At 38.8% G+C, this 54,431-nt stretch carries 45 protein-coding genes, 5 tRNA genes and 1 pseudogene; 9 read left to right on the top strand and 42 right to left on the bottom strand.

What is annotated here, in order from left to right; genetic code table 11:
• The 15 genes from GQR55_RS12290 to GQR55_RS12220 all read right to left on the bottom strand — a co-directional run bounded on the left by GQR55_RS12290 (position 1) and on the right by GQR55_RS12220 (position 12,263).
• Positions 1-76, bottom strand: a tRNA-Lys gene (locus GQR55_RS12290).
• Positions 77-160: 84 nt separating this feature from the next.
• Positions 161-236 (bottom strand) — tRNA-Lys (locus GQR55_RS12285).
• 84 nt (positions 237-320) lie between these two features.
• Positions 321-396, bottom strand: a tRNA-Lys gene (locus GQR55_RS12280).
• A gap of 70 nt (positions 397-466) precedes the next feature.
• Positions 467-542 (bottom strand) — tRNA-Lys (locus GQR55_RS12275).
• 226 nt (positions 543-768) lie between these two features.
• Entirely contained in the window at positions 769-1,515 is a 747-nt protein-coding gene (gene ybgF / locus GQR55_RS12270) for a tol-pal system protein YbgF (RefSeq protein WP_166420820.1), read from the bottom strand.
• Positions 1,516-1,528: 13 nt separating this feature from the next.
• A complete protein-coding gene (gene pal / locus GQR55_RS12265) occupies positions 1,529-2,071 on the bottom strand; it encodes a peptidoglycan-associated lipoprotein Pal (protein ID WP_149592635.1) in 543 nt (180 codons plus the stop codon).
• 34 nt (positions 2,072-2,105) lie between these two features.
• The gene (gene tolB / locus GQR55_RS12260; RefSeq protein WP_165740652.1) at positions 2,106-3,464 is read right to left on the bottom strand and encodes a Tol-Pal system beta propeller repeat protein TolB; all 1,359 of its coding nucleotides are present in this window, start codon (positions 3,462-3,464) and stop codon (positions 2,106-2,108) included.
• Between the two features lie 9 nt (positions 3,465-3,473).
• Entirely contained in the window at positions 3,474-4,400 is a 927-nt protein-coding gene (tolA, locus tag GQR55_RS12255) for a cell envelope integrity protein TolA (RefSeq protein ID WP_166420819.1), read from the bottom strand.
• Positions 4,401-4,404: 4 nt separating this feature from the next.
• A complete protein-coding gene (gene tolR / locus GQR55_RS12250) occupies positions 4,405-4,833 on the bottom strand; it encodes a protein TolR (RefSeq protein WP_166420818.1) in 429 nt (142 codons plus the stop codon).
• Positions 4,820-5,524 (bottom strand): protein TolQ, encoded by a 705-nt coding sequence (tolQ, locus tag GQR55_RS12245; RefSeq protein WP_007580384.1) that lies wholly within the window; start codon positions 5,522-5,524, stop codon positions 4,820-4,822. Before tolQ ends, tolR begins: the two co-directional genes overlap by 14 nt.
• A 1,243-nt stretch (positions 5,525-6,767) precedes the next feature.
• Positions 6,768-7,775 (bottom strand): Holliday junction branch migration DNA helicase RuvB, encoded by a 1,008-nt coding sequence (gene ruvB, locus GQR55_RS12240; protein WP_007580382.1) that lies wholly within the window; start codon positions 7,773-7,775, stop codon positions 6,768-6,770.
• Between the two features lie 7 nt (positions 7,776-7,782).
• Positions 7,783-8,400, bottom strand: coding sequence for a Holliday junction branch migration protein RuvA (ruvA, locus tag GQR55_RS12235; RefSeq protein WP_002960647.1), 618 nt, complete (start codon positions 8,398-8,400; stop codon positions 7,783-7,785).
• Positions 8,401-8,402: 2 nt separating this feature from the next.
• Complete coding sequence (gene ruvC / locus GQR55_RS12230) at positions 8,403-8,927, bottom strand: crossover junction endodeoxyribonuclease RuvC (protein WP_024612128.1); 525 nt, start codon at positions 8,925-8,927, stop codon at positions 8,403-8,405.
• A 131-nt stretch (positions 8,928-9,058) separates the two neighbouring features.
• Positions 9,059-11,560: an FtsX-like permease family protein gene (locus tag GQR55_RS12225; RefSeq protein ID WP_166420817.1), complete on the bottom strand. Its 2,502-nt coding sequence runs from the start codon at positions 11,558-11,560 to the stop codon at positions 9,059-9,061.
• A complete protein-coding gene (locus tag GQR55_RS12220) occupies positions 11,550-12,263 on the bottom strand; it encodes an ABC transporter ATP-binding protein (protein ID WP_165728877.1) in 714 nt (237 codons plus the stop codon). Before GQR55_RS12220 ends, GQR55_RS12225 begins: the two co-directional genes overlap by 11 nt.
• Here GQR55_RS12220 and GQR55_RS12215 point away from each other — a divergent pair, their 5' ends adjacent.
• The 3 genes from GQR55_RS12215 to GQR55_RS12205 all read left to right on the top strand — a co-directional run bounded on the left by GQR55_RS12215 (position 12,264) and on the right by GQR55_RS12205 (position 14,079).
• Positions 12,264-12,887, top strand: a complete 624-nt coding sequence (locus GQR55_RS12215) for an arylesterase (RefSeq protein ID WP_166420816.1) — start codon at positions 12,264-12,266, stop codon at positions 12,885-12,887.
• A gap of 111 nt (positions 12,888-12,998) precedes the next feature.
• Positions 12,999-13,075 (top strand) — tRNA-Pro (locus GQR55_RS12210).
• 272 nt (positions 13,076-13,347) lie between these two features.
• A complete protein-coding gene (locus GQR55_RS12205) occupies positions 13,348-14,079 on the top strand; it encodes a hypothetical protein (RefSeq protein ID WP_024612922.1) in 732 nt (243 codons plus the stop codon).
• 73 nt (positions 14,080-14,152) lie between these two features.
• Here GQR55_RS12205 and GQR55_RS12200 read toward each other — a convergent pair whose 3' ends face one another.
• From GQR55_RS12200 to GQR55_RS12155, 10 genes are all read right to left on the bottom strand, one after another.
• The gene (locus GQR55_RS12200) at positions 14,153-14,422 is read right to left on the bottom strand and encodes a hypothetical protein (RefSeq protein ID WP_024612923.1); all 270 of its coding nucleotides are present in this window, start codon (positions 14,420-14,422) and stop codon (positions 14,153-14,155) included.
• A 90-nt stretch (positions 14,423-14,512) separates the two neighbouring features.
• Positions 14,513-14,935, bottom strand: a complete 423-nt coding sequence (locus tag GQR55_RS12195; RefSeq protein ID WP_024612924.1) for a terminase small subunit — start codon at positions 14,933-14,935, stop codon at positions 14,513-14,515.
• 417 nt (positions 14,936-15,352) lie between these two features.
• Complete coding sequence (locus tag GQR55_RS12190; RefSeq protein ID WP_197240000.1) at positions 15,353-16,720, bottom strand: VapE domain-containing protein; 1,368 nt, start codon at positions 16,718-16,720, stop codon at positions 15,353-15,355.
• Positions 16,717-17,742, bottom strand: coding sequence for a hypothetical protein (locus GQR55_RS12185; protein WP_166420815.1), 1,026 nt, complete (start codon positions 17,740-17,742; stop codon positions 16,717-16,719). The genes GQR55_RS12190 and GQR55_RS12185 overlap by 4 nt, the downstream gene beginning before the upstream one ends.
• 94 nt (positions 17,743-17,836) lie before the next feature.
• Positions 17,837-18,319: a hypothetical protein gene (locus GQR55_RS12180; RefSeq protein ID WP_166420814.1), complete on the bottom strand. Its 483-nt coding sequence runs from the start codon at positions 18,317-18,319 to the stop codon at positions 17,837-17,839.
• Between the two features lie 2 nt (positions 18,320-18,321).
• Entirely contained in the window at positions 18,322-18,513 is a 192-nt protein-coding gene (locus GQR55_RS12175; RefSeq protein ID WP_166420813.1) for an AlpA family phage regulatory protein, read from the bottom strand.
• A gap of 79 nt (positions 18,514-18,592) precedes the next feature.
• Positions 18,593-19,453: a hypothetical protein gene (locus tag GQR55_RS12170; protein ID WP_166420812.1), complete on the bottom strand. Its 861-nt coding sequence runs from the start codon at positions 19,451-19,453 to the stop codon at positions 18,593-18,595.
• Entirely contained in the window at positions 19,454-20,854 is a 1,401-nt protein-coding gene (locus tag GQR55_RS12165) for a tyrosine-type recombinase/integrase (RefSeq protein ID WP_206012085.1), read from the bottom strand.
• A gap of 468 nt (positions 20,855-21,322) precedes the next feature.
• Positions 21,323-21,571 carry a hypothetical protein gene (locus tag GQR55_RS12160; RefSeq protein WP_166420811.1) on the bottom strand — a complete coding sequence of 83 codons (249 nt, stop codon included), beginning with the start codon at positions 21,569-21,571 and terminating at the stop codon, positions 21,323-21,325.
• Between the two features lie 110 nt (positions 21,572-21,681).
• Positions 21,682-23,319, bottom strand: coding sequence for a cyanophycinase (locus GQR55_RS12155; protein ID WP_166420810.1), 1,638 nt, complete (start codon positions 23,317-23,319; stop codon positions 21,682-21,684).
• A 261-nt stretch (positions 23,320-23,580) separates the two neighbouring features.
• Between GQR55_RS12155 and GQR55_RS12150 the strand changes: the two are divergent.
• The 3 genes and pseudogenes from GQR55_RS12150 (at position 23,581) to GQR55_RS12140 (ending at position 25,580) form a co-directional block, all read left to right on the top strand.
• Positions 23,581-24,168, top strand: a pseudogene (locus GQR55_RS12150) (hypothetical protein).
• 97 nt (positions 24,169-24,265) lie between these two features.
• The gene (locus GQR55_RS12145; RefSeq protein WP_166420809.1) at positions 24,266-25,180 is read left to right on the top strand and encodes a zinc dependent phospholipase C family protein; all 915 of its coding nucleotides are present in this window, start codon (positions 24,266-24,268) and stop codon (positions 25,178-25,180) included.
• Between the two features lies 1 nt (position 25,181).
• Positions 25,182-25,580, top strand: a complete 399-nt coding sequence (locus tag GQR55_RS12140) for a hypothetical protein (RefSeq protein WP_024593055.1) — start codon at positions 25,182-25,184, stop codon at positions 25,578-25,580.
• A 79-nt stretch (positions 25,581-25,659) separates the two neighbouring features.
• Here GQR55_RS12140 and GQR55_RS20095 read toward each other — a convergent pair whose 3' ends face one another.
• Together GQR55_RS20095 and GQR55_RS12130 are read right to left on the bottom strand one after the other, a co-directional pair.
• Positions 25,660-27,930, bottom strand: coding sequence for an EAL domain-containing protein (locus GQR55_RS20095; RefSeq protein ID WP_206012084.1), 2,271 nt, complete (start codon positions 27,928-27,930; stop codon positions 25,660-25,662).
• Between the two features lie 126 nt (positions 27,931-28,056).
• On the bottom strand, positions 28,057-30,906 hold the full coding sequence (locus GQR55_RS12130; protein ID WP_166420808.1) for a UvrD-helicase domain-containing protein: 2,850 nt from the start codon (positions 30,904-30,906) through the stop codon (positions 28,057-28,059).
• A 282-nt stretch (positions 30,907-31,188) separates the two neighbouring features.
• On the opposite strand from GQR55_RS12130, the gene GQR55_RS12125 reads away from it, so the two are divergent.
• On the top strand, positions 31,189-31,926 hold the full coding sequence (locus GQR55_RS12125) for a hypothetical protein (protein WP_166420807.1): 738 nt from the start codon (positions 31,189-31,191) through the stop codon (positions 31,924-31,926).
• Between the two features lie 114 nt (positions 31,927-32,040).
• A complete protein-coding gene (locus GQR55_RS12120) occupies positions 32,041-32,961 on the top strand; it encodes a M14 family metallocarboxypeptidase (protein WP_166420806.1) in 921 nt (306 codons plus the stop codon).
• Between the two features lie 88 nt (positions 32,962-33,049).
• Here the strand turns inward: GQR55_RS12120 and ccoG are convergent, their stop codons facing one another.
• The 10 genes from ccoG to GQR55_RS12070 all read right to left on the bottom strand — a co-directional run bounded on the left by ccoG (position 33,050) and on the right by GQR55_RS12070 (position 46,462).
• Positions 33,050-34,432, bottom strand: coding sequence for a cytochrome c oxidase accessory protein CcoG (gene ccoG, locus GQR55_RS12115; RefSeq protein WP_166420805.1), 1,383 nt, complete (start codon positions 34,430-34,432; stop codon positions 33,050-33,052).
• Between the two features lie 158 nt (positions 34,433-34,590).
• Complete coding sequence (locus GQR55_RS12110) at positions 34,591-36,006, bottom strand: sigma 54-interacting transcriptional regulator (RefSeq protein WP_166420804.1); 1,416 nt, start codon at positions 36,004-36,006, stop codon at positions 34,591-34,593.
• Between the two features lie 93 nt (positions 36,007-36,099).
• A complete protein-coding gene (locus GQR55_RS12105) occupies positions 36,100-37,404 on the bottom strand; it encodes an AarF/ABC1/UbiB kinase family protein (protein WP_166420803.1) in 1,305 nt (434 codons plus the stop codon).
• A 68-nt stretch (positions 37,405-37,472) separates the two neighbouring features.
• Positions 37,473-38,027, bottom strand: a complete 555-nt coding sequence (locus tag GQR55_RS12100) for a DUF1439 domain-containing protein (RefSeq protein WP_166420802.1) — start codon at positions 38,025-38,027, stop codon at positions 37,473-37,475.
• A 371-nt stretch (positions 38,028-38,398) separates the two neighbouring features.
• On the bottom strand, positions 38,399-41,080 hold the full coding sequence (locus tag GQR55_RS12095; protein ID WP_166420801.1) for a DUF349 domain-containing protein: 2,682 nt from the start codon (positions 41,078-41,080) through the stop codon (positions 38,399-38,401).
• Positions 41,070-41,351, bottom strand: coding sequence for a DUF1315 family protein (locus tag GQR55_RS12090; RefSeq protein ID WP_007378333.1), 282 nt, complete (start codon positions 41,349-41,351; stop codon positions 41,070-41,072). Before GQR55_RS12090 ends, GQR55_RS12095 begins: the two co-directional genes overlap by 11 nt.
• Position 41,352: 1 nt before the next feature.
• Positions 41,353-41,679: a hypothetical protein gene (locus GQR55_RS12085; protein WP_024593065.1), complete on the bottom strand. Its 327-nt coding sequence runs from the start codon at positions 41,677-41,679 to the stop codon at positions 41,353-41,355.
• Between the two features lie 139 nt (positions 41,680-41,818).
• Positions 41,819-43,321: an alanine/glycine:cation symporter family protein gene (locus tag GQR55_RS12080; protein ID WP_166420800.1), complete on the bottom strand. Its 1,503-nt coding sequence runs from the start codon at positions 43,319-43,321 to the stop codon at positions 41,819-41,821.
• 387 nt (positions 43,322-43,708) lie between these two features.
• Complete coding sequence (locus GQR55_RS12075; RefSeq protein ID WP_010554015.1) at positions 43,709-44,836, bottom strand: M14-type cytosolic carboxypeptidase; 1,128 nt, start codon at positions 44,834-44,836, stop codon at positions 43,709-43,711.
• A 183-nt stretch (positions 44,837-45,019) separates the two neighbouring features.
• Entirely contained in the window at positions 45,020-46,462 is a 1,443-nt protein-coding gene (locus GQR55_RS12070) for a glyceraldehyde-3-phosphate dehydrogenase (protein WP_024605016.1), read from the bottom strand.
• Positions 46,463-46,635: 173 nt separating this feature from the next.
• Here GQR55_RS12070 and GQR55_RS12065 point away from each other — a divergent pair, with 173 nt between their 5' ends.
• Positions 46,636-47,436 (top strand): DUF2989 domain-containing protein, encoded by an 801-nt coding sequence (locus GQR55_RS12065; protein WP_166420799.1) that lies wholly within the window; start codon positions 46,636-46,638, stop codon positions 47,434-47,436.
• 286 nt (positions 47,437-47,722) lie between these two features.
• Here the strand turns inward: GQR55_RS12065 and ihfA are convergent, their stop codons facing one another.
• The 5 genes from ihfA to GQR55_RS12040 all read right to left on the bottom strand — a co-directional run bounded on the left by ihfA (position 47,723) and on the right by GQR55_RS12040 (position 53,520).
• A complete protein-coding gene (ihfA, locus tag GQR55_RS12060) occupies positions 47,723-48,022 on the bottom strand; it encodes an integration host factor subunit alpha (protein WP_002960690.1) in 300 nt (99 codons plus the stop codon).
• A gap of 2 nt (positions 48,023-48,024) precedes the next feature.
• The gene (gene pheT / locus GQR55_RS12055; RefSeq protein WP_166420798.1) at positions 48,025-50,412 is read right to left on the bottom strand and encodes a phenylalanine--tRNA ligase subunit beta; all 2,388 of its coding nucleotides are present in this window, start codon (positions 50,410-50,412) and stop codon (positions 48,025-48,027) included.
• Positions 50,413-50,427: 15 nt separating this feature from the next.
• Entirely contained in the window at positions 50,428-51,408 is a 981-nt protein-coding gene (pheS, locus tag GQR55_RS12050; protein WP_002960692.1) for a phenylalanine--tRNA ligase subunit alpha, read from the bottom strand.
• 346 nt (positions 51,409-51,754) lie between these two features.
• Positions 51,755-52,465 carry a DnaA regulatory inactivator Hda gene (gene hda, locus GQR55_RS12045; protein ID WP_197181207.1) on the bottom strand — a complete coding sequence of 237 codons (711 nt, stop codon included), beginning with the start codon at positions 52,463-52,465 and terminating at the stop codon, positions 51,755-51,757.
• Complete coding sequence (locus tag GQR55_RS12040) at positions 52,465-53,520, bottom strand: DUF2066 domain-containing protein (RefSeq protein WP_166420797.1); 1,056 nt, start codon at positions 53,518-53,520, stop codon at positions 52,465-52,467. Before GQR55_RS12040 ends, hda begins: the two co-directional genes overlap by 1 nt.
• Between the last annotated feature and the right edge of the window lie 911 nt (positions 53,521-54,431).

The raw sequence follows: 54,431 nt of genomic DNA, 5'->3' as shown, positions 1-54,431 counted from the left end.
TGGTGGGTTATGATGGATTTGAACCATCGACCAATTGATTAAAAGTCAACTGCTCTACCAACTGAGCTAATAACCCGCTCTATTGTTGCGTTTAATTGCAACTCACTATTTTACGTAAATCCGCCGATTGGAACCAATCACTATTCAAAAGAATAAAGAATGGTGGGTTATGATGGATTTGAACCATCGACCAATTGATTAAAAGTCAACTGCTCTACCAACTGAGCTAATAACCCATTCCAGTTGCTAACTTATTGCTAAGTTAAAGCTTGCGTAAATCCGCCGATTGATACCAAACCATATTCACAAGGAATTAAGAATGGTGGGTCATGATGGATTTGAACCATCGACCAATTGATTAAAAGTCAACTGCTCTACCAACTGAGCTAATGACCCGCTCTGACGTTGCGTTTTATAACAACTTAGTATTCTACGTAAATCCGCCGATAAAAGACCATTCAAAGAATGGTGGGTTATGATGGATTTGAACCATCGACCAATTGATTAAAAGTCAACTGCTCTACCAACTGAGCTAATAACCCGCTCTTTTTGCCGCATTTCGAGTGGGGTAACCATTCGTTTGCTGCGGGCGCTTATAATACTTATTTATAAAATGAGTGCAACCGAAATTGTCTCTTTTTTTAAGTTTTTATGTCTAGATGCACAAAATTAAACCGTTTGTGCTCAAACTACATGCAAATCCAAGATTCTTCGAGAGTTTCCATGTAGTTTACTCGCCTTAACTAGAAATTTAATCGCTAGTGAACTTTAGTTCCCTAAACGATCAGTTGCTAGTTTTGCAGCAGTTGTACTTGGGTATTGATTGATAAGATCGTTCAATATTTTTTGTGCTTGCTCCGCTGAACCTTGATCTTGTAAAAGTGTGCCCAACTTTAGCATTGCATCTGGGCGCTTATTCGAATTTGGGAATTCGTTAACAACCACTTTAAAGTGCTCTACCGCTTTTACACCATCATTTTTAATCGTAAGCAACTGGCCTAACCAATAATGTGCGTTAGACGCATATACAGAATTTGGATAAGTAGTTAAAAACGTTTGAAACTCAGGAATTGCTTGATCATAGCGTTTATCTTTCATTATTAACGCAACAGCACGCTCGTACGCTTCGTTTTCAGATAAGTCACTGCTATAGGTCTGTGCATCGTTTGGCTGCGCCTGATCGGCTACCGGAGCTGCTGGCTGTGTATAAGCTTGGCTAACGCGGTTTTCGATTTCTTGGTACAACTCACGCTGGCGCTGCAGTACTTTTTCAAGCTTGTAGCTTTGCTCTTCAGTTACACCGCGAATTTGACTCACTTCGTCTTGTAACAAATTAAGCTGTTGCTGTAACTCTACTTGTAAAAAGTTACGCTGTTGCATCATATTCTCAAGCGACGCTAATCGCTTCTCAATACTTGATTGTGAACTTGCAGCTTCTGAAACAGGAGCGGGAGCAGCCATTAACTGGGTGCTCCCGCTCAATATCATGGCTGCCAAAATAATTTTCGGCTTCATAATATCTCTTATCTTAGTAAACTAGTACCGCACGGCGGTTTTTAGCGAAAGCTGATTCAGTGCGAGACTTAACCATTGGCTTCTCTTCACCGTAGCTTACCACTGACATTTGGCTAGCTGAAACACCTAAGCTTAATAAGTATTTTTCAACTGCTTGGCCACGGTGCTCACCTAGTGCAATATTGTACTCTGGCGTACCGCGCTCATCTGCGTGGCCTTCAATTAGTACTTTAACTGATGGGTTTTGAACTAAAAACTCAGCATGTGCACGAAGTAAGTCTGCGTACTTGCTTTCAACTGTTGCAGTATCAAAATCAAAGTAGATTACTTGCTCTTGACGAAGTGCTTCGTACTTTTGACGAAGTTGCTCTTCAGCTTGTTGCTCAGGAGAAATTGTAGCTACTTCAACCGTATCAGTATTCATTGATTGCTCAACAACACCTTGGTTTGATTGGTTTGCAGCACCTTCGTCAATATCTGAAGATGAGCTACAAGCTGCTAATGTCATTACTGGCACAGCAATTAGCAGGCCTTTAAGTATTTTGTTAAGTTGCATTGAGTAGATTCCTATTTTGAGTAAACCAGTAATATTACTGTAAGTATGGCGACCAAGCTGGTGCCTTTACTTGTCCGTCTAGCACAGGTAACCGTGCTTTAAAGCGGCCGTCCATCGATACTAGCGCAAGTACCTGTTTATTATTATGAAGCGTGCTATATATAATCATCGAACCATTTGGCGCTATGCTCGGTGATTCATCTAGGCGTGTTCTCGTTAGTACTTGGAACGCACCTGTAGCCAGCTCTTTCTTAGCAAGATGGTACTGCCCGTTGGTACGGTTAACCATCACTAATTCTTTTCCATCTGGTGAGATAGAACCCGCAAGGTTCATATCGCCATCAAAGGTAAGTCGTTGTGACCTACCTGTTTTTAAATTTAACTTATAAATCTGAGCATTACCACCCCTTTCAGATGTAAACACAATATCTTGGCTATTTGGGTACCAAGATGGTTCAGTATCTATGCTACGGTGATTTGTTAAGCGTGTTTCTTTACGGGTAGCCAAGTCAAGCATGTAAACTTCTGTTGCGCCTGTTTTATCTTTTGAAAGCACTAACAGTAATTTTTTACCATCTGGCGAAAACTGAGGCGCACCATTAATACCACGGTAGCTTGCTACAATTTCGCGTTTACCTGTGTATATGTCTTGAATGTAAATTTGGCTTTGACGGTTTTCAAACGTTACATACGCTAGCTTAGTACCATCTGGTGACCATGCTGGCGACATTAACGGCTCTTTTGAGCGAAGTAATACTTGCTCGTTAAAACCATCGTAATCGGCAACCACTAACTGATAAGGTTTAGGATCATTATCTCGTACTATTACATAAGCAATTTTAGTTAAAAACGCGCCTTTTTCACCCGTTAGTTTTTCGTAAATAACATCGCTGATCCGGTGCGAGTAACGACGAAAACCGCTTTCGCTAATAACACTTTCACGTGCTTCTAAAACATGAGCTTGGCTTTTAACTAGTTTGCCATTACTCATCATTTGCGTGTTGCCACCGGTAATTTGGCCACGGATCACATCAATTAACTCATAACGTACTAAGTAACGGCCATCAGTCTGCTGCTCTACTTCACCAACAAGAATAGCTTCAACACCTTTATTAACCCAAGACGCGTAATCAATTTCGCTGTCTTTACTTGGCTGTTGCGGCATTTGTGCCACTTCTACAGGTTTAAATTTACCACTGCGCATTAAATCAGCAGCAATAACACCGCTTAATTTTTCAGGTATTGGACCAACACCTTGATATTTAAAAGGGACTATAGCAATAGGCCTTGCACCGTCTACGCCCTCTGTTATTACAATTTCAAGCGCTGCATTAGCAACACCTTGAAATCCAAACAGTAAAACTAAACAGGCTATTTTTATTTTGTTGAACATATCATTCCTTTAAAATTCTGGCTTGATTGTTAAGTTAATATTCTTAAGTTGTTCGAATACGTCTCTATCTTTAGATACCGGTAATGTGTCGGCCATGCGTACTGCTCTTAATGCAGCTTCACATACTAACTTATCGCCACCTAATGACTTAACTTGCGTTACTAAACCATTAAAGCCTAAGCGAATATTGACTCGGCACTGCTGGTTTTTCATTTTTTGATCAATCAGTAAGTTTTGCTGAATACGCGCCATAATTAACGCTCGGTACTTATCAACTTCGCTCACTACTTGTTGCTGACGTATTTTACTACGGGCAGCCTGCTCTTTGGCAAGTTGCTCTTGTAACATTTGCTCTTGCATCGCTTGCTGGCGCTTACGCTCTGCCTCTGCTGCACGCTCTTTTGCCTCGGTTTCACGTTTTTTACGCGCAGCCTCTGCTTTTTTAAGTGCGTCTTCTTCGGTTTTACGTTTATCAGCAGCTGCTTTTGCTGCAGTTTCAGCTTCTTGCTTTTGCTTTTCGGCTTGCTTGGCTTTAGCGCGCTCTTTTTTCTCAATTGCGCGTGCTTTTTTAGCTTCTGCCTCGGCTTGCGCTTTTTCTTTCTCTTTAGCTTTACGCTGTTGCTCTAACTTTTTAATATTACGTGCTTCTGATTCACGTTGTTTACGCGCATTTGCCGCTCTGCGCTCTAAATCGCGAATACGCTTATCTTCAGCACTTTTTTTATCTTTTTCTTTCTTTTTAAGTTCAGCAATTTTTTGCTCAACTTGTTTTTGATCAACTGTAACAGCCGATACAGCTTTATCTGGCGTTGGAATAGCCGAATTAAGCGTTACTTCCATTACCTTAGGCGCTGGCGGATGAATGTTTGCAGACGCATACAAAAAACCACCAATACCTAAATGAAGCACTATCGATTTTACTACTGAACTATTCATACAGCTACTTCCCCTCAAAGGATTCAGTCATTAACCCTACTGACGGTACGCCTGCATTTTTCAAAAAATCCATTAGTAATAATACTTCTTGATACGACACCTTACCCGAGCCTTTAATCATAACTGGTACATCAGGATTTTTCATTAACTGTAATTTTATAACCGCAGCAACGTCAAGTGCTTCCATAGGTTCTTCAGGATCAGTACCTACGCTCACATAATATTTACCCTGTGCATCTATTGAAGCAATAATGGGTGGAACATCTTTAGTATCAACTAAATCAGACTCTTCCATTTTAGGTAAATCAACTTTTACACCGTGTGTAATAAGCGGTGCTGTAGCCATAAATATAATAAGTAGTACCAACATTACATCAATGTAAGGTACTACATTAATTTCTGCGACCGGACGGCGCTTTTTACGCTGATACATTCGCTTGTGCCTCTATTTGTGTAGCTGCTTGACGGTGTAAAATATTAGCAAACTCTTCCATAAAGTTAATATAGTGAGACTCAAGCTTTTCAACACTGTTTGAAAAACGGTTATAAGCAATAACAGCAGGGATCGCCGCAAATAAACCCATAGCAGTCGCAATAAGTGCCTCTGCAATACCAGGTGCTACCATTTGTAATGTAGCTTGCTTAACTTCACCTAGTGCAATAAAGGCATTCATGATACCCCATACAGTACCAAACAAACCGATATACGGACTTATAGAGCCGACCGTTGCTAAAAACGATAAGCTAGATTCAATTTTTTCAATTTCGCGAGAAAGCGCAACACGCATAGAGCGGTGCGTACCTTCCATAACAATACTCGCACTTTGAAACGTATTCTTTTTATGACGAGCAAACTCTTTAAAGCCCGAAGTAAATAATGCTTCAATACCTTGAGACTGACCGCTGCGTGACGATATCTCGTTATACAATTTGCTTAAATCAATACCCGACCAAAATTTTTGCTCAAACTTCTTAGCATTTGATAGTGCATCTGATATTGCTTTTTTACGTTGAAATATAATTGTCCACGACATTACAGACATGGCAACTAGCCCTAACATTACTAATTGAACAAGCAAGCTTGCTTCTAAAATTAGGTCTAAAAAATTAAGCCCTGATCCCACGTTAAACTCCTAAGTAATTTCAAAATACGGCAAATTGGTTAATTTGTGTAAATATGACCGTTTATACGGTCAAAAGTTGCATCTAGTGTATCTAGTCCATTTCAAGCTGACAACGGTATTGCTATGAATAGGCAACAAAAAACGTTAAAAAACAGCTTTAGTTGACATTTTCCTTTGCCTCAGTATTTTATTTAATCTTTTAACTAGGGTCTGTTGACCTTTCAAGGTTAAATTTGCAGCAGTCTGTTTGGTATTTAGGCAAGGCAGAGCCTATGCAGTGTGGTTATTCCCCATAAATAGGCGATAACGTAGCATTAATGCCAAACAGGCGCTGCCCAAAGGGTTCTTCCTAGGGACTATTTACTCTTTGTTGCTCGATTTTTACTTAGCCCGCTAGGTTACAAATCTCGCGCCGTGATTAAATAGCCCCTAGTTTGAACAAATTTTAATCCGCAAAGATCAACAGACCCTAGGCTCGCTAACTATAAATATGCGTAAATATATGAGTAAAACGTCATAAAATGCGCCGTTTATTCAAAATAAGAGCATAAACACTCAAAACTTATAAGCTTTACCTTCACGTAATAGTAAAACTAATACCGCACCACAACATAAGATATAACTTAAACTATAAATTTCATTAGCTTAAAAACTTAACGATTAATTAACGCACAAGATTTAAACAACAATAAAATTCACTAAATTAGTTTTTCTAATCCGAAAATACAAATTTTCTAGTTTGAACAAATAAAGGTTCTTACGTATTATTAACCCATACCGAGCTAGCGCACTGAATGAGATAGTTTCATTAAGCCAAGTTCTTAGTAATAGGATATTTTATCGTATTACATTGTTTTACTCTTTATGGATAAAACCAAATTAAGTAAAACATAGTTCCCTAGATTACTTCCTTCAACTTGTTGTTTGCCCGCATTTTTTGTGGGCTTTTTTTTGTCTGCAATTTGGTGCGCTACATATTTTATTTATAAACTAATAATTGCCTTACCTAATTTGCAATAAGTAATTCGCTTACTAGTTTGAATGGTACGCAGGATAGCTTCGCTAGTCTTAACGCCCTGTGAATTAACAGTTAACTATAAAGCGTATAAGTATTTTAAAATAACACTTGCAACAGTGTGCTGAGGTTTTAGGTGAAATGCCAACCTGTATAAATATTTGAAAGAAAGCGATACTAAGTCAATTACCTGCTGTGCAATAAACCACAGCAAGTAAAGTATATAGGCTAGTCTTTTTTAGGAAGTAAACCAAAGTGATGGTATGCGCTGTCTGACACTATTCGCCCACGTGGAGTGCGCTGAATAAACCCTTGCTGAATTAAAAATGGCTCTATTACATCTTCTATTGTTTCACGCTCTTCGCCAATAGCAGCCGCTACATTGTCGAGCCCTACAGGGCCGCCCATAAATTTTTCAATTATGGCGAGTAAATATTTGCGATCCATATAATCAAAACCGCTTTTATCTACGTCAATCATATCAAGGGCTTGCTTAGCTACCTCGGCGTTTACTGTACCGTCAGATTTTACTTGAGTGTAATCGCGTACGCGGCGCAATAAGCGGTTAGCTATACGCGGTGTGCCGCGCGAGCGCTGTGCAATTTCGGTTGCGCCATCGTCACACATTTCTAAACCAAGATAATGTGCAGAGCGCCCTACTATATGTGATAAATCCTCTACTGAATAAAACTCTAATCGCTGCACAATACCAAAACGGTCACGTAGTGGCGATGTAAGTGAGCCTGCTCGCGTGGTTGCACCTATGAGTGTAAATGCTGGTAAATCTAATTTAATAGAACGCGCAGCTGGGCCTTCACCAATCATTATATCAAGCTGGTAGTCTTCCATCGCTGGGTAGAGTATTTCTTCAACTTGCGGGCTTAGTCTGTGTATTTCATCAATAAACAGTACGTCGCCTTCTTCTAAATTAGTAAGTAGTGCGGCTAAATCGCCTGCTTTTTCAAGTACTGGGCCTGATGTTGTTTTAATGCTTACGTGTAATTCGTTGGCCACAATGTTTGCCAGCGTGGTTTTACCAAGCCCTGGAGGGCCAAATATTAATAAATGATCGAGCGCTTCACCACGGGTTCGAGCAGCTTCAATGAAAATCTCCATTTGCTGCTTAACATGAGGCTGGCCTCTGTAATCGGCTAAAAGTTTTGGTCTTATTGCACGATCTATAGAGTCTTCATTTGTTTTTTCAGTCGCATCAATTAAGCGATCCGCTTCAATCATGGGTTACTCACAACATTGATTTTAAAGATTCTCTAATAAGAACCTCAGTAGACATATCGGGTTTGCTTATCGATTTTACTGCTTTTTGCGCTTGTGGCAATTTATAACCTAATGCAAGCAGTGCCGATACGGCATCATCGGCTGCGTTATTAGCTATTGTCGCATCGCTCATTGGCTCTATTACTGCGCTGTCGCTAAATGGCGTAAATAAATCATTACCCCAATCTTTTAATCTGTCTTTCATTTCGAGTACTAAACGCTCTGCTGTTTTTTTACCTACACCCGGTAATTTAACAAGCGACGTTGAGTCTTCGTTATTTACACAGCTTACAAATTGCTTTGCCGACATGCCCGATAAAATAGCTAAGCCAAGTTTTGGCCCAACGCCATTTGCTTTTAATAGCTCTCTAAACAAGGCGCGTTCTACTTTATTATTAAAACCAAATAATAGCTGAGCATCTTCACGCACTACAAAGTGGGTGTAAACAATCGCGTTTTCACCAATTTTTGGTAAATCGTAAAAACAGGTCATTGGCATTTGTACTTCGTAACCGACACCACTTACTTCGAGTAATATTTCTGGTGGCTGTTTTTCGACTAAAATACCATTTAAGCGGCCTATCATAGTTATTTCCTTAAACGTCCTCTAACGATTTTGCTTGCGCTACCCGCTAGTTTAATTAAATTTTGTTCTGAGTGAGCGTGGCAAATCGCAATAGCGAGTGCATCAGCTGCATCGGCCTGTGGCGTACCGGGTAGTTTTAAAATATTCTTTACCATGTGTTGCACTTGTGTTTTATCAGCGCCACCGTTTCCTACTACCGCTTGCTTAATTTGCCTAGCTGAGTATTCAAATACGGGTAAGTCGGCCATTGCAGCGCCAACAATCGCGGCGCCTCTAGCTTGGCCTAGTTTTAAAGCTGAATCGGGGTTATGCGCCATAAATACTTTTTCAATGGCAAAGGTTTCTGGCGAAAACTGCTCAATAAGCTGTGTAATGCCTTGGTAAATCATTTTAAGCCTAACCGGAAAAGGATGATCGGCTAACTTAATACAGCCACTGCCTAAGTATGTAAATTTAGAACCTTGGTGGGCAACAACGCCATATCCGGTCAAACGTGAACCAGGATCGATCCCTAAAATAATGGCCAAACTTGCATTCTCATTATTGTTATTTTTAAATTACGCTAATAATGCCAGAGCACTGTATAAATTACCAGTACAAAGAAAACAAAAATGCCCACGTGTTAGGTGGGCATTTAAAGGAGCATGTTAGTTTAAGCTTACCCTAGGGCACGCACTAATCCTTGAGTGTTTTGTTTAAGTGTTCGGGCAATCATTAAATAGCCTAAACCTGCTACAAATACGCCGCCCGCTACCGGCCCAATAATCCATATATGTGGGTGTAGCTTACCGGCTAAATCAAACATTTGTTGCTGCACAATTAAAAGCGCTATATCACTAAAAAATGCAGCGACTAAACCGGCTAAACCACCGAGTAATAAAAACTCATACAGGGTCGCGTTTTTAATTAATCGACTTTTAGCGCCAAGCGTTCGCAGTATTACAATTTCTTGCATACGTTCACCCAAGCTAGCTTGCACTTGCGATATAAGTACAAGCGCTCCACACAGCACAACAATAGCCAGTACAAAGCCAATGGCGAGCGATACTTGCGAAATAGTTGTTTGTATTTGCTTAACAAAGTTATCAATGTCAATGGCTGTAATAGTTGGGTAAGTGCGCAGTAACTGGCTAAAGTCACGCTTTTGCTCTGGGTTTATGCGTACCGACGAAATATACGTTGCCGGAAAATCTGCAAGTACATCTGGGCTTAAAATAATAAAAAAGTTAGGTTTAAGCGTAGCCCAATTAACCTTACGAACACTGGTAATTTTAGCGTCGAACGACTGCGAACCAATTAAAAATGTAAGCGTGTCGCCTATTTCAACATCTAAACGCTCAAGCATCGACTCCTCTACTGAGGCTTCGGCTGTTGCATTTTCACCAAACCACGCGCCTTGTGTTACTTCGTTTTGATCTGGTACATCCTTAAGCCATGTAAGGTTTAGCTCACGGCCAATACCGGCACGTGCTTCTTCGTCTTTTTTCTCATTATCTTGCAGTGATACAGAACGCGCTACCAACTCGCCGTTCACCGAATTTACGCGCCCACGAATAGTTGGATAAAACTCTGATACCTGAATATCTTTTTGAGCTAAATATTCATTAATTGGCTCAAGCTCATTTTGCGTAATATTAACTAAAAATGCATTAGGCGCATCGGCAGGAAGTTGCGACTGCCAATCAGATATCATGTCGTTTTTAAGTACCACTAAAAACAGCAGTAATTTAATCGCTAACGAAAAGCTAATTAACTGCACTGCATTTACGTTTGCACGTTTTTGAATAGACGCAATTGCAAGCGACCAACTATTACCCGGTTTTAAGCCAAGCTTTCGGCCGCCACCAAATATTAATTTAGATACTAAAAACAACACACCAATTAGCGCAAGTGTTGAGGCAAACAAAATAAGCGTTATTTTTATGTTGTTACTAAATAACCACATTAATAAAAACACGGTTAGCGCACTCATGCCTAAATGCACACGGCTTACTGCTAACTTGTCGCCTAAGTTGCGACGTAGCACTCTAAGCGGTGGAATATCAAATAAATCAAACAACGGTTTAATAGAAAACATAACAGCACAAATTACGCCAGTGCTTATAGCCACCAGCCAAGGTTTAAAGCCACCTAAAGGTAGCTCTGTGCCCATACTTTTTGATAAGTAACTTGTTGCTATTTCTTGCAAGCCATAACCAATTAACAGCCCAATACTTACCGCCATTGCACATACAAGCAATAAATGAAGCATGTATATTTTGCGGATCATTGAGCGGCTACCGCCTAGCGTTTTCATCATCGCTACTGGATCGTATTGGCGTTCACAATAACGTTTTGCTGAAACGGCTATAGCCACTGCGGCTAAAATAATACCTAATAGGCCGGCAAGTAATAAAAAGCTCTCTGCGCGGTTTAAGCTGTTTGAAATAGGTGATTGGCGGTCTTTAACGCCGTACCATTGCTGGTTTTCTTTTATTTGTGGTTTAAGCCACTCATAAAAGCTATTTATGTCAGCCTCACTACCAGCATAAAGTTGGCGGTAATAAACCCGGCTACCCGGTTGCACAACTTCAGTTTTTGCCACATCGTCAATATTAATAAGCACACGACGACTGCTTGAAAATACATTAAATGGCGCATCGGGTTCTTCTACAATCACTTTTGAAACATTAAATAATGCAGCACCAAGCTCTACTTGCGCACCTATATCAATGTTTAAACTGTAAAATACCGACTCACTTAGCCACACATTACCAGGCGTTGGCCCGCTACTGGCAACTTTAGTCTCACCTGTTAGGGTATCTTTAACTTTTAACTGCCCTTTTAGCGGATACGCATTAGATGCTGCTTTTACTGAGCTAAACTGCATTTCATCATCGGCAAACAACATAGTATCGAAATACACCATTTGCGCCGTTTTTAAATTTTGGCTTTGTGCTTTAGTAATAAAAGCCGTATCAAGCACATGATCACTCGCTAGAACACGGTCTGCAGCAATAAAAGCACTGCTTTTTTGTGCAATACTTTGCCCTATTCGCTCAGTAACCATCGACAGTGTAAGCACGGTTAACACAGCAAGTGCGATAGCCGCGCTTATAACGGTTAACTCACCACGGCGAAATTCTCGCGAAAATAACTTAAGCGCTAACTTAACCCACATCGGCAACGTCCTCTACTTCGCTTTTTACCAGTAAACCCGCTTCTATTTGAATAATATGCTCACATTTTTGCGCAAGCCCTTCATCGTGAGTCACTAAAATAAGCGTAGTGCCATGTTGCGTGTTTAAATCAAATAATAAGGATTCAATCATTTTACCGTTTTTGCTGTCTAAGTTAGCCGAAGGCTCATCAGCAAACAGTATTTTAGGTGTACCAATAAACGCTCGCGCAATAGCAACACGTTGTTGCTCACCGCCAGAGAGTTGCGACGGGTAATGATCAATTCGATGGCTCAAACCTACTTTTTCAAGCAAGGCGATTGCTTGCTCTTTCGCATCACTTTCGCCAGCAAGCTCTGCAGGTAACATAACGTTTTCAAGTGCCGTTAAGCTTTGTACTAACATAAATGACTGAAACACAAATCCAATTTTAGCAGCGCGTAGTGCAGCACGTTCTTCTTCATCTAAATTGTGTAATGGCTCGCCATCTAAAAATATTTCGCCGCTGCTTGCTGTATCCAGCCCTGCTAATAAACTGAGTAACGTTGATTTACCAGAGCCCGACGTGCCAACAATAGCAACAGACTCGCCATGCTTGACATTAAAGCTGATGTCGCTGAGGATGGGCAGCTCACCTTCAAAGGTAGAGACTACTTTAGACAAACCATTAACCTGAATTATATTTAATTGAGAAAGCGCTGACATATGACTCATTCAATCCTACGTTTAGTATTCATTTTATTTTTAGTTACCAAACCGCTGAGCGCAGCAGCCGACAACACGATTTTAATACTCGGTGACAGTTTAAGTGCAGCCTACGGACTTCAACAAGAAGAAGGCTGGGTAAAATTGTTACAAGATAAATACGATGACGAACAAACCGACATAGAACTTATCAACGCCAGTATTAGTGGCGAAACATCTGGAGGCGCCCTACGTCGTTTAGATGCATTGCTTGAGCAATATGAACCCACTCATGTACTTATTGAGCTAGGTGCTAATGACGGTTTACGTGGTTTCCCAGTTAAAAAAATGCAAGCTAACTTAACGTCTCTTATTCAAAAAAGCCAAGCAGCTAATGCAATGACCGCCTTAATGGAGATTTACATTCCCCCTAATTACGGTCCGCGTTATAGCAAAATGTTTACAGACACTTTTACAGACGTTAGCGAAGAAACAAATGCGCATTTAATGAACTTTTTTATGCTAGATATTGCCAGCCAATCTGATCTAATGCAAAACGATAGTTTACACCCTAACAAAAAAGCCCAGCCATTAATACGAGATGAGATGTATGACTCGATCAAAAAGTGGTTAAATAAAGACTAGCCAATTAATACAGCGCAAGAGTGCTATTTTATGCCTCTTGCGTAATAAACATCCAAACAAACAATCGCTTATTGATTTTTAAAAAAATACACGTACTATTGCATACAACGTCGGTATGTGGCGCAGCTTGGTAGCGCACTGTCATGGGGTGGCAGGGGTCGAGAGTTCGAATCTCTCCATACCGACCAATTAATTATTTAAAATCAACAAGTTAACACCAAAAACAATAACTCAACATTCGATTCAACTTTATCTTTTTTTAAAACTAGCCAATAACTAGCCAGTATGATTAATTATTGTATTACTTATTTCTCATTAAAAGCTTCTTTATCTCCTTAATACCCACATATATATAATTCTCATGTTTATACTTTTTCTTACTAACTTAATAGCCTAAGCTTTTTTAACAAACCTAAAACCTGCTAGTATGATCCAAAATTTATTTTAAAAGGAATTTAATATGAAACTAATACCTCTAATGCTTATTTTGTTCATTGCTGGCTGTAGCTCTTTTCAACCTCCATGGGAATCTGCGCGGGAAATGAAAACAGATTTACAAATCTATAAGTCATATAACCTCGATACTAAGTACACAGTCACTACAGGTAGCCCAATGGTTTTAGCTAGGACTTACAAGGAATATGTTTGGTTTAAACCTGTTTCATTAAAAACTGAAATTTGGAACGGTCAAACATTAGCTAATGACCAGCAAGGAGCAGAATATATATTTACACCGACTTATAAACTTGATGGGAAAAACGGGGATTATATTTTAACCGCCAAAAACTTTTATCACAGAGCAATCGGTATAATTGCATTTGATGATGGAACAGTGCCTGAGAACCCTGTAATGAGAATTGACCGGAAAGGCTCAATGAAACGCTATCCAATAACACCTAAAAGCAATGATAAAAAAATCTTTGAAAAACATTTTTTCCTAGAGGGAGATAAATCTGATCAGTTTATGTTTGAACTCATTTACACGGGCAAATCAGGGCAAACTATTAATTTGCTCTATAGAGAATATATAAACGATATGTCTAGAGATTCTTTTAGACAGAGTTTGACGTACAACTTAAATGAATCTAAAGAAATTAGCTTTAAAAGCTTAAATATTAGTATTTTGGAAGCAACAAACTCTGAAATCACATTTACAGTACAAGATGATAATAATTTAGAATGGCTGCGATAAATTATCAATAAAGCAGTAGATAACAGCTTTACAACTTCTTTTTTAAGAGTCAGAAAACCCTATCTAGTTTTGTCTAGTTTAGATCAACGGCAAACATATCATTGCTGGTGGGGCTTTCTGTTCGCTCAACTTTAACTATTGATACTGGCGCGACTGCTGGCAGTGCAAACTTAGACAGCTTACAAATTGCGTCTATACGCTCCGCTGGGTTTAATTCTTTGAGTAGTTTGGGCAATTGTTCAAACTCATCAGCCAAGGCATTAACTAATAACTGTCGAGTCTCAAACGTTAGCTTATTGGGTGTGCCAGCTTTACGCCCACCTGTCTTTTTACCTGTTGCCATGTTTTCACCTCGGTTATTTTTTGGTGTGTTGGGTTTTGCTAAGTTCTACTAGGATTATTTAGGATTTCATATATCAAGTTTTGACAATGTTTAACGCTTTGACCCGCCCGTTAAGCGTTCAGCCAGTGAGCTAGACACTTTTAATGTGTTGTTAGTCTCAATCGGTGCGTTATCACCTTGCATCTCATTGTGGACTTTAATAGCTGCAATAGCTGCTTGAGCGTTTAAGATACCTTTATCTTGATGCTCAGTCATAGCCGCATCTATGATGGACTGTAAGGCTTCAAGCTTTTTAGTTTTAGACCATATAAAATCATTATGCGCTTGCTGCTGGTGGGCTTTTATATGCTTTTGAATTACAGGTTTGCTCAGGTTTTCTTGACCGATAGAATATGCCGTCTTTGCACTATAACCAGCTGTAATGGCTGCCTGTGTAGCGTTACCACCGTTCAAAAGATACGCTTTTATAAAAGCACTTTGTTTAAGTGTTAATTCGTTGGTATTTGCCGTCATAGCCTAGCCACTGCTTGTGTAAACAATATTGTTAAATTATACCATTTTTTAGCTATTTTGATTACTTTATGGCTAATTCAAAATAGCCTGTTCTTTATTATAGTTAAGTGGTTAGGTATGGTTAAGTAAGTTAAAATCTACTTAACCAGCCTACAGGGCCTTACTGGCGTGGCTTTTAGCTAAAAATGGTTAGGTGGTTAAGTGACTTCGCCCACCTTTAGGGATTTAGCCGCTGCTGTTGTGATAGCTATAACCCTATGAATATTTATCCTATAAAAATTTAAAGTTAGTGTTTTTACTTAACCACCTAACCAAAAACGCGTGAAACCCTTATTTATAAAGGGCTTCGGGGTGGTTAGGTAAAATAAAATCTACCTAACCATTACTTAACCATAACCATTTAAACAAAAGAAGCGGCTAAAAATAATCTTCTAAACCGTCATCGTTTGCGGCAGGTGTCACGTTAAAAGCTATTTTATACACTCTCCTGTTTGCCCTGCCTTTTTTAGCAGTAATCAATCCCTCTTTAGCTAAACGGTTTAAGGCTTTGCCGACCATACCGCTATGGTTCGATTGTAACTTTCTATCTTCTGCTATTAACTCGCCAGCGGTAAACCAGCCATCTATACACGTTGGGTGCTCTATTTGCTGGGGTAAATCAATTTTACTTTCTGGCGCGATATAATTATCAACTATGTGATTATAAGCAAAACCCTTATCTTGAAAGTTATCATTAACAGATAGTGCCTTTTCTTGTGTTTCATCACTAAGCGCCCACCCGTAACCGTCTAAGTACAGCTTTTTTACCTCAAGCCAAAACTGGTGTAATTGTTCGGGGTCGGTTTGTTTTATCGCACCTGTACCGTCAAACGTCCAACCTAGTAAACTGTTTAAGGTGTCCATATCAATCGCCTTTTTCAGTTCAAGCACTGCAAAGCGAGTTGAGCCAGTATCATCTTTTAAAAAGTCGCGGTCGTTTACTGTTGCAATAAAACACGTTTGGCGCGGTTTCTTTATATCGCTTCTGGCGTATGGTGGGCGTACTGTATCAATAGACTTTGTAATAAATGCCTTTAAGCTGCCCTGTGAATTTTTACTTGTGCGTTCAAGTTCGCCAAGCTCAACAATCCACGAGCGTATGTTAGATAAAATACTATCTTTATTATCAGGGTTTAGCTCTGCGCCCTCTAAAAAAGAATGTGGCATTACACTAGCAAAGCGTTCAACAAAGGCGGTTTTTCTGAATGATTGACCTCCTTGTAAAACAGGCACTAGTTTACTTTTGAATGTGTCCTCATAAATACAGGCAATACATGCCACCAGCCAGTGCTTAATTATAGAATCGGCTAGTTGTTCATCTTTAGCATTTAAACACGCGACAACCTTGTTAACGCGCTCTATGCCGTCCCACTCGCCCTTATCTAAGTAAAACTTAACAGGGTGAAATTTGTTGCCGTGACTGATTGCGATTAAGTGATCATCAATTGCCGACTTTGGCAAACTGTGCCGACTTGCTGCGCTTATTAAATGGCTTCTAACTTCTTCAAAGCTGTTATTTAATGATTTAGTTCCTTTTAATAACTCAGGTTCAAACGTCATCTTATTAAAGCCAAACTCTATCCCGTAAAACTTGCCCAGCTCTTTTAGGTTGTCGGCTGTGTTTAATGTGCGCCCTTTGCCGTCCTCAGTTACTTTTATATCTGGGAATTTAGGGCTTAACATAGGCGTTTTTTCGGCTGTCTTTTCAACCTCTACAGGTATGTTATTAACTGCTGGCAAGCTCATACTTCACCCCCTGCAAAAAATGCGTTTACGCTCTCATTGTGCAAGTGAGTAAAATATTCTTGCTGGTTATGTTTATGTATTTGCTTAAACTGAGTTTTCGCAATGTCATGTAATGCGCGTTTATAGTTTCCGCCATATTCACGAATAACAATAAAGTCGAACATATCTAGGCATTGCCCTGTGGCGCATGGGTCGCTTTCATGGTGTGAATAATAACGCTCTTTGCCATCGGTATGACTTGTTAAGATATAAGCGCCTGCGGTTTTGCTGGTTGCTTCGGGTGGTAAATACGCTTTACCTTGTTGTTTATACCCATAATGACTAAGCAAGCTTTCCCACGTATAGCCACTATTAACCAAGTTAATAATAGATATTTGTTTCCCGACTAGGTTTTGCTTAAACGCTGGCTTAATAGGTACGGATTTAATAGCCTGTTCTTGTTGCTTGGTTTGCTCTTGTGCGTACCTCTCCGCATTTACTAGAATTTGCGAGTCTGCCACGTTCAGCGGTTCGCCTTTCCCTATTTTATACTCGTAGCAATCACCAGCAAAGCGCACAGGTAAATACATTATTTGCTGAGGTCGTGTAGCACAGTCGTCCGCCATAAATATATAGCTTAAATAGCTCTCCACCAGCGCCCAAACCTTATAAGTGATGGATTCGGCTATTTGTATGTAAACCCTGTAGCGGTTGCCTTTGCCGTCCTGCTGGTGGCTTGCTGTCGAGTGTATGATATACGACTCAATACCCATCCCCTCAAGCGTGTCGGCAATGGAATCAATATCCAGCTTGGTGTCGTCTAGGTCAAGGCGTAACAGTGTAAAATTATCGTGCTTTAAAACTGTTTCCTTTTGCTTGTTGGGCGCGTCATTGGCAGCAATGATTGAGCTTTTAGCCTTTGCCTGCGTGTGCGTTAGTGTGCCTAAATCGCTTGGTAATGAGACTTTAAGTGTTAACTCATGCCAGTTAATATAGTTAAAACACTGAGTAACTTTTATACTTTTAGCTGATAAAAAATTCATAATAATTTATACTCTTGTTTGGGCTGGTGGTTCCGTCTGCAAACTAAACCACCAGCCTTTGGTTATATATCAAAATGTATTTAAGCCGATTGAGTTAACCCTTATTCGGCTTTTCTTTTTCAAAGATAGAGTCATTGGCAGCACCTCCTAAAGATTTAAAATACTCTTTATTGGCCACTGTCATTTCGGTAAAAGCTTTAGGTTCACGCTTGCGGCCTTGAACAGCTTGCTTATAAGACTCGATACCTAACTCCTTTCGTCTTTCACGCCTTGCTGCTCTATCTTGCTCTTTATCGCCAGTTAAATGTCTTGGGTCTAATTGCAGTAATGTTTTATTTGAACCCTCTATTTTTCTTGAGTGAATTAACCAGTAACCGCCACTTTCACCCCGAAGCCGCTGTAAGGCTGAACGCAAGGTCTCTCCTAATCCAGTGTTTATAGCCAATTCATCTCTATTGTGTGGGTAAACATTCGCTAGTGCTTTAAGAAGCTTATAAGCAGCATGGTGTTGTTTTGGTATTGCTCCTAATGGCGCGGCTTTTAATATCTCTGTTAGTGGAAAGTGTAAGTTATCCATAATTAAGACTCCTTACTTGTTAGCCAAGCATCAAGGTCTGACTTTCTATAGAGACAGCAGCGGCTAGATAAGCGTATTTTGGGTGGAAATGTAGGGTCACTTTCACCAAGACGCCACAATGTAGCTAGTGAAATATTTAAGTAGTTGGCGCTTTCTTTCAAGCGCATATTGTCTGAATTGAACTGATTTAACATGGTGTTTTATCCTCTTTAGTTAAACACCATGAAACAATAAGCTATATAAAATGGAGTAATAGAACGGTTTGCTCCACTTTTATTTATATGATTTTAAATTAATGCCTTTTAAATAGTTTTTTTCAACCGTAGTTCGCGGGGTAGGCTTATTAGGTTTTAGAATTTCATCCATTTTACTTGCTACTCTCTCGCTAACTCTAGCCCAAGTTATATTTAAGTTAGCGTTGTTCTGTTTCATTTCTTTTATTACTTTTGGAAGTAGCATTATTGCTAATTGTTTTTTTTCTTCTTTCGTTTTGACCCTTTTACTAGTTGCTTCACTCGTGCGGGATTTTCCAGCAATAATTTGATACTCGTATTCAGCTTTAGCCATATTCATACCATGAGCAAATAAAGCATGAGCGCACCTGTCTAGCTTGCTAAAGTCCAAATCACGTTTAGCCTTACACCACTCGATATAAGTACATATAACCTGACCAACTACCGAGTAATGAGGATATCCAGTCTGACGAGTCAACAACCTGAATAAACTACCTAAAAATAATTTTTCACCGTTAACGTGATATACAGCCATTAAACTTAAATAAGGTATAGCGTTCGAGTCATCTTTGTTCATAGCTTTAAGTGTTTCAGTTTTAAACCAATTACAAACGTACCAGTGAACAATTCCTTTAATACCATTTTTAATTGAATCTTGCTGACTCCCTAAATCATCACCAAAATCAATATCAACTTCATGACCAAGGTTGATTAAATCTTGAAAAATCTGCTCTGAATATTTTGCTTCTTCTTCTAATGTTAAGATATGGTTTGGATAACTAAACAACCCTTCTTTAGTGCGTTTTTTATTGTGTGTGGTGAATGCTTTAGTATTTTTTTCAATTCCTTCCATAGGAAAATATAAATTCACCCAACTCTCAAGCTGTTTTTCAATATCCATCTATATAACTCCTTTTATTTGATTATTGCTTGCTGAATTAATACCACCCACACCTTGCAGCATGGCTAATGTGTTTGTTTCATCATGCCTTAAATAGTTAGCGGCTATCATTGAACCGTCTTTATGCCCTACCAGCTTGGCGATAGTTAACACGGGAACACCACGGGCGCATAACTCTGATATAAAATTATGCCTAAATGAATATAAATCTAGCTCTGTAGTAATACCGCCAAGGGCTTTAACTTGTCGCCAGTGTGTTAGGTGGGCTTTACGCTCTAATGCTCGCCCTGTGCGATCTGATTGGAATATAAAGCCTGTAGCATTGCCCTGTTCACTCTTCCATATATCAAACACCGCTTTTAATTCATCACCAACGGGAAAGGTGATTTTTTGGCTGTAATTTACTTTTTTTGTTTTAGATGGGGTAAATATTAAAGTAGTCGAGTTGTTGAACTGATTAAAAGCTAAGTTCTCCCATTTTAAAGCGTATATATCGGCTGGGCGCATTCCTGTTAATCGTGCAATATGACAAAAAGGTATAAACCAATGCGGGTAAATACGTTCCTGTAAATCTGCTAAATGCCCTTTCCCATGCGCCCTACTTGCACTGCGCTTTTCTTTTAGTTGTTCAGCGTATAAATTTAGCCCGTTCTGAATCTGTTGCTTTAGTGTATCGCTCATAATAACGCGCTTTGATTCTAGCTTTGTATTATGTATTTCTAACTTTTCTCGTTCAGCTAGAGTAAGCGCGGGTAACGAATAGTTTTTGATAGGGTTATCTTTTAGTATTGCGGGGCTGTGCCCGTCTTGTGATTTAGCAGCAAAATTAAGCATAGCTTTAAATGCGCCATAATCTCTTACAAGTGAGCTACGCATCACACCGTTTTTTCTTCGTTTGTTGTACCAACTTAAAATATCAGTGCTAGTCACCTTTCCCATATCGCGATCAAATAGGTGTGAAAAGTTGCGGCTAATATTTTGTAACGTTGATTTGCCATCTTTGAAGTTATCTAGTTTATAAGGGGTATATATAGACTCGTAAAACCTACCTGTATTTAAGTAAGCATTGGCTGCTTTTAGTTGCTCAGCATCGGTATGTTCTTTTTTTAATTTTTTCTTATACCCTAATGGATCAACTCCATTTTTTAACTTTGTACGCCAATCTAAAGCCATCTCTGCTGCAATTGCTGGTTTAATAGAGGCATCGGCTATTACTGCTGTTCTTCTTTTACCTAACAAGTCTGTATAACGTAAGCGCCAAGCTCCACCAGCTTTTAATTTAATGAAGTGAAAACCTTGTATATTGTCACAACCTAACTGACTATTAAGCTCAGACTCCTTTAAAAAAGAGTTTAATTTTGCCACTGTTATGCTGGATGCGTTGTTTTTACTCGCTTTCATATAGATAACCACTTTTAAAAAACTAGCCAATAACTAGCCATTATAGTGATATTTTGAGAAATAAACAGGTGCTTTATGAAATAACAAATAAAGATAACTCATTGTAATTAAATATAAATCATTAAAAACAAAGAACTAAAAACTGTCATGGGGTGGCAGGGGTCGAGAGTTCGAATCTCTCCATACCGACCAATTTATTACCACTGTATCAAAAAAGTTAAACTTCTCTTCAAAATATAGCCAAAATTCATCTGTATTAACTCTACAGTTTATATCTGTAGCACTATCTTATTTATCGAAGCACACTTAAAAAGCAGAGCTTACCTAATAAGCTTTATAGGTTTTTGAGTGGATTGTATTTAATCATTATTAATTTTAGAACAACTTTAGTGGAATTTACATGAAACCATTTAATTTCAATTTAATGAAATTAAAAAAGCGCACTAAGCCCTTTTCTTTTCTAATGTATTAGTGCTTGCGCCCTACACCATTACGCACCATGTCTTGGCCTGTTTGAAATACATTTTCTGTAATCATGCGCGCTAAAAGTAGCTGTTGGTTATCGCCAAACACAGCAACAAAACGGCTGCCATCTTTGTTATTAGTGGCCATACCAACACCGGCAACACCTTTTAAACCAAAGCCCCCGCTTTCAACATCTATTAAAAAGCTTTCTAGCTCAGCTAAAGTATCAATTACGTCATTTTCATTATTCATTTTAAAACTCTTTTTAGTCGCGCGTTACACTTGGCAAAGCTTTTAAATCGTTATGAACGCTATTTTATAGAGTACAGCTTAAAACTTAAACCCTTGGTTTAGGTTGGTAACTAAATCGACTTTATAGCTAACTCTAAATTGCTTAGCGCACAACCAAACTCTTTTGCATTTACGCGATGATACTGCGTGTCACTGGTTGCTGTAAGGCTAATTATAAACTCGTCTTGTTGGGCTACCGTACTTTGCTCTTGGCTTAAGCACATAGCTTGAGTAAGTGAGCGCAGTTTTGAATTTGTTAAAATTGAGCCAAAACGCTGTACTGGTAATGGCGGTATTTTTATCTCGGGTAACGTTTGGCTTATAGTGCGCTCACTCAGAGTAAACGTATTGTTGGTAATATCAATTACGCTACTAGCAGGCCAGTACGAATAACGATAGTTATTACCCTCTTTTTGAGGCTTACCTTGCTCAGTTAAGTGCACTACACCGCTTTTACCTATTACGGTCATTAAACTAACTTCTGGCGATTTAATAACAACCAAAGCTGTATTTTCATCAATACCAAAGCCATGCTGCATTTGTGTTTTAGTATTACTCGCTTCGCTATTATTTAGCGCAGCTGCGAGTCTAAACGTGCGGTTTTGTTCGCTAAATTGAGTATCTATAACACCAAAGTTAAAGCTACCAAGTCCACCTGTATTAGCGTTAGTTTCACTTTTACGAAGAGCCTCAAGGCTTGTTGTATTCGTAAACATGCCCGCTATTTTGCTTTGGATTGCAGCGCCCGCTCCTTCACCTACTATAACTGGGCGGGTTTGCAATGCTTGCGTCCACGGATATGGATTGTTGTTTTGATCAAACAATACCTTATGCATTAATGCTGCATTACCGCTATTAAACATCACACCGGTACTATTTTTAATAAGTGATACAAGTGCGTCAGTGCCACTTTTGCATAAAGCATATTCGGCTTTTGTGCGATCGGGGTAAATTGCTTCACGGTTATACACATTCATTAATGTATTTCTGAGAGCGGGTAATTCATCGCACGAGTTACTCGTAATCGCTTTAGCAAGCGCTGGGGTTAGTGCTAACCATTGAGTGCTTATATTTGATTGTGCTAAAAGGCTCTGCGCTAAATCTGCCGATTCATAAGGGTCTCGGCTTGATGCTGTAATATCAAGCATGGTGGGATTTGCGTTATTAACTTTTAAACTGCCCGATACAAATTGCAAAATATTGTTAGTCGCGCTCTCGTTATTAAAATCGGTATTTACTTGCTCTTTAGAGCGCTCACCATTTTTATTAAGTAGCGGTACTTCTAGCATATCAAATACAAAGTTGTATTCTTGTTGGGTAAGGCTTTGCAGTTGTTGGTTGTTTATATCGCGCCACTGCCAGAGTAAATCAGTTTTTGATACGCTATTTGACGATTTACTTTGTATGGCTTTAAGTGTTTTTAATACAGCCGCTTTTGCCTCAATGTTATTATTAGGCCAGTGCTGCGTGATGTTTTTTATTTGAGAGTTATTAACCCTATATAGATTATGTGATTTACCTTCAACAACAATCTCTTTTTCGCAATTATTAAGCTTTGCGCTAGTACAGGTAGTAAGCTCTGACCCCACTAAAATTAAAGTTTGGCTTTGCTCTTGAGCCACTGCATTTATTGAAAACCCAGCACCAAACAATACCACTAACATACCTAGTAACTTCGGCTGTTGATCACGTAAAAATGCACATATCATAATGTAAACTCTAATATAAATTATAAAACTAATGTGTTGCAGTTTAACAGCTAGCCACTTGAGCCTAAATATATTTTTTAAATGTTAAATAATGCTAACCACTGAAAAAATAATAACGTTAAACACATCATTTAAATAAATTGTTTAGCTTGCCAAATACTCTCGTAAATATTGACTAAACAAATTTAAACCGAACATTTATTGAACAAACCCATTGTTTAAATTACGGTGGTGCATTGTTTTATGTAACCGGGGTGAAATATGGACTTTTCTAATGAAGAGGTAAATTTTTTAGCTGAGTTATTCAAACCAAATACAAAGCAGCGCTCTCCACGTAATCATATGCTTACAATGAAAAGCTCTGTACCCGCGAGTATTGCTCATCTTTTTACCCACGCTAATTTAACTTTGCTTGCTGAAGTTGCTAATTACCAACTTTGGTTTCCCCTGCAATTAAAAATTGATGAGTTAGGTGTAATTAACCCCATTTTGAGCGCACCAGAGGTAATTGATACAAAAGGCACTCAGCGCAGTTGGCGTTGGAGTAAACTAAATATTAAAAGCCAAGGTTTTAATATTTAATCAATTTCCAGTACAGGCATATTTTTAAAACCATTAAAAAATGGAAAAAGCTTAAACAAATTACAGCACATGAGCTTTACTTTACCCAACAAAGAAAATATATCAATGGATGTAGAACCTGTTAGGCAAAGTAGCCTAGGGATTGCAGCAAAAATAACTCAAATTCATAGCGGACAAGAGCAGCTAAGAGCTTACCTATTTGAAGAACATAAACGTCAATATGCTAAATTATATGAAAATGGCCAATTAGTTGAACAGCTAATTTAATAGCCTTAACCACCCTATACTTGCATTTAGTTAACTTTATTTAACGCTGTCTCAATGTTAATCTGTACACCTATTTATAAATCATAAGGATATGACAATGCCAGGTGCTTTTGCGCACATTACTGCGGTTAATATTGCAACGCAAACCAAGTCACTCACTAAAATGGATATGCCTAAAAAGGCAAAACTTATTTTAAGCAAACGCCAAGCATACCTTGAACTAGGTTGTGTAGCCCCCGATTACCCTTATTTAGCTGTAGCGCAACCTAGCCAAAATGCATGGGCCGACCTAATGCATTACGAGCGCACGGGTGATTTACTTAAAGCCATGATTGAATACTGTAAAGCACTTGAAGATGAAGCATTTGAAAAGTGCTTTGCTTGGTTATGCGGTTATATGGCACATGTAGCTGCAGATATAACGGTGCATCCGGTTGTTGAATTAAAAGTTGGCCCATATGAGCAAAACCAAACTGCGCACCGTACCTGTGAAATGAACCAAGATGCGTTTATTTGGCAACGTTTAAATTTAGGTGAGTTAGGCTACGCTGATCGCGTACAACAAAATATTGGGTCTTGTACTAACAAAGACGATAATTTTGATACCGATATTGAACAAATTTGGCAACATGCTTTATTAACAGTTCACCCAAGCTACGCCGCACAACATGCGCCTAACTTTAATTCATGGCATAACGGTTTTCAGCTTGTAGTAAATAATGTTGAAGAAAGCTATCGGTTATTTGCCTGTGCACGCCATGTTGCTGCTGATTTAGGTTTGTTTTATCCTCGCCCAAACGAAGTAGACTCCACTTTTATTGAACAACTAAAAACACCGCACGAGCCTATGCATTACAACGATATTTTTGACTTTGCCGTTAGCAACATTCAGCGCTATATAACCATTATTGCCAATGCCGTATTTTTAGATACTGATTACAGTGAAATTAAAAACTGGAACCTAGACACAGGCTACGATGAGCACAACACAATGACGGTATGGAGCAAATAGCATGAAACACTTACTCTGCATAAGCTTAATTGTATTACTTAGCGGTTGTTACACTTCAAAAAATAATAATCCAGAAATAATGGCCGATTTAGCCTCGCAATTAAAAGATATTGCGACAGCTGTAGACGGCACTTTAAAGTTTAGTGAAACACCCTATTCATCCACTGATGAGTTATTAAAAGCTGCCGTTAATAACGATTTAAGCAAACTTACGCCCTTTAACGAGTACACGTTTATTGTGGATGTACAAGATGATAACGCCGTATTACTTTTATGTGATGCTGACACTGCTTTAATTGAAGATGCAGGCTGTACTGCGCAATCAGACATACAGCATTGGAAGTCGGGAGCTGTGCAACAGTGCAAAATAACTATAAACGCCCAACAACTCTGTAATTAGGTAATAAAACCAAGCTAGCTTTATAGAACATGCATAGCTCTTAGGTGAGCATGTTCTATAAAGTGGCCACTAAATACATTTAAAGTTTAACTGTCACTTCTTTAGGGTTAAACACTAAGCCATGGCGGCTAACATGTTCTGCAAATTGTTCGGCTGGCATTGGTTTAGCAAAGTAATAGCCCTGAAATTCTTTACACCCCATTTGCGCCATTATTGCTACTTGCTCTTGGGTTTCTACCCCCTCAGCTACACACTTAATATCAAGTTCTTTACACATAGCGTGTACTGCCTTAACTAAACTTTTTTGACGCTTTGAGCTCGTTACTTGGCTTATTAATGAGCGATCTAACTTGAGTTTGTTAATTGGGTAGTCGGCAAGGCGTGCAATATTAGAATATCCCACCCCAAAATCATCGACCGAAATAGTAAAACCCCACGATTGCAGTGTTTGCATAAGCTTTAACGAATGGGCTTGGTTAGCCTCAAGGGAAGTTTCAGTCAGTTCTAACTCTATTTGAGGCGGCTTTACATTAAAGTCGGCAAGGTATTTAACTAGTTTTGACATAAAATCGGTTTGGCTAAAATCAATTAGAGATATATTTATTGCCACCGGCACACTCGGTAAACCCGCTTTAGTCCAATCGGCAATTTGAGCACACACCTTTTGAATAATCAGATCGGTTAACCGACTAACCATCCTGTATTCTTCAGCAATAGGAATAAACACCACGGGCGACACATTACCCAGTATTGGACTATTCCAACGCGCTAAAGCTTCAAGCCCTATGCATTCACCCGTAGCATTTACTTTAGGCTGATAATGCACCGACAAATCGCCTTGTTGAAGCGCTTCGTCTAGCAACATTGAAATTTCGTATTTTTCGATAAAAGCTTGTGACTGTTTTTCGTTATACCCACTTAGTGGAGTATTACAGTTTGCGATTTTAAGTGCTTCGCACGCATTGCTAAGTACTATTGTGCTGTTTTTTCCATGATCAGGATATTTTGCAAAACCAAATAAAAATGATTGCTGACACTTAGTGCCAAATACATTATATGTTTTATCTAATGTATTTTTTATTTGCATTAATAGCTTATCTTCAAGCTCGTTTTGCGAGTTTGCGCCAATTATAAAAGCAAGCTTTCCTACTCCTATATGAGCACACAACAGCGGCTCATCTGGCATCGTTTTTAAACGCTTGTATGCGTTAATCAGTAATGCTTGAGAGTCGGCTTTAGTGAGCTTTAAATTTAAGTATTCACTATTTGCACTTTGCGCAACAACAATATAAAAACCTTTTTGGTACTTACTTGTTAGCCTATCGCATTGCAGTTCAAACCATTCTCTATTAGGTAGCCTTGTTCGCGAGTCTCTGAAGCGTAATCGTTTGTTTTCTAGCTCCATCATCGACAAGCTTTGCTTAATGAGCTGTTCTTGCGTGCAATCGTAAAAGTCGTATACACGGTAGTTTGTGCTCATTGTTATTTGCTGATAACTGGCTTTAAAATAGCTTTTTTTGTACTTCACAATTTTATTTTGCGCATTTGGATCGTCAAAAACTAAAGAGGGGAATAAACGAGAGAGGTTAACGCATTCTCCTCTTAATTCTTTTTTTATACCAAACATATCAATAGCATGTTGATTAAAATCAGTAATAACAAGGTTTTCGTCAACAATAATTTTGGCTTTATTTGATTCGGTGAATAAGCTTCGATAAAGCTCATTTTTGTCTTTAAGGTGTGTATTAGCGCTTATCATTGTTTTGTTTAAACGCTTAGCAGCCACAATTGTGCGTGCTACAGCAAGGGGAATACATATGTTAAAAAATAAAAATATAAGCCCTGTAATGTATAAGTCCGCGTCGGGAAGTTGTTGCGCTATGCCAGTCAAACCCGATACATCAACGCTATTTATGATCATATAAAACGGCACAATATTTAATATGCCATAAGCTAAGGCTGTTCTATAACCAAGCAGCATAAGTGCAATTATCGGACAAGAATACATATACATAGAGCCCACTTTTGCAAGCTCTAAGTCTGTTAAAAATAAGTTCATTGACACGCTAGCGGCCACAATAGCGATTAAAAGTGCATGAGCGCTAAAGTGATAAAAACGCTTACTTGCTATAAGTAAACCGCATGCAGTAGCAAGAAAGCTGCTTGTTAATACAATAATATGAATTAAGTTAAATTCAATAGCGCTTGTGTACGTGTGACACGCCACAGATAAACATAACACCATTACTAATGATAGAATAATGCGCAGTGCACTTATTCGCCAATTAGCAACCTGACCAGGGGCTGAATAGTGGTCGTTTAATAAAAAGAATCTATTGAAAAAATGCATAATAAACAACAGTTAAAGCTCATTATTCTATTAGACATTGATAGCTTGTTAAAATCAATAAAATGAATGTAATTTTTATTTACATTGTTCTATAAAATAGACAGGTGTAAACCTGCTTATTAGCCGTTAAGCACTTATTTTTCGTGTGTTTTTACAGTTGTCTTCTTTAAGAGAAAAACCACTGCACCCTAAAAATTCACCGTGCTTAGATTTACGTTTACGCATTTCGCGCCCACACTTTTCACAAATTGGGTGCTGCGTTTTACATTCTGTATTCACGCATTGTGAGTATGTGTTTTTATCAACCGATGGGCTACTACAGCTTTTACACACTCGCAATTTAGTTTCGCAAATTTGCGTGTTAGTACAACTATAATAATCACCATATTGGCCCGTTTTGGGCACTATTAACCCGTCACTGCACGTACTACATTCTCTTTGCTTTAGTTGCGGCTTATTAAATAATGCGGAACCAATTTGAATGGGGTAATCATCGTTTATTAATTCTTTTATAAATGCGGAGCATGCATAAGGGTCGGCAATTAAATACGCTTTATGTTTAGCGCGTGTAATACCTACATAAAGCAAACGCCTTTCTTCTGAGTGAGTGAATTCATCTTGCTTTGGTAATAACGACTCCACCAGCAAGTTATTTTGATTGTCACTCGGAAACCCTAATTTACCTTGTTCAAAACCAATAATAATACAGTAATCGGCTTCAAGCCCTTTGGCACTATGCAATGTCCAAAAATGGAGAGGGTTTGTATGCTTTTTATCTTTTAAATGCTGTTGCACGCTATTTAACATGTATCGGTATCGACTAAGTATGGCGATGCTGGCTAATCCATCATTTTTTTGAATAGTGCTTATCGCTTGTTGTACTTTTATTTCTATCGATTTAGTGCCTTGGTATAAGTCGTCTAACAAAATAACTTGGGGTGTAGTTACTTTTGTATGTGTGCTGATCTGCTTTTTATATTGCTCAGGGTTTTGCATTACAAAGCGCCCTGCTACATCGCTAATACTATTGTTATATCTAAATGTTTTTTGCAGCATTGTAAGCGAGTGGCTACCCACCAGCTCATTAAAGCGCGTAGTAAGCGCTAAGTTACCACCCGAAAACCGATATATTGCCTGCCAGTCGTCACCTACTGCGGTAAAGCGTATTCCGTTACCATGCTTTAATATGGCACTTAAAAAAGCCATTCGCGCGCTTGATATATCTTGAAACTCATCAACTAAAATGTGACTCCACACAATATTAAAATCTCCGTTTACCACCGCCTTTGTTGCTTGAATAATCATGTCGTCAAAATCAATGGCATTTTGTGCGCTTAGTTCATTTATATAAGCCTCATGAATTTGCACTAACAAGTTTGCGTATTGTTGATAGTTTTTAATACCACTTTGCTTGATGCGCTGTGCTATTTGCTTATTACTTAGCTGCTCCACTCGAATAGCTTGTAAGCATTTTATGTACTTATCAATCCCTTGCTGTAACTGCCCTGAGTTATTTAATGTATGAAATATTTCATCGTTACTTAAAGGTGTTAATTCAACATTATGCTGCTTCAATTGCTTTGCGAGGGTTTGCTCTAGCTTCCCTTCTACCCAATTGTAATGAAAGGTCTCGAGTAACGTGGTGCCATTTTGTTTATGCAGTTTACGCTTAAATGCAATTTGCTCGTTATAATGCTTTTTATCTATATCGGCACGTGTATTACCTTGCCTATCAATCCCAAAGTGCTCTAAGTAAATATCATAGTGAGGTATATAAAAATCAGGCTTATATTGCCTATTTAGCTCGGTGCCTTGGTCAAAGTGATAATTCACCTCATAGCTATGCGGCACGCTGTTTAAATGCAGCCAGTTTGAAATTAACACCTCCTGATAACTTTTTACTTTATGACCCGCAAGGCTGCGGTATTCGTTATCGCGTATGTATCGCTCGTACTGTGCATTATCTTTAAAGCTAAATATATCAATTGGCTCATGGAGTAAATCTACAAATACTTTTAAAAATTGTGGCTCGGTTTGTATTTTTTTACTTACCCATGCCGTTAACCAACTATTTAATTGAACTGGGTCTGTTGCAAATTTTGACAACTCAACAGGTTTTTTAGCGCTTTGTAATAGTTTAAGCCCAAGCGCATGAAACGTTAAAATAGTGGGTGCTTTGGTATGTAATTTTGCATGCGTGGCGCGTTTAATAAAGCGCTCTTTAAGCTCGTTAGCTGCTGTTTTATTATAGGCCAGTACCAAAATTTGCTCGGGCTTTGCAATATCACACGCTATTAGATCTAGCGACTTTGCGACCATCACAGATGTTTTACCTGTGCCTGCTGCCGCTAATACTAAATTTTTGTCGTTATCGCGTATTACTGCTAAACGCTGCTCTGTTGTTAATGGATTTGACTCTACTTGATTAAAAAAATCATTTTTAAGTATCAGTTGTTTTTTTTCATATTTATGGCGCAACTGCGTAATAGCATCAAGAGAATTGGGTGTGGTGCTCAGTATATTTAAAAATTTAAGACTACTTGGCGATAAGTGTTGTTGCCATGTATTTGTACTTTGAGCGTACTGTTTAGCAAGTGAAAACACATCGTTATTAAGTGTATTTAGGGAACTATCACGTAAAAACTCATCTAAAGCATAACGCTTTAGCAAAGTTTTGGCGTTATTTACCTTTTGCTCAAGCATGGCCGAAAACTGCGTATTAAGGGCAGTATTTAAAGTATTAGCCTGTGCTTTGTTTAAAAAGCTAATTGATGTATTGCTGCTGTCGCACAAATTAATTTTGGCACTAAATAAACGGTTTTTAAGTATTGAGTAATTATAAAAGTCTTTAATTAAAAATGTTCGTGCGGGAGCACGTCTAAAATGCACAACAAGGTGCTCTTGTTCAATACTTACGTGTTTAATACGGGTAAAAAAACGGCCTAGCCAACTTGGAGTAGCAATATACTGCGCCATAATACTCTATATGAAAATATACTTTAATTGATTGTAACACACTCTTTTATAATACATTTAGCGCTAAGTTAGTGTTTATTTAGTAAGCAATTTAAATAGTGGATTGGTTTTTAAACTTAGGTTTTAATGTTTTATTTACAACCATTAACAAATTTAAACATTTACAGACGCCTTGCTGTGTAACAATGCACTAATACAAACTGGCCATTGCATATAATTGTAAAAACTATTCTTAATTAAACAATTACTTACTGCCTAATTAAGTGGCTTAAAGGAGCTAACATGCTTAAAAAATGCATTACCACAACGGCTTTAATTTTCGCATTATGCGCTTGCACATCAGAAACAGAGTCTGATTTAGTAAAAACAAAAGGTATATGGGCTGGCTTTGAACTGGTTTCTGACGGCAACCGCACGCGTGTTAACGCAGAACTAAATGCGGGAGATGCGAATGGCTCTAATATTGTTTTAAGCGATAGCGACTCATTAAGGGCTGTTGTTAATAACACTGCCATTGTACTTACAAAAGATACCGATTTTTTAGACGTTGATTACCAAGCTTATATAAATGCAACAGACGATAATCAGCAGTTTGATATATTATTTACACGAGACGATGGTATAAATGCTAATTCAAGCGCAGAACTGCCTTTAAATTTTATTATTTTAACCCCGAGTAACGATCAAAATTTTGGTATTAATAGTACTCTTACCGTTCAATTAGATGGCACTGATCCTAACAGTACAAGCCAAGTAGAACTTAACAGTAGTTGCACTACCAATAATAATGAAACACTTTTGCAGTCAACATTTTTTGCGCTTAATTCATCTCGCCTTGAAATAAATTTACAAAGCTTAGATATGTTTAACAGCTCGCAAGTAAATAAAAATAAAGCATGTAATTTAACAATTAATATTAAACGCGAACGGTTCGGTAGTATTTCGGGTGAATATGCAAACCAAAGCTATATTAGGGCGCAGCAAACACGCGCTATTAAAAATATGACTTTAACGTTTTAATTTGCACGCTAATTTACTCAGCGTTAAGCTATGCCTTTATTAAATAATTTTACCAATTGTAATTGCCCTCCTAATTTTTATGAGGGCTAATAATAATTGATATAAAGGTTTATTATGACTAACAGCACATACCCGATTGGCACACCTGGCAAAAAATGGAATAACAACGATAAAGCCCAGTGGTTAGCACGCCAAAACATTAAACGTAGTTACCAAAACGAAGTCGTAACGCTAATTAATGATCTTAAAAACACCTTAGATATAGAGCAATACGGCGAGCTTAATTACGCCGCAGGTACTTACCCATTATATATATTAAAAACGCCTAACTTTAATGCTAATAAACCAACTGTTTTAATCACCGGTGGTGTACATGGCTACGAAACCAGTGGCATACATGGCGCACTTAGGTTTGCTAAAACATCGGCTATGCAATATTGCGAACAGTTTAATATTATTGTAGCCCCCTGCATTAGCCCTTGGGGATATGAGACTATAAACCGCTGGAACCCAGATGCTATTGATCCTAATCGCTCATTTTACGAGGGTAGCCCAGCTCAAGAATCAGCAGCTATTATGGCGTTTGTAAAATCATTAGGTACTGACTTAATCGCTCATATTGATTTACACGAAACAACTGACAGCGATAACAGTGAATTTAGACCCGCACTTGCTGCGCGTGAAGGCACTACTAACACTAACTGGAACATACCTGATGGGTTTTATTTAGTTGCAGACACCAAAAAGCCTGAGCCAGAGTTTCAAAAAGTGATTATTGAAAGCGTTGCAAAGGTAACCCATATTGCACCGAGCGATGAAAATAACCAGCTAATCGGCGTACCTCAAGAGCAATTTGGTGTGATTAACTATGCCGCCCGAGAGTTAGGTTTATGTATGGGCTTTACTGATGCACCCTTCGTAACAACCACTGAAGTGTACCCAGATAGCCCAACTGCCACCGATGAAGAATGTATTTTGGCACAAGTAGCCGTTATAACCAGCGCACTGAAATATATAGGTGCAAATACGCAATAGAAACTGCATATAAAAACCGCACATAAAAAATGCCCAAGGAGAATATCTATTTGGGCATTTTTTGTATTTTTATGAAGCTTTATCAATCTTAGTTTTTATAAAACTGACTGTCTTTGGTTATAGTAATACTGGCGTCTTCTTGCGCCGTTACAATAAACTGTAGCTTACTCACTTTACGCTCAATATCGTAACCATCGGCTGTTACGGTCACTGGTACGCTTTTCATAACACCCGGTTGAACAAGTGTAGAGCGTGGGCTTGAGAGTATTGCACCAGGTAAACCCTCTATAGCGATGCTGTAATGCAGTGCTTGTTGGGTTTTATTAATAATAGTAAGTGTGTAAGGGTTTTCTACAAGGCCTTCGTAGTTCACTCTGTAGAGCGCATTTCTGTCGCGTAGTACCGAGGCTTCTATAGGGGTACGTTGCAGCATCCATGCAAACATCGATATTATTAACAAAGCCGTTAATGCGCCATATCCTACTAGTTTTAACCTAAATGGATTGGTTTTCCCCCCTTCCATTTGTTTTTCACTCGCGTATTTAATTAAGCCTTTTTCGTAACCAAATTTATCCATGGTATCGTCGCAAGCGTCAATACATAAACCACAGTTTATACATTCATATTGCATTCCATTTCGAATATCTATACCTGCAGGGCATACGTCTACACACAAGTTACAGTCTACGCAGTCACCTAGGTTAAGCTCTTTTGGATCGGCTTTACGTTTACGCGGACCACGGCTTTCACCTCGCTTACTGTCATAAGTAACAAGTAACGTATCTTTATCAAACATAACAGCCTGAAAACGAGAATATGGGCATGCAATAGTGCACATTTTTTCGCGTAAAAACCCTGCATTTCCATAAGTACAAAAAGCGAATAAAAACACCCAAAAACTTGTAATACCTGACCATTCAAACGTGATCATCTCCATATACAAACTTTTAGCCGGAATAAAATACGCCATAAACGAGGTCGCAGTTAAAATAGAAATAACAATCCATGCGCTGTGTTTAGTTATTTTTTTGCGCCAAGTGCTTAGCGTCCACTGTGATTTATCTAATTTAATTCGCTGATTTCGTGTGCCTTCTATGCGTTGCTCCACCCACGAAAACATGAGCATCCATATTGTTTGAGGGCATGTATAACCACACCAAACCCGACCAAGCCAGTTAGTTACAAAAAACAACGCAAAGGCGCCCACCATAAACAGCAGCGCTAAAATCATAAAATCTTGAGGAAGGAGTGTTAGACCGAAAATAGTAAAGGTTTGCGTTGCCACATCAAGCAGCACAGCTTGTTGTCCGTTGTATTGGATCCACGGTATTGCAATAAAAGTTAGCATTAACAACCAGCCTAAATTACGGCGTATGCGCTGAAAAAAACCTTTTTGCTCGCGGATATAAATTGGCCCTTCAGTGTTATAGGGCTTAATGATCATGTCTTCTTCTTTAATATCAAACTTCATAGTACTTGCTTTATTATGACGGTGTTAAGCAAACTATTGCAACTTTCAGACCAAACTGAAACTTAAGTTACTTCATTGATATTTATATACTTATTAAAATAAACAAAAAACAACAATCGCGATATAAAGCGAATTACGCGTTATATCGCGAATTCTCGCTAATCTTTATTTATACCCAGTTTTCGCATTTTTGAGCGCAGTGTACTCTCAGGCAAACCCAGTTTAACGGCCGCTCCTTTATCACCCGATATTTGCCAGTGCGATAATGCGAGAACAGAGGTTATATGCTGCTTTTGTGCTTCATCGAGCGTAAGCGAAGGGTTAATAACTACTTTACCACCTGCTTGTAAAGGTTGGCTTAGCTGTAGTACAGCCTGATTAGATAAAATAGCTTCGCGTTCAAGCACATTTTGCAGCTCTCTAATGTTGCCCGGCCAATCATAGGCTTGCAGTTGTGTAATTGCTTTTTTACTTAGCCCTTTTAAGTGTTTGCCCAGTCGTTTATTTAATTGTGTAATTAAATTAGCGCATAAATAAGGAATATCTTCTTTTCGATCTTTTAAAGCAGGTACTTTTATAGGAAATACATTAAGTCGATAATACAAATCAATTCTAAACGTGCCCTTTTGTACCATTTCCCATAAATCGCGATTAGTCGCGGCAATGACTCTAATATTTACTTTTAGCGTATTACTGCCACCAACACGTTCAAATTCTTGCTCTTGCAGTACTCTGAGTAATTTACTTTGCGCCTCAAGCGGCAGCTCTGCTATCTCATCTAAAAACAAGGTGCCTTTATCGGCAAGTTCAAAACGCCCTTTACGACGCTCATTTGCACCTGTAAACGCACCTTTTTCGTGACCAAATAATTCTGACTCTAGTAAACTCGGTGTAAATGCTGCGCAATTTACTTTAATAAAAGCTTGCTCGCTGCGTTTACTTAACCGATACAAGTTACGGGCTACTAGCTCTTTACCTGTGCCATTTTCGCCAAGTATAAGCACTGTACTGTCGGTTTCACTTACCAGCTTTATTTGATCTAACATGGTTTGAAAAATATGGCTTTGTCCAACTAGCCCTGAGTCTTGCCAATCTTCGTTAAGCTCTGCAATTAAGTAGTTGTTTTCATCTTTTAGCTGCTCACTTAAATGCTTTACTTGCTCAAGTGCCTCTTGCAGTGCATTTTGTGTGTGTTGCTGCTGTGATATATCGCGAAATACTGCTACTGCACCAATTAATTGATCATTTCGATAAACCGGTGTTGAAGTGTACTCTACTGCAAACGAACTGCCGTCTTTACGCCAAAAAATTTCATTTTTAACTTCACGACGTTTTCCGTCAAACATGGTGCAATATATTTGGCATTCATCCGCAGGATAAGGCGTACCATCTGCATGAGTATGGTGATGATATTGATGTATTTTTTTACCTAATAAATCCTCTGCTCGCCAACCAGTCATGCGCTCAGCGGCAGGATTAACAAACACAGCATTACCCGATAGGTCAAAACCATATATGCCCTCACCTACTGCATTGAGCAATAACTTAGGATCGTTTAAAAATTGTTTTATCATAAATACACCTCGCGAAATATCGCGAGCATTATGGCAATTTTTTAAACTAAGTGCACTCATTACTTAAAATGCACTTACGTGTAAATTAAAACGCTATAAATAGTGCTGAAATAGCGTTTTTACATCTATTTTTGCACCTAGCCTTGCGGCTATTAAGTAAAGTCCTGCAAGTTTTCGGTGAATAAATAGCGCATCAACGGGCGGTGTATGCCATTGCTGAGATTGCGCACTAAGGGCAAGCCCTGCATTTTTAATTTTGAGCGCTAGTTCGCTGTTTTTAAAATCAAACTCGTCATTTGCTCTTAGTGGCTCGCATGCCATTAAAAATAAATCGATAACGTTATTTTTATACTCATCAACCAAGTCATTTTTAAAATAACCAATGTGTAAAGCCGCTCTAAGCACGCCTTCTCGGTTGTTTTCACTGCCCGCTTTAAATAAGGCCAAATAAGCGTGGCTGAGCTCAGATGATATTTCTCGCGTTGCACCAAAATCAAATAAAACAATTTTTTGTGTATCAAGCTGATAATGAAAGTTGGCAAAGTTAGGGTCGGTTTGAATGAGTTTAAAATCAAACATCTCTTTAAAAAACAAATCAATTAGCTGTGCTGCAACAAAGCTTTTCTGGTTATTAGGTAGCTCTGTAATACTCTCAATCGGCTCTGCTTTTATATATTCCATGGTAAGTACTTGCTGCGTGCTGTGCTCTGGATATACGTTAGGCACTTTAAAATGGGGGTTAGTTACTAGTGCATTTTTATAACGTATTAAATATTGCGCTTCTCTCGTATAATCAGCTTCGGCCAATAACTGCGCTTTGGCTTCACTAATAAGCGGTTTAATATTAAGATCTTTTGGTAATAATCGAGAAAGCGTTAATAACGAAATAACATTGTCGACATCACTTACTACACTTTTTGCAATACCAGGGTATTGAATTTTAACAGCAAGCTGATCGCCATTTTCTTTATAAGCTAAATGAACTTGCCCAATAGAAGCGGCTGCAAAAGGTCTTAATTCAATATGAGAAAAACGCGCTAGCCAATCATCTCCCCATTGCTCTTTTAACACTTCTACAAGCTGCTTATGAGGCATTGGATTCGCGTCTGAGCGCAGTAAAGCAAGTAATTGAGCTAATTCAGGACTGAGTAAGTCTCCGGCATCCATTGAGAGTAATTGCCCAAGCTTCATTGCTGCACCACGTAAATGTGATAACTGTGTGGCGAGCTTTTCAATGTTTTTAGATTGTAGTAATAAACTTTTGTTATCCCAACCTTTACCTGTTAATGCGCTCTTAGCACCATCAACTAACATATTGGTTGCAACACCGGTTGCTAGTGAGCCTAATTTAGCAAAGCGAGAAAGTCGAGAAGTGGGAACAGTACGAGGAGCCGCCATAATATTAAAACCTAATTAGCCTGAAAGTCAGGCTAATTAATACGTATATTGTAAGTAGGTCGATCTACTTATAGACGAGGTACTAGCTTAATTGCACCTTCGCTTATTTTCATATCGAGTGGAAGTTTACTAAGTAGCATTATTTTAGGGTCATCCATATTTAGAGTATAAACAGGGTTAACCGCTAAAAAAGCATTAATCACTTCCATTGCTTGGCTATCAAGTGCGCCTAAATTACCTTTAAAACCACCGGCATCTACACTCGAATCAAGTAATTTAATATTACGTAAAAATACTGCTTTTTTCTCACTGTCGTAAAATGGGCTACCTTCAATTTGCAGCTTTAAACGCACTGGATACTTTAGTGCAAATGCATTAATTTCAGCGCTTGAATCTGCGCCAAGCACAACAACATCGCGGTTATCGGGTCCAATATTCACACTTAAGTCGTTTACATCAAACTGAACTGGCAAACCCATTAAGCTTACTTTCTCACTTAACTTTGGTAATTGTTTACTAAGTACAGACTCAACCTCAGAGTTAGTAAATGAATATACTGATATGCCTTGCGTGGTATTACAGGCAGTTAAAAATAACGCTGCAATAATAACTAAAATTCTCATGAGAACCCTTTTATTTATAATGAAGTAATGATGCTTATAAAAAAGCCGCTATTAAAGCGGCTTATTAAAATACTAACCAGTATATATTAAACTGGTTCTAGGACGTGTTGACCTTTGTGGATTGAAATTTGTTCAATCTAGGGTCGATTTAATCGCGGCGTGAGGTTTGTAACCTAGCGGGCTAAGTCAAAACCGAGCAACAAAGAGTTAATCGACCCTAGAAAGAACCCAAAGGGCAGCGCATGTTTGGCATTTATGCTGCGTTATTGCCTATTTATGGGGAATAACCACACTACATAGACTCTGCCTTGCCTAAATACCAAACAGTCTGCTGCAAATTCAACCACGAAAGGTCAACACGCCCTAGTGTATTAAGCTGCAAGTATCGCTTTAAGTCGCATTAGTGTGTCAGGTTCAACTGAACCGCCACTGAGCGCTAGTAACTGTTTTAAATAATAGTTTAAATCAGCATGTTCGCCACGATGCTTGTCATCTAGCATGGCTACTTGTTCTGCCATTCTAAGTGACTTATCAGTTGAGCTTACGTTCGCTAGTATTTCCATGCGCGTAATAAGCTGTTCAGTATTTAATGTTGTTTTAAGCGGTGCTTGGTACTGACTTGGTAACGCTTCATTGTTCTCAAGTGCTGTAATTAGTGCATCTAAATTAGCTTGCTCTGATTTGCTTGTAAGCAATGCAAGTTTATCTTCAATGGCCGCTAGTAGCTTAGTCACTTTTGGCACTAACGATCTAAACTGTGCATACCCTTTCACTTTTGTTTCTAGGTCGTGTAGCTGTGCTCTTTGATTTACATCACTAAGTGCTGCTTCAAGCTCAGCAAGTTCTGCAACGGCTTGTTTATCCGACTCGTTTTGCTCAAGTTTTTGCTGTTCAAACTCACTACTACGCTTAGTAAATGTTTCATCGTTAAACTGACGAAACTTTTGCCATAACGCATTTTCAGCTTTTAAACCTGCAAAACCAATGGTTTGCCATTGCTGCTGCATTTGCTTCAACTCTTGGCACGCAGCGGCTAAATCGTCACTTTGTGACAGCTGCTCTGCTTTTTCTACTAACTCATTTTTAAGTGCAGCATTACTTTTATGAAATGCGTTTAATAAAGCCAGTACTTGCTGTTGCTCATTTTTATAACGATCGTTTAATGTACGGTATGTTTTAGGATCAACTTTACCTACACTGCGCCACGCTTTGTTCAAACGATTATATTGGCTTTCATATTGCTTCCAATCAAAATCATCCTCAGCAGTAGGCTGTAAATGAAGTGCATGCATGTCGCTAATAATACTTTCGCGTTGTGCTTTAGATGCTTCGCGTTGTACTTCTTGCTCTGCGAAGTAACTACGACAAGGTGCAAATAACAGCTCGATTTTTTCATCAAACTGAATACCTTGTTGCTTCTCTTCGTCTGTATCTAAACGACCTAGCTCATTCCAACGTTTACGTAGCGCTTTTACCTGCTCAGCACGTTGTTGTGGGTCAGTACACTCTTCACTTACTAATGCGCTTACTTCTTCTAATAAAGCTTCACGCTTTGGTGCAGCAGCGTATTTTTGCCAATCTTTAGCGTCTGCAAGTTGCGCTTCAAGCTCTGCTTTTATATTTACAAGCGACTGCTGGTATTTTTCAGTAAGGGTATTAAATAATTCTTCAAACCCTTTAAATACGCCAAAAGCAACGTTAAAACGGCCTTCTTCAATTAGGCGTTTAACATCACGTGCTTTACGTTTTGCTTGGCTTTGGTTTTTTTCAAGCGGCTTAACGAGTTCATTCATTGGTGCTAAAAATTGCTTTTTATGCGCGTTTAGCTGTGCTTTAAACGAACTTTGCAGTGCACCATCTAAAATATTTAAATGATTACGCGCTGCTTTAAAGCCATTATTAAACTCAGTTAAAGTAGCATCGTACTGCGTTAAGTCTTCTGCTGGTTTAATTTCACACAATGCTGTAAAAGCGAGCTTGTACTCTTTAATGGCAGCGGTTAGCTCAGGTAGCTTAGCAACTTGAGTAAATAACTTTTCTAACTTACTTACAGCAAGTTTTGATTGCGTGTTATTAGCAAGCTCTGTTTCGCTAATAGCGTGCTTAGCTTGCGCTACTTTTGCATCAAGCCAATCTTGTTGAATTTGCTCTGGCGTTTCAAGACCAAGTTGTAAGGCATTTTCAATTTCTTCGCTTAACGCTTCAAGCGTTGCAAGGGCTAGCAATTGGCGTTGCTGTTGTGCTAATTGTTGCTGCTCTTTGTCGTGTACTGCTTTTAACTGCTCAATATGTGCATTTAACTTAGTGGTAATCGAAGTATATTTTTCATCAAGCAGCTTAACGCGCTCATCACTTAACCATTTAAGCTCAAGTGCTTGCCATTGAGCCATTAGCTCGCCTGCTTGTGGATTAACAACACCAAAGTCTGTTTTTTCACGCAAAGCATTTAACTTCGCTAAAATAATACGTGTTGCACCCTCTACTTCAAGTGGCTTTTCTATTGCTAGACGTTCATTTTCAATATGCGTTTCAAGTGCTGATTTTGCTCCACTCTTCGCATGTTTTACTAATGGCTTAACTAATTGATGAGTAATAACAAGTTCAACTAATTGAGTTTGTAGCTCTTCGCTACCTTCTTTAAATGCTTTTTCTACTAGTTTTGGATTTGCTAAACGTTTTAATAATTTAACGCGTACTTGCAGCTCTTTTTCTGCAAACGCTAACTTTTCAAGTGTTTTTACTGGCGCAAAGCGCTCAATGTATTCATTTTTAATTTGCGGTGTTAGTGCACTTTCGCTATTTAAAACAGCATTTGATATTTGCAGCTCTGCTATATCTTTTAATGCCTGATCTTGTTTATACGCTTTCCACCAAAGAGGTAAATCGTTTACTTTTTGTAGTGCTTTGCGGCGTATTTCAGCTGAGCTATCTTCAAGTGCTAACGTGTTTAATATGGTTGCATCACGTTCAATGTCTAATTTTTCGATAGCATCAAGACGTACTTGTTGCTTAGGGTGTTTCCACTTCGGTGTAAAAAGGTGCTTAAAGATCATGTTCACTAAACCTAGCTATTTCGTTGTCTGATTTGAATTCTTTTTGTAGTTGAGCTTTTGTCTTTTGGATCATTTCACCATTAGCACCAATCGTAAATTGCTCATTAGATTGAGCCACCTTTGCTTGATACAACATAACCAACTGCACTGTTTGTTGCTTTTGCTCATCTGATAAAACGGTGCCATCTGGCCATTTGCCAGTAGAAGCACCGTATTGCAAGCGTTCGAATAATTCGGGAGTAATATTTTGTACAAGATTGTCGATATTCATGTCATTTTTTCTTTTTTAGAGTCACTAAAATAATACGGTTTATAATATACCAAATACAACCTACGCCAATTGCGGCAGTATAAGCATACCACTGAAGCGTTTCTTCTTGCGGTTGTAAAAAGTACAAACAGAAAAAACCACCTAAAAATAAGATAAGCGCCAAAAAGGAGTGATTTAGAAACATCTGCTTTTTTTTAATTCGCTGTTCGCGTTGAAGCTGTAAAACTTGCTCGTCGTTTAGCTCTGCAATGTTACTTTCGCAATGCGGACATTGTTTATGTTTATCTGAAATTGATTTTGCACATTTTGGGCAACGAATAATCGCCATACTTCTCTCCATACTACGCATAAAAAAAGCGCCTTTCGGCGCCTTTATTGTACTTGTTTTATTTCTCGTTGTCTTTTTTGAATTTAAACCAATAAGTGATTTAGAAACGATAAACATCCAAGTTACTCACTAAGTTTAACTACTCAGCGTCTTTTGACTGTTTTGCTAGGCGTTTTTCCCAAAAAGTAGCATTTTTAATACCTAATTTAACTGGGTCAAATGTGACTTTTCCGCCCTTTTTCTTCTGTTCTTCATAATCACTTAAACATAATAAAGCAGGCTTAGCTACGAAGAAAATAGCTAAAATACCTAGTATGTTAATCCAAGCCATTAAGCCAACGCCAATATCACCAATAGTCCAAATATAGCCTGAATTGTTGACCATGCCGTATGCAACCATAAACATAATCACAAATTTCACGATAACAAGCGGGATACTGCCTTTAAAATAACGATTCAAGTATGCAATGTTAGTTTCTGCAATAAAGTAATAAGCAAGTATTGTAGTAAAGGCAAAGAAGAATAATGCAATACCTACAAATGCTTGTCCAAAACTGCCAAATACACTAAATAAAGCCATTTGAGTAAAGGCTGCTGAGCCTACTTCAGTGGCTGCATCAACATTTTGTACAATAAACTGTCCTGCTGGTAACTCACCCACAACATTGTATTGCTGCGTTATTAAAATCATCAACGCTGTTGCTGTACACACAAAAATAGTATCAACATAAACAGAAAAGGCTTGTACTAATCCCTGTTGAGCAGGATGGTCTACTTCTGCAGCGGCTGCTGCATGAGGCCCAGTACCTTGGCCTGCTTCATTAGAATATATACCACGTTTGACGCCCCAACCAATAGCAGCACCAAAACCGGCCTGCGCAGTAAATGCATCACTAATAATTAAATAAAATATATCGCCCACTTTATCTAAGTTTATAAATACAACGATTAGTGCCAATACTATGTAACCAAGCGCCATAAATGGCACTACAATTTGCGTAAAGTTAGCAATACGCTTTATACCGCCAAAAATAATAAATGCTAAAACAATAAGTATAATTGCTAGTGCAACTAACTTAAAGCTACCTACGTCACCAAAGCTAGTAGTGACCATATTGCCATCGCCAAACACTTGGGTAAACGCATTACCTACCGCATTTGCTTGTACGCCGGGCAGAAAAACACCACAGGCAATAATTGCCGAAACAGCAAATAAAACAGCTAGCCATTTTTGCCCTAAACAACGGTCAAAATAATATGCTGGACCACCACGATATTGCCCGTTTTCTTCTGTTTTATAAATTTGCCCTAAAGTAGATTCAGCGTATGCGGTACTTGCTCCTAGAAAAGCAACAACCCACATCCAAAAAATAGCACCTGGCCCACCAAAACCGATAGCTGCTGCAACACCTGCGATATTACCAACACCTACTCGTCCAGATAACGATACAGCAAGGGCTTGAAAAGATGAGATACCTTTATCAGACGTGTTAGGACTAAATAATAGCTTACACATTTCTTTAAAATGTCTAACTTGAGCAAATCGAGTTAACACTGAATAAAACAAGCCTGCGCCTAGGCATAAATAGATGAGTGCATTACTCCAAACAACATCATTAACAGCGCTTACAAAAGCTTCCATGGATATCCTCTATAGTTATATTTATTATTTTTAATTACGAGACTCTGCTTTAGCTACTACGCAACATAAGTTTCACGAAATAAGGTTTTACCTTTCCCGTCCCGACTCATTATTTAATTAATCTTAACTTAAGTACCCCAACTTTGTTAACACTTAATTTTCAAAATATCTAATTACGTAGCTATCGCAAGGCACTACATCAGCAGTATTTAAAGGAAAGTAGATTGATTTGTACCGATACGGTGATGATACGGTGATGATACGCGGCGAAGAAACGTTAAAAACGTTTTGGAATGAAGTTGCTATATGATTATTATTTTTTGTAAAAGGGGTTTTACTAAAAGTAAAAAGGGCATCAAAACTATTGATACCCTTCAAATAAACGTTTTATCTTAAATTATCAACAACATTAACAATAGCCGCTAATGTATCTTGACCAAACTGATATGAACGACGGTCCGACCAGCCATAGTCTGGATCTGGTAAATCGTTGTTATCTTTAAATGGCATTTCAATTGTGTACGTTAATGCTTTAAATTCTTCAGCTGTAGCTGATGAGCCTACTGTAAGGTTAGCTTGGCCTGGCTCATCTTTTGGATAGCCATGTTCATCTTGAAACTCTGGAGTAATAGTTAAAAGCGCTGCTTTAAAGCTATCTTCTAGGCCTTTAAGACGTGCATCGTAACTTGGAATACCTTCACTGCCTGCAACAAAGTTATACGGGATAGCTTCATCGCCGTGTATATCAAGGTGCATATCTAGGCCAGCTTCACGCATTTTATTAAGTACTAAGTAAACTTCAGGGCTATTTTCCATGCTTGGTGTCTGCCATTCACGGTTTAAGTTAACGCCTTTAGCGTTAGTACGCAGATGTCCGCGTGCGCTGCCGTCAGGGTTCATATTTGGTACAACGTAAAATACTGCTTTTGACAATAATGCAGCTGCATGTGGGTCTTCGTCATCAAGTAATTTGTGCAATAGCCCTTCTACATACCACTGCGCCATTGTTTCACCTGGATGTTGACGTGCTGTGATCCAGATGTTTTTCTTATCTTCACTTGGCTCACCAATTTTAAGCACACTCATATCGCGGCCATCTAGTGTTTCACCAAGCGTGATTAATTGGCAAGCCCCTTGGCTTTGTGCCCAAGACAATAAATCTAAATGGCGGTCGTAGCTGTATGGTGCAAAGTAAGCAAAATACACGCTGCCGCACTCTGGTTCAATTTCAAAGCTTAATGTACCATTTTCATAGCTTGATGGTACACGAAACCATGTTTGACGGTCATATGATGCAACGGCTTGATACCCTTCCCAACCATCTGGGTAAGCTGATTTATCAAGCTCATTAATATTTAACTTATGCAATTGGTAAGGTGTTGTTTCAAGACGAAAGTGAAACCACTGATAAAATTCAGACTGGTGATCTTTATTAATTTCTAATTGAATATTTAAAGGATCGGTGGCTTCAATAACTTTGATATTACCACTGTCGAAATTGCTGCTGATTTTCATGAAAAAACCTTTAGGTTGAATAAGTTTATCTGCTTATTAATTCACAGACCTGACATTATTTTGTAAATAGTAAAACGAATGTACATTTTCTTAATTAAAGCCTATCACAAGGCATACGCTTTAAAAATAATACACGACCAAAAAAGCCAGCAACATGCTGGCTTTTAAGTCACTGCAAATAAATTAGCGAGGTAAGCTTGGGAATGACACTTCGGCCATATCGCGCATACAACGAACTACTTGGCAGCTGTAACCAAACTCATTGTCGTACCATACATATAAAACAATACGGTTATCTTCAACAATCGTTGCTTGTGAATCAACAACACCTGCGTAACGGCTACCTACTAAATCGGTAGATACAATTTCCGTTGATGCGGTGTAATCAATTTGGTCACGTAAGTCTGAATGAAGTGCAGTATCGCGTAAAAATGCGTTTAGCTCTTCAACCGATGTGCTTGTTGCTAAATTAAGGTTCAAAATAGCTAGCGACACATTAGGTGTAGGTACGCGGATTGCGTTACCTGTTAATTTGCCTTCAAGCTCTGGTAATGCTTTTGAAACCGCTTTCGCAGCACCTGTTTCAGTAATTACCATGTTAAGTGCTGCGGCACGGCCACGACGCTCTGCTTTGTGGTAGTTATCAATAAGGTTTTGATCGTTCGTGTACGAGTGTACAGTTTCAACATGACCATTATTAATACCAAACTTATCGTTTAATGCTTTAAGCGTTGGTGTAATTGCATTAGTTGTACAGCTTGCTGCACAAACAATTTTATCTTCAGGTAAAATATCTTTGTTGTTAACACCATATACGATGTTTTTGATATTACCTTTTGCAGGAGCTGTTAATAATACTTTTGCAGCGCCTTTACACTCTAGATGCTGGCCAAGGCCCGCTTCGTCTTTCCAAATGCCGGTGTTATCAACAATTAATGCATTGTCGATACCGTATTGAGTGTAATCAATTTCGCTAGGAGAGTTGGCGTAAATAACTTGAATGTAGCTACCGTTAGCTTTAATTGCATTACGCTCTTTATCAATAGTGATTGAACCATTGAACGGACCGTGGATTGAATCACGACGTAATAAGCTTGCACGCTTTTCTAGGTCGCCATCTTTACCGCCACGCACAACAATAGCGCGCAAACGTAAATCTGCATATGGTCCTGATTTTTCAATTAATAAACGCGCTAGTAAACGACCAATACGACCAAAACCATACAATACAACATCGCGTGGTTCTTTCGCTGGTAAGTCAGCTATTTCTGCAAGTTCATCTTTTACAAATTCTTCTACTGAGCGGCCTTTAGCTGCTTCTGTAAACAAATAGCTATATGCAAGTTTACCAATATCAATACGTGCAGAGTTTAATTCCATTTTGCTGATAGCTTCTAAAAATGGGAAGCTTTCGCGTAAACGTAATTTAGTGCCTTCAAACTGAGCAACAGTTTTGTGAGATTTGATAATATCGATAGTACTGGCATTTACGAGAGGACGGCCATATACAGCGATTTCAATACCACGATTACGGTAAAGCTTACCAATGATTGGTTGCATGCTTTCTGCGTAATCTTGGCGCTCTTGCCAACTATTTGTGTATTCTAACTCGTGAGATGAGGTCATTTTATTTACCTAAGTTTATCATTTTGAACGGATAGCCTTTAAAAATGCACTATATTTTGAGAGTAATGCACTTCGGCAGGGCTATTCTAATTTAATCTGAAGTTATTCTCTACTGTTAGGCGTTAAATGATTGCGTTAGAATAACAAAGTAAATATTCATTTGGGGTTAAGGGATGCTTAAAAAAGCAAGTGTACTATTGGGTTTGCTTACGTTGACAGGGTGTGAAGAACCGTTGACACTCGCAAAAGTGTGTAAAGAAACACCTGGCTTTTGTAGCGACTTAAACAAAGACAGTCACTGCAAGGATGAACGCGCTGATGTAATTATTAAACGTTACATAGAATACAAAGACCCTACTGATGAAAATAAATACCAATTACTCAAGAACTTTGAATCTTATAACCAATGTATAACTGTGGCTGCTAAAATAGAGCATATTAAGTTAAAAGCTAAAAAAACGTCACGTATTGACGGTCAATTAACGAGCATTAAAGAAATGACTCGGTTATATCAAGATACCCAAAATACAAACCATCCCGGTTTGCTCTACTACCAATGGTCACGAAATAATAACCAGAGCGCACTGACTAAATTATTGGCTATAGAAAATGACAAAAGTGTAACGCAAAGTGCCGAAATGCAGTTTTTTCTAGCATCTTACTATATTAAATTTGATGATGAAAAAACCATAGATTTGCTTTATAAAACTTTAGAGCTTAATAAAAAAGATAACGTACCTAACCCTGAAGTGTATACATCACTTATTAGTCTTTTTTATAAACATGATAAATTTAAGCACGCTTATATATTTTCTAAAGTAGCGCAAATGTCGGGAATTGAAAATATTGATGGGTTTGAAATTGAGCAGCAATTAATAACAAATGGTAAAAGCTTAGACGGCCTAGATGTACTTGCAGAGCAAACATTTCAGCAAATAATGGCAGGTGATTTTGTATCGCCTCGAGAATTTTAATTTATAATCGCAAAAATAACCTAATACCAATCTGCTTATGTATGGGTTCTATTTAACGTTAAGGAAATTACGCTAGAACTAGGCAAAAATTTTTGTATCTAGTTGTTCTCGGCAATTGCTCCCTGCATTGCTCTACCTCCTGCATCCATGCAGTCGTAAATAAAAAATTTTTAACGACGTTATAGTGCAATTTAATCCGTTAAATTGATCAAGATTTATGCAGGTTGGTATAATTTAATAACTAGGTTATTCAGGCAAATAAAAAGGCAGCTTACGCTGCCTTTTTTTATTTTGCTTTGCTTGTGCCCACTTCTACGCGGGTTTTAAGCTTTTGACCTGGTCGAAAAGTCACCACGCGACGTGCCGAAATAGGAATATCTTCGCCTGTTTTCGGGTTGCGGCCTGGTCTTTCTTTTTTGTCTCGAAGATCAAAGTTACCAAATCCAGAGAGCTTAACCTGCTCGCCTTTTTCTAGCGCTGAGCGGATTTCTTCAAAAAACGCTTCAACTAAATCTTTGGCATCTTTTTTATTGATCCCGAGCTTTTCAAATAGGTGTTCAGCTATGTCGGCTTTAGTAAGCGCCATATCTAGTCCCTCAACGATGCATTAAACTGTTCGGCCAATTCGGCCACCACGTTATCAACTACTAGATTGATATCTTTCTCTTCGAGTGTTCTATCAACCGCTTGCAGTGTTAGAGCAATCGCCAAACTCTTATAATTTGGCTCAATACCTTTGCCCTTATACACATCGAATAAGTTTAGGTCAACCAATTGATTTCCGCCAACTTTTTCGATCACGCTTAAAATGTCACCAGATTTAACGCTGTCTGCCACTAAAATCGCGATGTCGCGGCGATTTGAAGGGAATTTAGACACCCCTTCTGCTTGCGGTAAATTTCTTTTTTCTATTGCTGACATTTCAATTTCAAAAACAAAAGTTGCGTTGTTGATATCTAACGACTTTTGAGCTTGAGGATGTAAAGCACCAAAAAAACCAACCTTTTTGCCATCAACATATATTACTGCTGACTGACCAGGGTGAAGTCCATCTGACTGCTCCGCTTTAATTTCAAAACGAGTTACGTCATTGGTAATAGCAAGTAAAGCTTCAACATCGCCCTTTAGGTCGTAAAAATCAACGTTACGTTTTTCTTCAACCCAATGCTCACCATTTACAAGACCCGTAATAACACCACCAATAACCGGTACTTGGTAAACACCGTTTTCTGCACTTTCGTCGCTTATAAACTTAAGCCCATGTTCGAATAAACGAATACGAGGCTGTTGACGATTTTGGTTATACGCCAAAGACGCTAATAAACCCGGCATTAAACTTACGCGCATTGCAGACATTTCAATTGAAATAGGGTGCGGCAATACCATAGCTTTACACTCTGGGTGTAAAATAGCTTGTGCTTTAGGGTCTACAAAACTGTATGTAATAGCTTCTTGGTAACCACGAGTAACGAGCGTATTGCGGAACTTGCTAAGCGCAATAGTTGCTTCGTTATGCGTGGTCATTTTAAGTTTTGCAGTTGGTGCAACGTTAGGAATGCTGTTGTAACCGTAAACACGTGCTACTTCTTCAATTAAATCTTCTTCGATGCGAATATCAAAACGGTAGCTTGGTACGTCCGCACTCCAGCTTTCATTTTCTACTTTAACATCAAGACCTAAACGCGTAAGAATATCAGTTACTTTAGCATCTTCAATATGATGACCAATAACACGGTCTAAACGTGCACGACGAAGACGTACTTCAGTCACTTTTGGAAGTTTGTCAGCTGCGACAGCTTCAACTACTGGGCCTGCTTGACCACCTACAATCTCAAGTAGAAGTGCTGTTGCACGTTCCATTGCATCATGTTGCAAAGCAAAATCAACACCGCGTTCATAACGGTGTGAAGCATCAGTGTGTAAACCGTAACTACGTGCTTGCCCTGCGATTGCAACAGGATTAAAGAACGCGCTTTCAAGTAATATGTCAGATGTTTTATCTGTAACGCCTGATTGCTCACCACCAAAAACACCTGCTATTGCTAGCGCTTTGTTATGATCGGCTATCACAAGTGTTGTCTCGTTCAATTTAGCGGTGTTACCGTCTAATAAAACAAGCTCTTCACCTGCGGCTGCACTACGTACTTTAATACCACCTTCAATCGCATTTAAATCAAACGCGTGCATTGGATGACCAAGTTCAAGTAATACATAGTTTGTAACATCAACTACTGGGTCGATTGAACGTACGCCACTACGACGTAGCTTTTCAACCATCCAAAGCGGTGTTTCTGCATCAAGATTAATGCCTTTTATCACACGACCAAGGTAACGAGGACATGCATTTTCATTAACTAGCTCAATTGATACTTTGTCATCAATTGTTGGAGTAACCGTAGGGATATCTAATACATTTACGTCAATGCTGTTTAAAACACCTACTTCACGTGCAAGGCCTTTAATACCTAAACAGTCACCACGGTTTGGCGTTAAATCAACATCTATAATACTATCATCAAGACCTAGGTAATCACGTAAATCAGTGCCTACTGGTGCATCGCTTGGCAATTCCATAATGCCGTCGCCTTCTTCGCTAATACCTAGCTCAACAAAAGCACATAGCATTCCGTTTGAAGGTTGGCCGCGTAGTTTGGCTTTTTTAATTTTAAAGTCACCAGGCAGTACAGCGCCCACAGTTGCAACAGCAACTTTAATACCTAAACGACAATTTGGTGCACCACACACGATATCAAGTAGCTCATCGCCACCTACGTTAATTTTGGTAACACGCAGTTTATCTGCATCAGGGTGTTGTCCACATTCAACAACTTCACCAACAACTACGCCATTAAATTTGGCAGCAGCAGGCTCAACGCCATCAACTTCTAGACCAGCCATTGAAAGCTGTTCCGAAAGAGCTTGCGTATCAATAGCAGGATTAACCCACTCTCTTAACCACTTTTCACTAAATTTCATTTTATTATTTCACTCTTAACGGAACTGGTTTAGGAATTTTAAGTCATTTTCGAAAAATGCACGTAAATCGTTTACGCCATAGCGCAACATAGTTAAGCGCTCTACACCCATACCAAAAGCAAAGCCGGTGTATTTTTCTGGGTCAATACCCACAGACTTAAGTACGTTTGGATGTACCATGCCGCAGCCTAGTACTTCTAACCACTTACCGTCTTTACCCATAACATCTACTTCAGCTGAAGGTTCTGTAAATGGGAAGAATGAAGGACGAAAACGAATTTCCATATCTTCTTCAAAGAAGTTACGTAAAAAATCATGCAAAATACCTTTAAGCTCAGTAAAGCTAACATCGGTATCAACCATCAAACCTTCAACCTGATGGAACATAGGTGTATGTGTTTGATCGTAGTCGTTACGGTATACACGACCAGGTGAAATAATACGCAGTGGTGGCTGCTCAGTTTCCATAGTACGAATTTGCACGCCACTTGTTTGTGTACGAAGTACTAATTTAGGATTGAAATAAAAGGTATCGTGGTCAGCACGAGCAGGATGATGCTCAGGAATATTTAGCGCATCGAAGTTATGGAAATCATCTTCGATTTCTGGACCTGATTTAACTTCAAATCCTAACTCACCAAAAAAGCTTTCTATGCGCTCAATAGTGCGCGTAACTGGGTGTAAACCGCCAGTAGGCATAACACGCCCTGGTAGAGTTACATCTATAGTTTCAGCAGCTAGTTTTTCTTCAAGTGCTTTACTTGCTAGCAACTCACGCTTTTCGTTAATAGCAGCTTGTACATCTTGTTTAGCTTGGTTTATAACTTGGCCTGCTTCTTTACGTTCTTCAGGTGCTATTTTACCTAACGTTTTAAGTAAGCTAGTGATTTCGCCTTTTTTACCAAGGTAATTAACCCTGATATCTTCTAACTGCGCTATTTCACTGGCACTGGCTACCGCCTCAAGTGCTTGCGCTAATATGTTTTCTAAGTTCATTCGATACCTGATCTTTCACAGAAGGTGATTGCTTAAGAGCGTGTTGGCCTTTCAAGATTGCTTTACAACAGTGTTATTGGTTATTAAACAAGGCTAAGCACTGCGATGTAGTTTCCTACATCATCATGCTATAACGCTAAATAAAGACCAAATACATGCTGCCTGAAGTGCTTTACTGTGGGTGGCTTATTTTTTTGTTGCTCTAGTTTTGTATACAAATACTATGGTACAAACTTTGCAACGTGATTAAAACACTCTTCAGTAAAACAAATTCCAATCAGGAAAGGTAAACACGCTCTGATAATAGCTTATGATAACTGAAAGCAGGGTCTAGATTCTAGACCTACTACAGCTTTAACGTTGATTTTATAAAAGGAATAGTTAATTTTCGTTGTGCGGCCATCGATGCATGATCTAATTTGTCGAGTACATCTAATAAAGCACGCATATCACGGCTTAAACGCGTTAATAAAAAGCGTGCACACTCATCACTTAATTCAAGGCCACGCATATGAGCGCGCTTAACTAGTGCTTGGGCTTTATCGTCATCACTCATAGAGCGAATTTGAAAAGTTGTACCCCACGTTAAACGGGATTCTAAGTCGGGCAGCGTAATATTAAGCATACTTGGAAGTAAATCGGCAGTTACTACTAACATTTTACCGGGTTCGTTAAATCGGTTAAAAAAGTTAAATAGTGCTTTTTCCCATGCATCATTTCCTGCAACTAAATGCACATCATCGATACATAGAACATCAAGCGCTTCCAAGCCGTCTAATACCATAGGTCCAAAATCAACTACTTCGCGCATAGACAGCAGCATATTAGATAAGCCACGCTCTTGAGCTTTAATGCAGGTTGCATACAAAAGGTGAGACTTACCCGAATCACCTAACCCACATAAATAAGTATACTGAAACTTTTTAGCTAACTTCGAAAAGCTATCTTTTAAATGGTTAACCTCTAACGAATCTTCCCCACCAAAGTACGATGCAAATGTTTCGTCATCCGGTAAGGTAACCGGTAATGCCATTTGCATCGGCTCAGACATTATCATTATGGCGTTACCCATTGATACTCTAGGCTATTTTTATCGACAACATGATAAAAAGCGCGTGGATCCTCATAATCTTTAAATGAGGAGTCGAGCCCTAAGCCTTTTTTAAGATCGCTTAGATTACCAGTGTGGTTTAGTTTAAATTCTACAAATTCTGGTGTTTTACGAACAATTTTAACTTGCGTAACAACGCTTAAGTTCAATAATCTTTGCTTTGCTAATTCAATATCAACAAAACTTTGCGTGCCTTTTAATGTTAGCGTGGCCGCGGCTTGTTCATAATAAGCATTTGGATCAATAGCGTACTCGCTTGCAAGGCCTCGTGCTAGGGTATCGATCATTTGGCTCACTATTTGCTGCTTATCGCCCGTTAATCTATTTGAATCAAATTGATCATCATTAGTAAAACGCCAATCTAAAATCCAATTTTCGCTATCTGCTTCTTTATACATTCTTGCTGTAATACTTCGCTCAGCACTGTAGCGTCTAGAGGCCTCTTCTACTGGTTCTGAAAAGTTACCCCATACCTCAGGAATACCTACTAAACGTCTATCTTGTAAATCAAGTAATGGCACAACGACAGGTAAACCTCGGCGTCCAGCTTTGTCATAAATGAGCTGTTCTAACTGCGGGTAACTTTCTTGTGTTACTAATTCTCTGCGCCAATTGTCTTCAATACCTAACCATATTGCGACTAATGGGCGTTGTACTCCCCATAAAGGTAAGTTTAACTCTTTGATTAACGCATTGATCTTTCGAGCTTCAAATTTAACAACGAGTTTCAATTGTCCATTTGCTCTCTCGTCATATTCAAACTTAAGCATATAATCAGAAATATCTTTAGTGCGTTGCTGCGCTAGTTTGTTTTGATCCGCAGTTTCATCACCGCTTACTTTCACTAAAACATTGAGTAAAGCTTTACGGCTCGCTGCTAATCGAGTGTCTCGTGTTTTATCATCCACTTTTAAAATATCTTGATATAGATCAGTTACTTCAACTGCCGACGCAGAAAAACAAAATAAAATGGATATGGCGCTAATTAATAATCTATACACAGGCTATTAGTTCTTGGTTTTAAACTGATTTGATCCTAAATCAAACCCAGTAACAAAGCAAAATTATATTTGTTATCAGTATTATTATATAAAATTTAGAAATAGAGACTTTAAAATATATTGTTAATTATCGATTTAGTTTATAGGATTCTTAGGTGTTTTTAACGTCGGGAGTCGCGTTGCTCGCTCAACCTACGTGGTGGGCGTTTGTTTAGTGTGCATTAATTGTACGCATTTCACTTTTCTGCAGACATAAAAAAGCCCGAATCGTTAGATTCGGGCTTTCTACAATTTGAAGCCTGCTGATCTCATAGTGCCCACAGCGGTAGAAAGTCACGTAGCAAATGCTACTTTATTGGCCGACTGAGATATTGAGGGATTTTATTGTGTTTTTAAGCGTCGGGAGTCGCGTTGCTCGCCCGACCTACGTGGTGGGTGTTGATGTGGTGTGTATTAATTGTGCAACTTTCACTTTTCTGCAGACGTAAAAAAGCCCGAATCGTTAAATTCGGGCTTTCTACAATTTGAGGTCGGTGCGCTACGCAGTAGGATGTCGTAGTGCCCACAGCGGTAGAGAGCCACAGTGAAATGCTACACTATCTTTGTGTCGGGGCGGCCTTCCGCGGGGCTCGCCTTCGAGCTGTTTTGTTTCACTACTGAGTTCGGTATGCGCTCTTGGCTATTTATTAAATCCCAGACAGTAAAAAACCCGTCACATTGCTGTAACGGATTTCTACAATTTGAAGCCTGGTAATGTCGTAGTGCCCACAGCGGTTGAGAGCCCCATAGCAAATGCTACACTATCTTTGTGTCGAGGCGGGCTCGCCTTCGAGCTGTTTTGTTTCACTACTGAGTTCGGTATGCGCTCTTGGCTATTTAATAAATTCCAGATAGCAAAAAAACCGTCACAT

Source organism: Pseudoalteromonas sp. Z1A8 (assembly GCF_011378855.1).
GTDB lineage: Bacteria > Pseudomonadota > Gammaproteobacteria > Enterobacterales > Alteromonadaceae > Pseudoalteromonas.
The sequence above is the reverse complement of the archived record's forward strand: the minus strand, read 5'-3'. Positions and strand labels throughout refer to the sequence as shown.

What these genes read in the sequence shown, in the direction of transcription:
- ihfA (WP_002960690.1), bottom strand. Translation starts at nt 48,022, where the DNA reads ATGGCGCTTACTAAAGCCGACATAGCTGAACACCTATTTGAAAAGCTC.
- GQR55_RS12215 (WP_166420816.1), top strand. Translation starts at nt 12,264, where the DNA reads ATGACTCATTCAATCCTACGTTTAGTATTCATTTTATTTTTAGTTACC.
- tolB (WP_165740652.1), bottom strand. Translation starts at nt 3,464, where the DNA reads ATGTTCAACAAAATAAAAATAGCCTGTTTAGTTTTACTGTTTGGATTT.
- ruvB (WP_007580382.1), bottom strand. Translation starts at nt 7,775, where the DNA reads ATGATTGAAGCGGATCGCTTAATTGATGCGACTGAAAAAACAAATGAA.
- GQR55_RS12205 (WP_024612922.1), top strand. Translation starts at nt 13,348, where the DNA reads ATGAAACTAATACCTCTAATGCTTATTTTGTTCATTGCTGGCTGTAGC.
- GQR55_RS12225 (WP_166420817.1), bottom strand. Translation starts at nt 11,560, where the DNA reads ATGTGGGTTAAGTTAGCGCTTAAGTTATTTTCGCGAGAATTTCGCCGT.
- GQR55_RS12095 (WP_166420801.1), bottom strand. Translation starts at nt 41,080, where the DNA reads ATGATCTTTAAGCACCTTTTTACACCGAAGTGGAAACACCCTAAGCAA.
- ccoG (WP_166420805.1), bottom strand. Translation starts at nt 34,432, where the DNA reads ATGAAGTTTGATATTAAAGAAGAAGACATGATCATTAAGCCCTATAAC.
- tolA (WP_166420819.1), bottom strand. Translation starts at nt 4,400, where the DNA reads ATGAATAGTTCAGTAGTAAAATCGATAGTGCTTCATTTAGGTATTGGT.
- GQR55_RS12120 (WP_166420806.1), top strand. Translation starts at nt 32,041, where the DNA reads ATGACTAACAGCACATACCCGATTGGCACACCTGGCAAAAAATGGAAT.
- GQR55_RS12190 (WP_197240000.1), bottom strand. Translation starts at nt 16,720, where the DNA reads ATGAGCTTGCCAGCAGTTAATAACATACCTGTAGAGGTTGAAAAGACA.
- GQR55_RS12125 (WP_166420807.1), top strand. Translation starts at nt 31,189, where the DNA reads ATGCTTAAAAAATGCATTACCACAACGGCTTTAATTTTCGCATTATGC.
- pal (WP_149592635.1), bottom strand. Translation starts at nt 2,071, where the DNA reads ATGCAACTTAACAAAATACTTAAAGGCCTGCTAATTGCTGTGCCAGTA.
- GQR55_RS12075 (WP_010554015.1), bottom strand. Translation starts at nt 44,836, where the DNA reads ATGAAAATCAGCAGCAATTTCGACAGTGGTAATATCAAAGTTATTGAA.
- GQR55_RS12110 (WP_166420804.1), bottom strand. Translation starts at nt 36,006, where the DNA reads ATGATAAAACAATTTTTAAACGATCCTAAGTTATTGCTCAATGCAGTA.
- tolR (WP_166420818.1), bottom strand. Translation starts at nt 4,833, where the DNA reads ATGTATCAGCGTAAAAAGCGCCGTCCGGTCGCAGAAATTAATGTAGTA.
- GQR55_RS12165 (WP_206012085.1), bottom strand. Translation starts at nt 20,854, where the DNA reads ATGAAAGCGAGTAAAAACAACGCATCCAGCATAACAGTGGCAAAATTA.
- GQR55_RS12065 (WP_166420799.1), top strand. Translation starts at nt 46,636, where the DNA reads ATGCTTAAAAAAGCAAGTGTACTATTGGGTTTGCTTACGTTGACAGGG.
- GQR55_RS12195 (WP_024612924.1), bottom strand. Translation starts at nt 14,935, where the DNA reads ATGACGGCAAATACCAACGAATTAACACTTAAACAAAGTGCTTTTATA.
- GQR55_RS12155 (WP_166420810.1), bottom strand. Translation starts at nt 23,319, where the DNA reads ATGATATGTGCATTTTTACGTGATCAACAGCCGAAGTTACTAGGTATG.
- GQR55_RS12100 (WP_166420802.1), bottom strand. Translation starts at nt 38,027, where the DNA reads ATGAGAATTTTAGTTATTATTGCAGCGTTATTTTTAACTGCCTGTAAT.
- ruvA (WP_002960647.1), bottom strand. Translation starts at nt 8,400, where the DNA reads ATGATAGGCCGCTTAAATGGTATTTTAGTCGAAAAACAGCCACCAGAA.
- ybgF (WP_166420820.1), bottom strand. Translation starts at nt 1,515, where the DNA reads ATGAAGCCGAAAATTATTTTGGCAGCCATGATATTGAGCGGGAGCACC.
- GQR55_RS12160 (WP_166420811.1), bottom strand. Translation starts at nt 21,571, where the DNA reads ATGAATAATGAAAATGACGTAATTGATACTTTAGCTGAGCTAGAAAGC.
- pheS (WP_002960692.1), bottom strand. Translation starts at nt 51,408, where the DNA reads ATGAACTTAGAAAACATATTAGCGCAAGCACTTGAGGCGGTAGCCAGT.
- GQR55_RS12105 (WP_166420803.1), bottom strand. Translation starts at nt 37,404, where the DNA reads ATGGCGGCTCCTCGTACTGTTCCCACTTCTCGACTTTCTCGCTTTGCT.
- GQR55_RS12145 (WP_166420809.1), top strand. Translation starts at nt 24,266, where the DNA reads ATGCCAGGTGCTTTTGCGCACATTACTGCGGTTAATATTGCAACGCAA.
- GQR55_RS12175 (WP_166420813.1), bottom strand. Translation starts at nt 18,513, where the DNA reads ATGTTAAATCAGTTCAATTCAGACAATATGCGCTTGAAAGAAAGCGCC.
- GQR55_RS12140 (WP_024593055.1), top strand. Translation starts at nt 25,182, where the DNA reads ATGAAACACTTACTCTGCATAAGCTTAATTGTATTACTTAGCGGTTGT.
- GQR55_RS12170 (WP_166420812.1), bottom strand. Translation starts at nt 19,453, where the DNA reads ATGGATATTGAAAAACAGCTTGAGAGTTGGGTGAATTTATATTTTCCT.
- GQR55_RS12220 (WP_165728877.1), bottom strand. Translation starts at nt 12,263, where the DNA reads ATGTCAGCGCTTTCTCAATTAAATATAATTCAGGTTAATGGTTTGTCT.
- GQR55_RS12070 (WP_024605016.1), bottom strand. Translation starts at nt 46,462, where the DNA reads ATGACCTCATCTCACGAGTTAGAATACACAAATAGTTGGCAAGAGCGC.
- GQR55_RS12090 (WP_007378333.1), bottom strand. Translation starts at nt 41,351, where the DNA reads ATGAATATCGACAATCTTGTACAAAATATTACTCCCGAATTATTCGAA.
- GQR55_RS12085 (WP_024593065.1), bottom strand. Translation starts at nt 41,679, where the DNA reads ATGGCGATTATTCGTTGCCCAAAATGTGCAAAATCAATTTCAGATAAA.
- GQR55_RS12185 (WP_166420815.1), bottom strand. Translation starts at nt 17,742, where the DNA reads ATGAATTTTTTATCAGCTAAAAGTATAAAAGTTACTCAGTGTTTTAAC.
- hda (WP_197181207.1), bottom strand. Translation starts at nt 52,465, where the DNA reads ATGATAATGTCTGAGCCGATGCAAATGGCATTACCGGTTACCTTACCG.
- GQR55_RS12180 (WP_166420814.1), bottom strand. Translation starts at nt 18,319, where the DNA reads ATGGATAACTTACACTTTCCACTAACAGAGATATTAAAAGCCGCGCCA.
- GQR55_RS12080 (WP_166420800.1), bottom strand. Translation starts at nt 43,321, where the DNA reads ATGGAAGCTTTTGTAAGCGCTGTTAATGATGTTGTTTGGAGTAATGCA.
- GQR55_RS12200 (WP_024612923.1), bottom strand. Translation starts at nt 14,422, where the DNA reads ATGGCAACAGGTAAAAAGACAGGTGGGCGTAAAGCTGGCACACCCAAT.
- GQR55_RS20095 (WP_206012084.1), bottom strand. Translation starts at nt 27,930, where the DNA reads ATGCATTTTTTCAATAGATTCTTTTTATTAAACGACCACTATTCAGCC.
- pheT (WP_166420798.1), bottom strand. Translation starts at nt 50,412, where the DNA reads ATGAAATTTAGTGAAAAGTGGTTAAGAGAGTGGGTTAATCCTGCTATT.
- GQR55_RS12130 (WP_166420808.1), bottom strand. Translation starts at nt 30,906, where the DNA reads ATGGCGCAGTATATTGCTACTCCAAGTTGGCTAGGCCGTTTTTTTACC.